Annotated in this window: 40 protein-coding genes and 2 tRNA genes (2 of these 42 cut by a window edge); 21 read left to right on the top strand and 21 right to left on the bottom strand. The window is 32.7% G+C overall.

Annotated elements, in window-relative coordinates; all coding sequences use genetic code 11:
• Positions 1 to 762, bottom strand: partial view of a T9SS sorting signal type C domain-containing protein gene (locus tag BC748_RS09985; RefSeq protein ID WP_162846443.1) — the beginning only. Its footprint begins 2,724 nt before the window's first position; 762 of the gene's 3,486 nt are visible here — the first part of the coding sequence; the start codon lies at positions 760 to 762; its stop codon lies beyond the left edge, outside the window.
• A gap of 371 nt (positions 763 to 1,133) precedes the next feature.
• Positions 1,134 to 5,570, bottom strand: coding sequence for a YDG domain-containing protein (locus tag BC748_RS09990; protein ID WP_133533346.1), 4,437 nt, complete (start codon positions 5,568 to 5,570; stop codon positions 1,134 to 1,136).
• A gap of 1,053 nt (positions 5,571 to 6,623) precedes the next feature.
• Here BC748_RS09990 and BC748_RS10000 point away from each other — a divergent pair.
• Positions 6,624 to 6,974 carry a hypothetical protein gene (locus BC748_RS10000; RefSeq protein WP_133533348.1) on the top strand — a complete coding sequence of 117 codons (351 nt, stop codon included), beginning with the start codon at positions 6,624 to 6,626 and terminating at the stop codon, positions 6,972 to 6,974.
• 107 nt (positions 6,975 to 7,081) lie between these two features.
• Here the strand turns inward: BC748_RS10000 and BC748_RS10005 are convergent, their stop codons facing one another.
• The 7 genes from BC748_RS10005 to BC748_RS10035 form a co-directional block, all read right to left on the bottom strand.
• Positions 7,082 to 8,122: a DNA adenine methylase gene (locus BC748_RS10005; RefSeq protein WP_133533349.1), complete on the bottom strand. Its 1,041-nt coding sequence runs from the start codon at positions 8,120 to 8,122 to the stop codon at positions 7,082 to 7,084.
• Positions 8,110 to 9,855, bottom strand: coding sequence for a hypothetical protein (locus tag BC748_RS10010; protein ID WP_133533350.1), 1,746 nt, complete (start codon positions 9,853 to 9,855; stop codon positions 8,110 to 8,112). The genes BC748_RS10005 and BC748_RS10010 overlap by 13 nt, the downstream gene beginning before the upstream one ends.
• A gap of 3 nt (positions 9,856 to 9,858) precedes the next feature.
• A complete protein-coding gene (locus BC748_RS10015) occupies positions 9,859 to 11,379 on the bottom strand; it encodes a hypothetical protein (RefSeq protein ID WP_133533351.1) in 1,521 nt (506 codons plus the stop codon).
• Positions 11,366 to 12,487, bottom strand: a complete 1,122-nt coding sequence (locus BC748_RS10020; protein ID WP_133533352.1) for a hypothetical protein — start codon at positions 12,485 to 12,487, stop codon at positions 11,366 to 11,368. The genes BC748_RS10015 and BC748_RS10020 overlap by 14 nt, the downstream gene beginning before the upstream one ends.
• Positions 12,488 to 12,675: 188 nt before the next feature.
• Positions 12,676 to 12,749: transfer RNA gene (locus tag BC748_RS10025), tRNA-Asn, on the bottom strand.
• A gap of 71 nt (positions 12,750 to 12,820) precedes the next feature.
• Positions 12,821 to 14,146, bottom strand: coding sequence for an RIP metalloprotease RseP (gene rseP, locus BC748_RS10030; protein ID WP_133533353.1), 1,326 nt, complete (start codon positions 14,144 to 14,146; stop codon positions 12,821 to 12,823).
• Positions 14,147 to 14,222: 76 nt separating this feature from the next.
• Positions 14,223 to 16,142: a M1 family metallopeptidase gene (locus tag BC748_RS10035; protein ID WP_133533354.1), complete on the bottom strand. Its 1,920-nt coding sequence runs from the start codon at positions 16,140 to 16,142 to the stop codon at positions 14,223 to 14,225.
• 178 nt (positions 16,143 to 16,320) lie between these two features.
• Between BC748_RS10035 and serS the strand changes: the two genes are divergently transcribed.
• The 6 genes from serS (at position 16,321) to mgtE (ending at position 22,357) form a co-directional block, all read left to right on the top strand.
• On the top strand, positions 16,321 to 17,592 hold the full coding sequence (gene serS, locus BC748_RS10040; RefSeq protein WP_133533355.1) for a serine--tRNA ligase: 1,272 nt from the start codon (positions 16,321 to 16,323) through the stop codon (positions 17,590 to 17,592).
• An 81-nt stretch (positions 17,593 to 17,673) separates the two neighbouring features.
• Positions 17,674 to 19,452 (top strand): tetratricopeptide repeat protein, encoded by a 1,779-nt coding sequence (locus BC748_RS10045; RefSeq protein ID WP_133533356.1) that lies wholly within the window; start codon positions 17,674 to 17,676, stop codon positions 19,450 to 19,452.
• A 60-nt stretch (positions 19,453 to 19,512) separates the two neighbouring features.
• Positions 19,513 to 19,824, top strand: coding sequence for a DUF4286 family protein (locus tag BC748_RS10050; RefSeq protein ID WP_133533357.1), 312 nt, complete (start codon positions 19,513 to 19,515; stop codon positions 19,822 to 19,824).
• A 3-nt stretch (positions 19,825 to 19,827) separates the two neighbouring features.
• Positions 19,828 to 20,154, top strand: coding sequence for a hypothetical protein (locus tag BC748_RS10055; RefSeq protein ID WP_133533358.1), 327 nt, complete (start codon positions 19,828 to 19,830; stop codon positions 20,152 to 20,154).
• 81 nt (positions 20,155 to 20,235) lie between these two features.
• Complete coding sequence (gene rsmA / locus BC748_RS10060) at positions 20,236 to 21,015, top strand: 16S rRNA (adenine(1518)-N(6)/adenine(1519)-N(6))-dimethyltransferase RsmA (RefSeq protein WP_133533359.1); 780 nt, start codon at positions 20,236 to 20,238, stop codon at positions 21,013 to 21,015.
• A complete protein-coding gene (gene mgtE, locus BC748_RS10065; protein WP_133533360.1) occupies positions 21,005 to 22,357 on the top strand; it encodes a magnesium transporter in 1,353 nt (450 codons plus the stop codon). The genes rsmA and mgtE overlap by 11 nt, the downstream gene beginning before the upstream one ends.
• On the opposite strand, the gene BC748_RS10070 is transcribed toward mgtE, so the two are convergent.
• The gene (locus BC748_RS10070) at positions 22,354 to 24,156 is read right to left on the bottom strand and encodes a GNAT family N-acyltransferase (RefSeq protein WP_133533361.1); all 1,803 of its coding nucleotides are present in this window, start codon (positions 24,154 to 24,156) and stop codon (positions 22,354 to 22,356) included. The genes mgtE and BC748_RS10070 overlap by 4 nt on opposite strands.
• Before the next feature lie 162 nt (positions 24,157 to 24,318).
• Here BC748_RS10070 and BC748_RS10075 point away from each other — a divergent pair, with 162 nt between their 5' ends.
• The 3 genes from BC748_RS10075 (at position 24,319) to BC748_RS10085 (ending at position 27,265) form a co-directional block, all read left to right on the top strand.
• Positions 24,319 to 25,080 (top strand): exodeoxyribonuclease III, encoded by a 762-nt coding sequence (locus BC748_RS10075; protein ID WP_133533362.1) that lies wholly within the window; start codon positions 24,319 to 24,321, stop codon positions 25,078 to 25,080.
• 32 nt (positions 25,081 to 25,112) lie between these two features.
• A complete protein-coding gene (locus tag BC748_RS10080) occupies positions 25,113 to 26,078 on the top strand; it encodes an OmpA family protein (protein WP_133533363.1) in 966 nt (321 codons plus the stop codon).
• Between the two features lie 146 nt (positions 26,079 to 26,224).
• The gene (locus BC748_RS10085; protein WP_133533364.1) at positions 26,225 to 27,265 is read left to right on the top strand and encodes an aldo/keto reductase; all 1,041 of its coding nucleotides are present in this window, start codon (positions 26,225 to 26,227) and stop codon (positions 27,263 to 27,265) included.
• Between the two features lies 1 nt (position 27,266).
• Here the strand turns inward: BC748_RS10085 and BC748_RS10090 are convergent, their stop codons facing one another.
• The 3 genes from BC748_RS10090 to BC748_RS10100 form a co-directional block, all read right to left on the bottom strand.
• Positions 27,267 to 28,652 (bottom strand): PQQ-dependent sugar dehydrogenase, encoded by a 1,386-nt coding sequence (locus BC748_RS10090; RefSeq protein ID WP_133533365.1) that lies wholly within the window; start codon positions 28,650 to 28,652, stop codon positions 27,267 to 27,269.
• Positions 28,653 to 28,750: 98 nt separating this feature from the next.
• The gene (locus BC748_RS10095) at positions 28,751 to 30,133 is read right to left on the bottom strand and encodes a PQQ-dependent sugar dehydrogenase (RefSeq protein ID WP_133533366.1); all 1,383 of its coding nucleotides are present in this window, start codon (positions 30,131 to 30,133) and stop codon (positions 28,751 to 28,753) included.
• A 167-nt stretch (positions 30,134 to 30,300) separates the two neighbouring features.
• Positions 30,301 to 30,380, bottom strand: a tRNA-Leu gene (locus tag BC748_RS10100).
• Positions 30,381 to 30,740: 360 nt separating this feature from the next.
• Here BC748_RS10100 and BC748_RS10105 point away from each other — a divergent pair.
• The 3 genes from BC748_RS10105 to pth all read left to right on the top strand — a co-directional run bounded on the left by BC748_RS10105 (position 30,741) and on the right by pth (position 33,032).
• A complete protein-coding gene (locus tag BC748_RS10105; protein WP_133533367.1) occupies positions 30,741 to 31,682 on the top strand; it encodes a ribose-phosphate pyrophosphokinase in 942 nt (313 codons plus the stop codon).
• A gap of 39 nt (positions 31,683 to 31,721) precedes the next feature.
• Positions 31,722 to 32,327 (top strand): 50S ribosomal protein L25/general stress protein Ctc, encoded by a 606-nt coding sequence (locus tag BC748_RS10110; protein ID WP_133533368.1) that lies wholly within the window; start codon positions 31,722 to 31,724, stop codon positions 32,325 to 32,327.
• A gap of 138 nt (positions 32,328 to 32,465) precedes the next feature.
• Positions 32,466 to 33,032 (top strand): aminoacyl-tRNA hydrolase, encoded by a 567-nt coding sequence (gene pth / locus BC748_RS10115; protein ID WP_133533369.1) that lies wholly within the window; start codon positions 32,466 to 32,468, stop codon positions 33,030 to 33,032.
• A gap of 47 nt (positions 33,033 to 33,079) precedes the next feature.
• Here pth and BC748_RS10120 read toward each other — a convergent pair whose 3' ends face one another.
• A complete protein-coding gene (locus BC748_RS10120; RefSeq protein WP_133533370.1) occupies positions 33,080 to 34,360 on the bottom strand; it encodes a zinc-dependent metalloprotease in 1,281 nt (426 codons plus the stop codon).
• A gap of 207 nt (positions 34,361 to 34,567) precedes the next feature.
• Between BC748_RS10120 and BC748_RS10125 the strand changes: the two genes are divergently transcribed.
• The 3 genes from BC748_RS10125 (at position 34,568) to bioB (ending at position 37,223) form a co-directional block, all read left to right on the top strand.
• Positions 34,568 to 35,500, top strand: a complete 933-nt coding sequence (locus BC748_RS10125; RefSeq protein ID WP_133533371.1) for a bifunctional riboflavin kinase/FAD synthetase — start codon at positions 34,568 to 34,570, stop codon at positions 35,498 to 35,500.
• Between the two features lie 128 nt (positions 35,501 to 35,628).
• Entirely contained in the window at positions 35,629 to 36,066 is a 438-nt protein-coding gene (locus BC748_RS10130) for a hypothetical protein (RefSeq protein WP_133533372.1), read from the top strand.
• 71 nt (positions 36,067 to 36,137) lie between these two features.
• Positions 36,138 to 37,223, top strand: coding sequence for a biotin synthase BioB (gene bioB / locus BC748_RS10135; protein ID WP_133533373.1), 1,086 nt, complete (start codon positions 36,138 to 36,140; stop codon positions 37,221 to 37,223).
• Between the two features lie 53 nt (positions 37,224 to 37,276).
• Here the strand turns inward: bioB and BC748_RS10140 are convergent, their stop codons facing one another.
• The 7 genes from BC748_RS10140 to BC748_RS10170 form a co-directional block, all read right to left on the bottom strand.
• The gene (locus BC748_RS10140; protein ID WP_133533374.1) at positions 37,277 to 41,512 is read right to left on the bottom strand and encodes a choice-of-anchor D domain-containing protein; all 4,236 of its coding nucleotides are present in this window, start codon (positions 41,510 to 41,512) and stop codon (positions 37,277 to 37,279) included.
• Positions 41,513 to 41,639: 127 nt separating this feature from the next.
• A complete protein-coding gene (locus tag BC748_RS10145) occupies positions 41,640 to 48,188 on the bottom strand; it encodes a T9SS sorting signal type C domain-containing protein (protein ID WP_162846444.1) in 6,549 nt (2,182 codons plus the stop codon).
• Between the two features lie 251 nt (positions 48,189 to 48,439).
• Positions 48,440 to 49,222: an enoyl-CoA hydratase/isomerase family protein gene (locus tag BC748_RS10150; RefSeq protein ID WP_133533376.1), complete on the bottom strand. Its 783-nt coding sequence runs from the start codon at positions 49,220 to 49,222 to the stop codon at positions 48,440 to 48,442.
• A 35-nt stretch (positions 49,223 to 49,257) separates the two neighbouring features.
• Positions 49,258 to 50,667, bottom strand: coding sequence for a sensor histidine kinase (locus BC748_RS10155; RefSeq protein ID WP_133533403.1), 1,410 nt, complete (start codon positions 50,665 to 50,667; stop codon positions 49,258 to 49,260).
• Positions 50,668 to 50,784: 117 nt separating this feature from the next.
• A complete protein-coding gene (locus BC748_RS10160; protein ID WP_133533377.1) occupies positions 50,785 to 51,321 on the bottom strand; it encodes a CopD family protein in 537 nt (178 codons plus the stop codon).
• A 33-nt stretch (positions 51,322 to 51,354) separates the two neighbouring features.
• Entirely contained in the window at positions 51,355 to 52,374 is a 1,020-nt protein-coding gene (gene hemH / locus BC748_RS10165; protein WP_133533378.1) for a ferrochelatase, read from the bottom strand.
• Positions 52,375 to 52,470: 96 nt separating this feature from the next.
• On the bottom strand, positions 52,471 to 53,343 hold the full coding sequence (locus BC748_RS10170; protein ID WP_133533379.1) for a helix-turn-helix transcriptional regulator: 873 nt from the start codon (positions 53,341 to 53,343) through the stop codon (positions 52,471 to 52,473).
• Between the two features lie 228 nt (positions 53,344 to 53,571).
• Between BC748_RS10170 and hemA the strand changes: the two genes are divergently transcribed.
• The 5 genes from hemA to hemE form a co-directional block, all read left to right on the top strand.
• Positions 53,572 to 54,831: a glutamyl-tRNA reductase gene (gene hemA, locus BC748_RS10175; RefSeq protein ID WP_133533380.1), complete on the top strand. Its 1,260-nt coding sequence runs from the start codon at positions 53,572 to 53,574 to the stop codon at positions 54,829 to 54,831.
• 54 nt (positions 54,832 to 54,885) lie between these two features.
• Entirely contained in the window at positions 54,886 to 55,290 is a 405-nt protein-coding gene (locus tag BC748_RS10180; protein ID WP_133533381.1) for a GxxExxY protein, read from the top strand.
• Positions 55,291 to 55,334: 44 nt separating this feature from the next.
• Positions 55,335 to 56,261, top strand: coding sequence for a hydroxymethylbilane synthase (hemC, locus tag BC748_RS10185; protein ID WP_133533382.1), 927 nt, complete (start codon positions 55,335 to 55,337; stop codon positions 56,259 to 56,261).
• Between the two features lie 81 nt (positions 56,262 to 56,342).
• A complete protein-coding gene (locus tag BC748_RS10190; RefSeq protein WP_133533383.1) occupies positions 56,343 to 57,008 on the top strand; it encodes a uroporphyrinogen-III synthase in 666 nt (221 codons plus the stop codon).
• A gap of 51 nt (positions 57,009 to 57,059) precedes the next feature.
• A protein-coding gene (hemE, locus tag BC748_RS10195; protein ID WP_133533384.1) for a uroporphyrinogen decarboxylase crosses the window boundary here: on the top strand, positions 57,060 to 57,671 show its 5' portion. Its footprint extends 414 nt past the window's final position; the window shows 612 of its 1,026 coding nt (coding positions 1-612); its start codon is at positions 57,060 to 57,062; its stop codon lies off the right edge, out of view.

The raw sequence follows: 57,671 nt of genomic DNA on the forward strand, positions 1-57,671 counted from the left end.
ACCACCACCTGAAAAGGTTGTAGCACAAGTTGAATTAGCACTTGCCGTCGGGATTGATCTATTAGCTATTCCATTTCTAGTTCCATCAGAAGTATTATTTAATTGCTCATTCACTGATGTAAAATTGGTTGGATAATTAATGGTTCTTTCATTATTATTTCCAGAACGTAAAGAACTAACAACAAGAACCGCTTGATCATTTGCATTTATTGTCAAAGCCGTTGCGAAAGCAAAAGAATTTGTACTTGTTGTTCCAGAATTATAATTTCTACTATTTGTAATTGGCGTAGTTTGATCAACAGAATCAAAAACTGCAGCCCAAACCGTAGTAACTCTTGTTGTTCCTCCACCAATAGCAAAAGACAAAGTAGTATTAGCAGCTAAATCTAAATCAGCTTCGTTCAAATAATAAATCGCTGTATGCTGTCTAATTGAATTAACTGTTAAATCACCACTAGATAGTGTTAAATTTCTTCCGCCATAAGTTAACGTAATTGTTCTTGCACCTACCGCTGTTTGAGAAGAAGCAATTGCTACGGCCAACAATCTATTGGAACCTGTACCTGCAGGAACAGTGTATGTAATGTTTTGTGTAGCTGTGCTAGTTCCGTTGTATAAGTTAGTCCAGTTTTGAAGTGTCGTTACTTGCGCAGTAACACTAAAACTACCTAAGAAAGCAAATAGAAAAAAGAAACCAAAAACTAGTCCTCCATTTCTATTCATTTCTTTCTTGTTTACAACTTGTTTAAGTAATGTTAACATTCCCATTTATTTACATTTAATAATTTATATACTTTTTAAACTACAACGATGTAGAGCTTAAACTACATCATTAATAAAATACAAATTAGCATACTTCTTGTTAAATAAACAAATAAATCATCGACAAAATGCGTTTTTTGTCGATAAACCGCCTTTTTTGTGTTTTATATTAGATATTACCTTACGAATAAATGTTATTGTAAGATAAAAAGCAAAACTATTAAATATCAAATAAATACAAACTATAATATCGTTAAACTGATGGTAAATTCGATAACGTGCATAGAACTTGTTCTACAACGGAGTTAGTTGCAAAAAAAAATCCCCGTCAATATTTGACGGGGATTTTAAAGTATTAAGTGGTATACTTTCTATCTAACTACTTTTTTAGTAACTACTGTTCCATCTCCTGTTGTGATTTGAACTAACAATACTTCGTTAGATAATCCAGCTGAGATTGTAGTTTGTGTTGCGTTAATAGCTTGTCTTTCTACTAACAATCTTCCTCTGATGTCGAATACTTTTACAGCACTCATTTCAAAGTTTCCTGTATTGATTACAAAATCATTTGATTGGTTTTTATAAATCACTACTTGTTTTTCAGTTAATACTGGTGTATCAACATTTAATGCTCCTTCTCTATACACTACTTCAAAACGAGTTCCAAAAGTTCCCGCTTCACTTGTAAAGTTATAAGCACCTTGGGTTAAGTTATGTAAAGATGATACTAAGTTATCTTTTAAATAAATAGTTTGTCCTGCATTAAATACTCCAACTGTATGATCAATTGCAATAGAATAGTTTCCTGCTGTTTCTACTTTCAAGTTCATTGGAACTACATCAGTATCAACAAATGATGCTTTACCTTGAATTCCGAATTCTTGTCCTTCAACTACAGAAGTTAAACTAGTTGCTGGTGTTCCAACATTTCTACCATCATATCTATCAATACCATTAGTAGCATAGTCTTTATAAGAAACAACTGCTTGTGAAAAAGCACCTGCTGCGTTGGTTAAATTCAACCAATATACATCTTGGTTATTATCTTGACGGAAGAATTGATTAGCAGTATCGGCAATGCGTTGTCCGCTATTGAATACTAAATCCGTTGTTGCTGTAGCTTCAACAAAGAAACCTTGACCTGTTCTGATTACACTTTGTGGATCAAAAACAGCAGCTTCACTATTGGATTGGAATAATCCATCATTCCACTGACAGTAAGCATTGTTCAAAGTACTTCCATTCGTTTCTCTCCAAAAATATAATGAAGTAGTAATGTTAGCCGAGTTGTTATCTACAAACGTAGTCATGTTGATTGGCGATGGATAAGGATTACCAACTAAGTTAAATCCTGTTGTCATTCCAAATGTTATCTCTCCACTGTTTGGAACACCTACAAACTCTCCTGCAAAACTTGCTGGAGCTGTTGGGTGATTCCATGGTGTGCGTATTAAATATCCTTTAGCATCTTCGAAAGGAACTGCGTTTAAATCTGTTCCATTAATACCGTTTGGAGCTATTAATGGTGATGGATATTGTAAATTTGTTAAATTAAATCCAACAGCATTACTATATTGATCTGTTGATGTATTATAAGTATAAAAACGGTTTGGCAATGTAGTTGGAGAAAATGCATACAATCCTTGATTAGCTACTGGCGAAGACCAAGCAGTATAATCTTGACGCTTTATTTGCGAACTGTTTCTTCTAACGGTTATTGCACCAGTGTTTAAGTTAACTGCGCCACTTTGCATTAATACACCATTATTTTCTATTATTACATCATCTTCAGTTAACTCATTGATTAATCCGTTAGTGATAGTAACTACTCCTGCATTAGCAATAGTTAATGAACCCGACTGAACGGTTACTTGTTTAGCTGTGAAACCACCATGAGTTGTTGTGTTATAAACACCATCAATAATAGCATCTATATTAGCATCTGGACCAGCAACGTTTGACCATGCTGTTCCGTTCCAAACTACTGCAGCTGGTGCTGTTAAAGCTGTCTCAACATCTGAATTTCCTGATTGAGCAGTTCCTCTCACCGCTCTTACTCTATAAAAGTATAATGTCTCTGGACTTAAACCAGTTACTTGATAGGAAGTTACGTTTCCAACATTCAAACCATTATAACCGGCAACGAACGAAGGAAGTGACGTAGCATAAGTTACAGAGAAATCATCGAATGCAACATTTCCTGTAGTCTTAGTTATTGTAAATCTAAATTGTGTAATATCTGAAGGTAATGCCGGCGTTGTTCCTGAATTATATACAAATTGAGTTCCTCCAGCTGGACCACTAGTTGTAGCTACACTTGTACTTGGAATATTTTGAATAGTTACCCAGCTTGATCCGTTGAAACCTTCTACTAGAAAATTATTTCCACCTGCTGTAGACCATCCATTACTTTTTAACCAAAAGTTTAATTGTGTTGCAGCACCAGTTAAAGATGGTGATAAAACAGTATCGCCAGTATCATTAAACTGAACTGAATTTGGACCTGTCGTTCCACTACTAGCTGTAGTGGCATAATTACCTGTACCTGTTAATGAAAATCCATTAAAAGAACTTGCTGTTGTGTAGGTTGTAAATCCTTCGCTTAGCGTAGCTGAACCACCACCTGTTTGGAAAGTTGGAAATAAACTCACATCTAAAACATAGCTTGTTGCATCAGTTACAGAAGTCCAATTAGCAGTGAAAGCATTAGATAAAATTCCTGTTGAAGCGGTAGCATCTGGAAGTCCTAGTGCCGTAATATTTGCTGTTAAACCAGTTGGTTGAGCAACGGTATAATTACCCGACTTAGCTCCAGCTAACGTATAACCCGCTACAGTAACCGCAATTCCTGTTCCTGGCGCTGCCGTGGCAAAAGTAGCCGTTGGCGTTCCAGAAATAGTAACATCCGCTTCATCACCTGAAACCACACCAACTAAACCTGGCGTACCAGACAAAGTAGCTGCAGTAGTTCCATCTTGTGTTTTATTATTAGCCGTTACATTATTTATTGTTAATGGTTTTGCTGTTACCGCTTGTGCTCTCACTACAGCAGTAGCAGCATTATAGTTCGCATCACCTGCTTGAGAAGCAGTAATATTTGTAGTTCCAATACCGAATATTGTTACCGTATTACCAACCACATCAGCCACTGTTGGAACTGAGCTAGCAAAAGTAACCGTTAATCCAGAAGTAGATGTTCCTGTTAAGGTGAAAGCTGCATCGCCATAAACTTTTGACGCCAAAGCAGCAAAAGTAATAGTTTGGTTAGCTTTATTAATAGTAAAGTTTAATGCCGCTGGAGTACTTGTTCCACCTGCATTAGTAGCAGTTACATTAGCTGTATAAGAACCCGCAGCTGTTGGAGTTCCTGTAATCGCTCCAGTTGTAGTATTTAAAGTTAACCCTGGAGGTAAAGAACCACTAGCAACAGCATAAGCAGTTGGTGAATTGGTTGCAGAGATATTATATGTTGTAAAAACCGTATTGAATGTTCCTGTTGGCGAACCACCTGTTACTACTGGAGGCGCAACTGGAACAGCAACTACATTTCCGTTTAGTGTAAAATCGTCAACTCTTAATGTTCCACCAGTTGAACCACCAGTAAATGTCAATACAACTGTAATTGTTCCTGTTAATCCATTTACAGGATTTAAAACGTTTGTAACACCTAAATTAGCACCCGTCGTTGGAACAGCACTACCAGTTAATACTGAAATTCCATTTATAGTCATTGCCACTGTTGTTGGACCTGAACCACTACTTCGTAATCTCCAAAAATTAAATGAATTTACGGAAACTGCAAAACCAGTTGCCACATTAAATGTTAATGTATAGGTATTATTACCTGTTTGTGTACTTAAACATCCTGTAGCACTTCCCGTTAAACCACTCCAATTATTTGTCCCAACATTTCTCCAAAGTGAACTAGATAAGTTTGTGGCAAAAGTATTTGGTGCAACATTGTATGATGCTGGTGTTGTAAAAGTAGCAGTCCCAAAGTTATGAACGTAAATAGCTGCTGGTGTTGTTACTGTATAAGTATAATTGGAACCACTATTGTTGTTTAAATTAATTGTGTAATACTCTGCATCAGCTCCTGATGGAGTAACTGTTCCAGAAGTGAAAAGATAATAAGAAACATTAGCTGCTGCCGTATTAAACGCACCAGGAATTGTACCTGTGTAGGTTGTTCCACTACCTGTTAATTGCACAACAGTTGATGTAAAGTAATTGTCTTTAGTATATCTCATATACACAGCTTGACCAGTAGCTAATGCACCATCTAGCGTAGCTGTAACTGTAGTTGCTGCTCCTGGAGTAACACTAGTTGTTAAAGGCAATTGTGACACTGACGAAACACTTCTAATAGCTCCTTGAACTCTAAAATAGACAAAGTTAGAAGAGGTTGTACCGCTGTTTGGCGTTTTGAAAACGTAATTATCAGTCGTATTAGGACAATTAATAAAAAAAGCTCCATTGGCACACTCAGGCATGTTATTATAACTAACTCCAGGATTTGTCCAATCCGTATCCGTACATCCAAAAGGACCAAGTTGATTTACATTTCCACTCCAGTTACGAACCATTCTAAAAAATTGGTTTCCTGTTCCTCTTGGTTGTAAAATCTTAATTCTAGAAGTTCCAGAACTTGGATCAAAACCGACTACATCACCTGCATTCCATCCATTAGTAAAACCTGCACCTACAATACCATTTTGGGCATTTGATTGTAAGCCAAATAATAAAAACACTACCAGTAGTAGTTTAACAGTAGTAGTTGATAAAAGTGTTTGAGTAATTTTATTCATAATTTAATTAGTTTAATAATCATAAAAGTGCCAAAAAAAGCACCCAAAAGCGTGCGATATATCTTGTTTTTGAAACTGTCTAGTAATGAGTTTGTTAATAATTAAATAACCCTTACTACAACTTGACAAATGTACATTTATTTTTTATTTATCCAAATTAATCCCCCAAGTTTTCGATAAAATCGATTAAATACATAATAGTAATTTAACATTACCGATGAACGGTATTTTTTACCTCTTTTTTTGGTACTAATTAGGCTACTATTTTACGCTCTTTTGGTTGTTGCTTTTAAATTTTGATAACATAAAATTGAAGGAATAAAAATGAATTGTAAACCATTTCATGAAGGCTTTTCAGTATGTAAACCCAACAATGAACAATCTATTTGTTGATTTTCTTTGTTTAGTTGTTCGCTCTTGTTTTTGAAAACTAATAGACCAAATCAGAATGGTAGCAAAAAAGGAATATGTCAGCAAATGGCGTGTTTATTTAAACCGAATAGCGTTTTGCTTAATGCTAATCGAGTTTTGCTTAATGCTAATTGAGTTTTGTTTAAACCATATAGAGTTTTGCTTAATGCTAATCGAGTTTTGCTTAAGCCTAATCGAGTTTTGCTTAATGCTAATTGAGTTTTGTTTAAACCAAATAGAGTTTGGCTTAATGCTAATTGAGTTTTGTTTAAGCCTAATCGAGTTTTGCTTAAGCCTAATCGAGTTTTGTTTAAACCTAATCGTGTTGTGTTTAAAGCGAATAGCGTTTTTCTGTAACCTAATTGAGTTTTGCTTGAAGAAAATTGTATTTGATTTACTACTAATTAAGTTTTGTTTTAACCGAATACCATTTTGCTTTATCCAGTAAAATAAAGGGCTGACAGCCTGTCATCGGTTAAAAAAAAGTTTTACATTGCAACAATAGTAAGAATAAGGATTCGCAAGATTTTTATCGTTTTTCTTACTATATTTTTATTTATTCTTACATTTTTGGCACGGTTTTTATTATGACTAATAAGTAGGTAAAATAACCGATTTATAAATTTTAAAAAAACAAAAATTATGGCCAGAAGAAAATTAGGCAGAGTTTTAGACCTTGAGAAAGGCAACAAACGATTAGCAGGTATCAAAAGTATTGATCCTGCATTGGATTTAGGAAATGATTTGAACGTTGCTAATTATGAAGCACAAATCACCAAACTGAACTCCAATTTAGGCGATTACAACACCGCTTTGAGTACGGTAGATGATTTGTACAATGTTTGTATCGCACAAATAGATGTTTTGAAAGATTGGAATGAGCGCATCTTGAATGGCATTGCCTCCAAATATGGCAAAAACAGTTCCCAGTATGAAATGGCAGGTGGCGTTAAAAAAAGTGAACGCAAAAAACCTAAAAAGAAAGAGGAATAATTGAAATGAAAAACCCAGTTGAGAGACTGGGTTTTTTTACCCTATATTTTTTCCTCTTTGGACAATAAAATAGAGGTTAATAATTAATAATGTTAAAAAAAATTAATTTAAAATCCCAAAATTAAAAATTCATAGTTTTCACTCCCTTTTGAATTCAAAGCATAACTATATTTTTTTAAGTTAATTGCTCTTACATTATTCTTATATTGATTTAGAAGGCTTTCAATTTCTGCGATAGTTGGAACACCATTACTTCTATAAGAAATAGCAATGATTGAATTTTGATGCATTTCAATTAACTCTTCCAAATCATTTAAGAAAGTATTTTTGTTTTCAAATTCATTAGATTTATTTAAATTAATTTCTCTATGCAACTTGGTGTGATCAATATTCTCTGGAATTAAATTATAATTTGCTAACCCTTCCAAAAAATGATATTTTGAATGGTAAGGAACATGATTAACTGAACGGAAATATGGTGGATCAATATATACCAGGTCAGCTTGTAAATTACACTGCAAGGCTGAATGATTTAAAGAGATGTTGTTTTGACCGTTATCAAAAACATATTTATTCAATTCAGAATTAAACTTTAAAAATAATTCTTTAAAAGGTCTTTCCCAAGTTACTTTGTTTCCAAAACCACCACCATTAAAGTTTGTTCTGAGATTTAGGTTCTTTCTATGAAATAGATTATACGGTCTTTTTATTAAACATGATTGAAATAATAAATAATACGCACTTGCTCTTCTTTCTATAGGTAAAAATCCAATATTTTGTATTACAGTATCAATCTGATAATTCTCTTCATCAGTAAAATATATATCATGGAAGTTTTCTGCAATATAATTTTGATATATTCTGTTTGGTTCACGAATTAGAAGATTATGCACATCTTCCTCTGATAATTCATTTGAATTGTTTTGAATCAAAGCCTCTCCAATAATCTGATTAAAAAGAAAAATGTCATTATATATAACGCTTTTTCCTCTTAGTTTTGAATAATAGGAAAATATTCCTGAGCCTCCAAAAACATCTAATACTGAATTAAATTCAACATTTATGTTTTCTAATTCTGACCAGATTAAATCAACCAATTTCCTTTTAGAACCATAATATCTGGTAACCGGTAAATTTATTTTTGGCATAACTTTTTAATTAATTCTTTAAGTTTTGAATAATGTGGTTCTGCAATGCAAACAATTTTTTTATCAATTTCTTGAATCGGTACTTTGAAATAATACGGCATTGTTTTTAAATTTTCTCTTTTAGAATTATATTTTTTAATTCTCTTGTCTACTCGATTAATGAAATACCTAAACGATTCACAGCTTTGATTACTATATGCTCCAACTATTAAAAATTCCACTTCAATACCAAAAGTTTGAAATGCTTTCATAGTTTTGGCACATTTACTTTGATATGCTTCTATATTTTCTTTAGATAATTTAGTTTTAGCTTCGATAAAATACAATTTGTTTCCGTTTTTTATAAGAAAGTCAAATTCTCCTAAATCACTTCCATTGTACCAAAGATGAAAGTTGCTTATATACTCCGCCTCCAATTCATCTAAAATTTTTTGAATAAAATCTTCGAAGTATTTATGAATGTAATAGAAAGCTATTTCTGGCTTTAAAGATGAAACTTGCTTTGTTTCCTTTGTCCTTGGAGTAAAACTATCTCTAAAATTAAAACTATTATTTTCAGTTTTTGAAAGCCAATGTAACAGATTGTAATGAGTTTCTCCATCAATTTTTTTGTCTGTATAAATTCCTAATGTTGATGGATTTTGAGATTGAGATATAAAAAAATTAAAATCTTCTAAATATTTTAGATTATCAATTTTTAATACACTCTCAAAATATTCTAAGTACTGTGGATAATTTTGTAAAATATCATTTTTTACGTAAAGATTATTTTCTAAATATGAGAGTAAATCAGACAAGTTATTCTTTTTAATTTTTAACTTGAAATTATCTAAGATTTCACTTTTATGAAGTTCTTTGTTTAACTCCCGTTGTCTAAAAACCTCTTTTATTTGTAACCAATAATAATCAACCTTATTATCCTCATTTATGTACTTTACTAATTTTTCTTCGACAAAAGGAAAAACATAATCATTATAGACTATACCTATTTCTGTGTTTTGTGCACCTAATAAATTGAGACTATTAATATTATTTGCTACTCCAACGTCAATTTTTAATTCTTCTCTAAACTTATCTTTATTTATCCAAATACTTTCAGTGTCAATAAAGTCTTTAGCTACCATAGCTGTGTTGAAATAACTAAACTTTGCATATGGCACGTCTATATTTTTTTTTAATTTAATTTTAAAACAATCCTTATACAATTCGATGAATTCAATTTTTATTGAATTTTCTAAACATTCTCTAACCTCTTCATCTCTAATCCTCTCGATAATATTTTTTAATAAATTTTTCTCCTTAATAACATTATTTATTTTTTTTGAAAGAGTTTGGGTAATACCTCCTGTAACTTCAGTATTATCATTCCTAATATTTTTTTTATTTAAAAGATATAATGATTTTGAAGTTCTATGAATTAATAATATTTCGCTTGCTCGTAGTTCTGCATCGATATCAGTTATAATATTCTGGTTATAATAATTAGCAAGATCATTTGACAATAAATCAATTCTAGACTTATCTTCATTATCAGTACCATTTGAAAGTTCAAATATTCTCTCGAAATTTACTTCAACAGTATCTAATAATTCATCCTCAAATAGTTCTGAAATATCATAATTATCCGAATTAATTTTAGCAATGTCTTGAGCAAGACTACAAATAAAATTTATTGGAGTTAATAAATCTATACTGTAAGTATAACTCTCTACTAAACTTTTGTTATCAAACATCTGTTAGAGATTATTATTAGTATATGAACCAATAACTTCAGTTATTTCATCTTGTAGTTCAAAGTTATCTCTATAAATATTTAAAAGAACGAAAAGCTCTTCTGGATCAAAGTCAACAATTTCAAATTCAAACCCCATTGGCATTGAAACAGAACTATTCTGCAATTCAAGTTTGATAGGCGCATAAATTACTATTGGCATTTCATATTTTAAAACTAGGTCTTCTATTTTAGAGTTTATCGTTTCAATTGAAGTTTCGACATTTAAAATAAAATAATGAATTTTTTTATTCGAGTTATCAATAAACGCTTGATAATCTCTTCTATCTATTTTGCTTTCATTTTCAAGCATATAGTTTCCTTCAAGATACGTTTCTAAAGGATCAAAGAATTTTTGATTTATTGATTTAAAAAGCCCTTCTAACTCAAGATTCCTCTTAGTCTCATCAAATATTTCAGTTAGTCCTCTATCAGCCAAATTTTTATCAAGAAGTATAGTTTCCTGTTCAGATTTTAGTAGTTCTGTAGCATGGCGAAATAAGTTTCTATTCTGATTGTATTTTTTTGCTACTAAAATCCTAACATATTTATCGATATCTCCTGCACTTACTCCAGTTTCAAACAATTCGTTTAAGTTTTTTAAAAGCGTCTTGATTTCTTCCTTTGTATTTATGTTAGGAAGTTCCTGGATATGTGGTTCTATTCGAGAATAAAATGCATCGTTAATATTTCTGAAATTAAATTTATCAGTCTTTGCATCCGTGAAACAAGTTATGAGATAATGACCTTTTATAAAACTAAATAAGTCAAATAATTCTCTATAAGTAGTTAAAAATTGATTTAATCTTAAAACTGATCTATCAAGAAATTTTTCTACCTCGTCAATTTCAAAAATTATATATTTTTCTTTTACAGATAGGATATTTAAAAATAAAACTAAAACCTCTCTCCTGTTAAAATTTGTGAGCTGTTCTAAATCAAAATGCTTAAACTCAGTCTTATTATACAATCTACCTGTACCTAAGTAAATTAGACGCTTTATAGCATCCTCATCATTTCCTTTATCAAACAGTTTTCTTGTATATGGTTCAATTGCTTTAAAGTTATCTTCAAAATTTGAGGTTAAGTCTTCTAAATTTATATCATCTCTTGTTTCTAGAATACTTTGAATTAAAAAATCTGTATACTGATCTTGAATTTCTTTAAGTAAAAACAATACAATATCTGGCAAATCTACATTAGCTCTAGAATAAATAACATTTACTGACGGATTTCCATCAAAAAACAATTTTGTATATTTCAAAATATTTGTTTTACCATTTCCATATGGAGCAACAAATAAGCTTGTCTGCATCCTATCTCCATCTATTTGCTCTAGCTTTTGAACAATATGAGCCTTTAAGTTGGTTTGACCAATTATAAAATATGGTAGCTCGGGAACTTTACCTTCTGAAATATCTTTTTTTAGATTTTCTTTAGTTGAATCCTTAGGAGTTAGCTTTTCTCCAAAATTATTTATTTGCATTGCTTTTAAATTTAATTTTTAAAACTGAAACTCCTCTGACGACAAATCGTTGCCTCCTATCTATAGATGAAACAATATTACTAAAAAAAATATGCTTTGAGCTTTTTTCTCTTTCATAAAATAAATTTAGGAAAATCTCAAAATTTGCGTGTGAAATCTTTATTCCATCTTTTAAATCATATAGATTAACAAAGCCTAAAACATCTTTTTTCTCTGATAAACTGTTTTTGTAATTGTCTTCAAATTTCTTTTTTAAATTAGAATAATTTTGTTTGTTTTTAAAATTATCACTTTCGTAAGCATCTAATTTAATGTTAATCTCATTATACCAAGTTTTTAATTGGGGATTTTGAAAAATAACATCCATATATTTTTTTCGGATTTTATTCCTTTTATCTAAAACTCCTAATGAATTAATCCAATGTCCCCGTACAGTATTATAATTATCCAAACTTGTTTTTGTATAATTAAAATGTCTTATTCCAAAAGATTTATCTAAGAAATCATAATGATTACCTCCGATATCTTTAAGTTTATATTTATATTCAAGCTTATTAAACAAGCAGAAAGATATCAATAAAAGAAAATCATTCTGAACTAATCTATTAAAATAAAATAGCTTTTCACTAGAACTTAAATCAAAAAGGCTACCGCGAGTCTTCAAATTAACTAACTCCGTTCCATATTTTGTTAACTTGCTTTTACTATCTATTAGCTGTAATTTTTCTTTAGCAAAATTTACATAATAAGATGCTGCTTTATAGGTTGAATATATCTGCCTTTCAACACCTTCATTCCTTTCATTCCTTACAATATCTAGAATCAATTTTATTTTTTGCTTTTTCGAGAGATCTGAAAGGTGCTCAAAAACAGAGTCTATAGCCAACTTACTATTTAAACCATTATAATCTATTGGAGTGTTTTTTGAATAAAGTTTGTGAAGTTTATTTATTAAATAAAGGTGGAAATTTATATTTAATTCCGATGATTTTACATTTTCTTTTTTAGAATTTAAAAATTCACAAACCCATCTTGTTGTTTTTAATGGTTGATTGTATGGCCTGTGAAGACTTATATAGAATGGTGGTAATTCGATAATATTTTGCATTACAAAAACTTAATCAGTTATTGAAGATAAATATACAAAACTAAGTTAATAGTTTATCTTCTCCTAATTTCAAAAAAGACCTGATTTCAACATTAAATCAAAGTTTACAAAAATTGAATGCGTTAAATAAGATATACTAAAATATATAAAATAAAAAAACCAGTCGATTGACTGGTTTTTCATTTTTGCTCCCCCTCTTGGGCTCGAACCAAGGACCCTCTGATTAACAGTCAGATGCTCTAACCAACTGAGCTAAGGAGGAAGATGTATATCTTTTAAGCGGTTGCAAATATAAGACGGATTTTTATATATCCAAATTAAATTTTTAAAAATTTAGAAAAATTTATCTGCAATTAACTGATAAATATCTTTCCCAAAAGTTAATGCCATCAAAGTCAATAAAATAATCATCCCAAAGGTTTGCACATGACCTGCTGCTTTATCGTTTAATTTTTTGCCTGTTATCATTTCTACAGTCGTAAACAAGGCATGTCCACCATCTAATCCTGGTATAGGTAATAAATTCATAAACGCCAATCCTATAGAAAACAGTGCGGTGAAATTCCAAATAAATTCCCAATCCCAAGCATCTGGCAATTGTCTTGCTATTCCAATAGGGCTTTTTACTTGTTTATAAGCTCCTGTTGCTGGTCGTAAGATGAGTTTAAAGCTTTTTACGTTGTAGACTAACAAAGACCAAGACTCTTTTATTGCAGCGGGTAACGCTTCAAAAAGCCCCATCTTTTTAGTGATTAAGAAGTCCTCTTTAACGGTAGGTTTTACTCTAAATCCTAATTCTCCTTTTTTATCTACTTTAACACGAATGTCTTTCTGAGCTGCACCTCTAAATACGGTAACCGTAACAGAGTCTTGCTTTTGAGACTTTAAAGTTGAAATAAATTCATCAAAAAAATTAATCTTCTTCGCATTGATTGCTAAAATTGAGTCTCCAACTTTCAATCCTGCTTTTTTTGCTTCTTTATTTGGTAAAATGCTATCAATTGTAATAGATGTAGTTCTTCTACCTATAAAATTTCTTCCTTCTTTATCTAGGATTTCTTTGATTTGTTGGTCGGTTAGGTTGAGTGTAACGTTCTGTCCATTGCGGTTAACGATTACTTCGCTACTAAATAAAATGTCCATCACCATGCGGTTGAAGTTTTCTTGAAACTCACCATCAACAGAAACAATTTTATCACCGTTTTTGAACCCTGCTTTTTGTCCTACTTCGCCAAAAGCCAATCCTTTTTCTTGAAGTACTTCGGTAGAAATGTATTTTTTACCTACTGTAGTGTACATTGTGGTATAGATAAACCAAGCCAAAAGTACGTTTACTATTATTCCACCTAACATTATTATTAAACGTTGCCAAGCTGGTTTTGAACGAAACTCCCAAGGTTGAGGTTCTTGGTTCATTTGTTCGGTGTCCATGCTTTCATCTATCATTCCTGATAGTTTTACATAGCCTCCAATAGGTAACCATCCTATTCCCCATTCGGTATCTCCGATTTTCTTTTTGAAAAGCGAAAATCCAGCATCCATAAAAAGATAGAATTTTTCAACGCGTACTTTGAACCATTTTGCTGTTATGTAGTGACCAAATTCATGTAAAATAACTAATACCGAAAGAATGAATATTATCTGCGCTACTTGAATCATTATGTAATTGTATTTTAATTTAAGTGGACAAAAGTAAGGTTTTCAACTTTGCTTTTTAAAATTATTTTGTCTGCACTTATTCTTTTATGATTTTTTTGTGAAAAGTCCCTTCCGAAGTGGTAATCATCACGGAATAAACTCCAGAGGATAAAGAATTAATATTCAAATCAACAGAATTACTTTTCAACATCATTTGTCCTAAAGCATTAAATATTGTTACAGTTTGTACCTCAACCGTAGCTGGTTTTTGAACGTGTAACATCGCTGTAGCTGGATTTGGATAGAGAACAATAGCTTCTTCTAATTGAAAGTTTTCATTAGATAAGGTAGTAGTTGAATTTCTAGAAATAAGATGAACTTTTGGGTCAAAATCAAAATCAATAATAGCAAAAGGAACGTTTTCTATAAAAACTTGTCCATTAGTGGTGTTTTGTAAAACTAAATCCAATTGCTGGCCATTCGCACCATAAACTCTGACTGGAACTGGCATCTCAAAAAAGCTCACCGATGGATTCGATTGGGTTTGATTGACTACAAATCGAACTTGTCCTGCACCCCAATTTTGAGCCGAGATAGTGTAAGTAGGATAACCTTGGTTGTAAACCCAGTCGTTAAAAAACTCGGTTAAACTTTGTCCATAAACATCTTCGAGGTGTTCTTTGAAATCAGTTGTAACGGCATAGCCAAAAGCCAATTCGGTATCTGCTAAATAATTTCTGAGTGCTTGAAAAAAGGCAACATCGCCCATTTTAAATCGCAACATTTCTAAAACCATCGCACCTTTATTATAACTCAATCGGCTGCTAAAAATTCTTCCGACATTGTTAATTTGGGAATCGGTTAAGTACAAGTTTCCTCCTGGCTCTGAGGTAATAAAATCGACAACCGCTGCTTTATGGTTTACAAAAGCCGCAGCGCCATCTAAATTTTCAATAACCAATGCTGATAAATACGTAGCGAAACCTTCATTTAGCCAAATGTCTTTCCAGCTACCACAAGTTACTTTATTCCCAAACCATTGATGTGCTAATTCATGAGCGATTAATCCACGACTAAAACCACCCATAAAAGAAACCGTTGTGTGCTCCATTCCGCCATTCCAGTTAAATTGAGCATGTCCATACTTTTCATTTCGATAAGGATAAGGTTCAAACAAAGTTTCAAACAGATTCATAATTGGAAGTGTAACCGCAAGAGAATTTACTGAGTTTGAAAAAGTTTCAGGATACAAATAATTTATGACAGGAAAAGTGTTTGGCGCTGTTCCTGCCGTTTGATTATAAATTTGATAATTCGTAGTGGCGATAGCAATTAGATAAGCCGGAATTGGATAACCATGATGAAAATGTGTCGTTTTTGTTCCATTGCTATTATTCGTTTGCGATTGTTCCAAACCATTAGAAACACTTACATACTGACTTGGCGCAGTGATATAGACATCTATCGAACTTATTTTATCATTTAAATCTTGTTTGCATGGCCACCAATCTCGTGCACCATAAGGTTGAGATAATGTCCATAAAACAGGTATTCCATTGTGTTCTTCGGCAGCAAAAGATTCAAAACCATTTACGGGTGGAATTCCAGAGTAGGTAATTTCTACAGAAGTACTGTTTCCTGTAGTTAAAGTAGAAGGCAAATTGATGATTAATTCATTATTTCCACTTTCTGAAAAACTCAATGAAGTATTTACTTGTTTAACTGAAGTAACGACTAGTTCATTGGCCATATCAAAAGTAACCGAATTCATATCAGCTAAAGCGGTGAACGTAGTGGTTACTTTTCCCGAAATAAAATATTCTGCTGGATCGACCGTAAATTCTAATTTATGATACGTTACATCATAATCAGACGTATTTACATTGGCTTGAAAATCCATCAATCGTGCTGCTGATTTCATTTCTAAATTGGCAATCTGGTCAACTTCTGAAATGTTTTTCTGAGCAAATACTGATGAAATACTCATTAAAAAGAATAGTATGTAGCAATTCTTCATAGTTATAGGGCAATTTTTTGCGAATATAATAATTCTAAAAGTATTCTTTTCTTAAACAAGGTATAATTTACTTATTATCGTATTGAATCATACGATGTTAATGATAAATAAGTTTTTAAATAAGTAAAAAAAATATATCAAACATTTGATTAAATTTGCGGTCTTATAAAGAAAAGCCATGTTACAAATTAGTTACATCAGAGAGAATAAAGAACAAGTGATTACTGCTTTGGCAAAAAAACATATGGATGCCAAACAAATTGTAGAAGACGTAATCCAACTAGACGAAAACAGAAGAAGCGCACAAGTTGCACTCGATAATACATTAGCGGAAGCCAACAAACTTTCATCAGCCATTGGTGAAATGATGAAAAATGGTGAAAAGGCTAAAGCAGATATTCTTAAGCTTAAAACCGCACAATTGAAAGAAACTAGCAAAGAACTTTCTGAAAAATCAGATTCTTTTGCAGCAGAACTTTTGCAGAAAATGTATTTGTTGCCGAATCTTCCTGCTGAAATTGTTCCCGAAGGAAAAACTCCAGAAGAAAACCTAAATGTATTTCAAGCAGGTGAAATTCCTGTATTGCATGAAGGTTCACAACCTCATTGGGAATTGGTAAAAAAATACGACATCATCGATTTTGAATTAGGTGTAAAAATTGCTGGTGCAGGATTTCCTGTTTATAAAGGAAAAGGTGCCAAATTGCAACGGGCGCTGATTTCTTATTTCTTAGATAAAAACACTGAAGCGGGTTATGAAGAAGTACAAGTGCCACATTTAGTAAACGAAGCATCAGGATATGGAACAGGACAATTGCCAGATAAAGAAGGACAAATGTATCATGTTGGTATCGACGATTTATACTTAATTCCAACAGCCGAAGTTCCTGTGACCAATTTATTCCGTGATGTAATTTTGCAAGAAAATGAATTGCCAATTCTTTGTACTGGTTATACACCCTGTTTCCGTAGAGAAGCAGGAAGTTATGGTGCGCATGTCCGTGGATTGAACCGTTTGCATCAATTTGACAAAGTAGAAATCGTTCGTGTTGAACATCCTGATAAATCATATGAAGCATTAGACGGAATGGTGGAACATGTAAAATCTATCTTGGACGAATTAAAATTACCGTACAGAATTCTACGTCTTTGTGGTGGCGATATGAGTTTTGCATCAGCATTGACGTATGATTTTGAAGTGTTTTCAACAGCACAAGATCGTTGGTTGGAAATTTCATCGGTATCAAACTTTGAAACCTTCCAAGCCAATCGTTTAAAACTACGTTTCAAAGGAAAAGACGGTAAAACACAATTGGCACATACTTTAAACGGAAGTTCATTGGCGTTGCCAAGAGTTTTAGCTGGAATTTTAGAGAATTATCAAACTCCAGAAGGAATTGTAATCCCAGAAGTATTACGCAAATACACTGGTTTCGATATCATTAACTAAAAAAGTTAATCTTTAGCAAACGATGTACTAATTTGGCACAAAAAGTGTTACTTTAGTACATTGTTCTTTTAACAGTAACACATGAAAAAAACAATTGCTTTTATTTTTCTTTTCTTTTCCCTTTGGGCTTCTGCTCAAAACGAACAATTGGCGCAAAATTATTTTGACCGCGGCGAATTTGAAAAAGCATTAGTAAGCTATGAAGAGCTATTGAAAACAAGTGTTGGAAACTCTGTTTATTTTCAACGTGTTGTAGAATGTTATCAGCAGTTGCAACAATTTGATAAAGCTGAAAAAGTAATACAAGCGCGATTAGATAAATACAAACAAAACAATCTTTTAATCGAATTAGGCTATAATTACCAACTACAAAAAGACCAAGACAAAGCAAATAAATATTACAATCAAGCCATTGACAAAATCAAGAAAAATGGTTATGAAGGCGCAGGAATAGCTTATACTTTTGAAAGAAAATCATTGATTGATTATGCATTACTTGCCTACAAAACAGCTATTGAAGTTGAGCCAAGACAAAATTTTAATTTTCAAATTGCGGTTTTATACGGTCAAAAAGGAAATACGGATTTGATGATAGAAACCTATCTAGCAGAGTCGTATGACAACCCACAAAATCTTCCGATGATTCAAAATCAATTGTCTCGATTTATCAACGAAGATGCCGATGAAAATTTCAACGATACGCTAAAAAAAGCATTGTTAGTTAGAGCACAAAAAACACAAGATATTTTTTGGAACGATTTTTTGAGTTGGTTATTTATTCAACAAAAAGAATATGGCAAAGCATTTATTCAGCAAAAAGCTATTTATAAAAGAAATCCCGAATCGTTTTCAAATATTATCAATTTAGGACAAATGGCTATTGAAGACAATGACCAAGAAGCTGCAAAAGAAATTCTAACCTTTGTCATCGAAAACACTAACGATTTGGATTTGCTAATTCAAGCCAATTCCTATTTGATGGAAATGAAAATTGAAAATGCTCTAGAAAAAGACTATCCAATTATATCACAAGAGTTAGACCAATTGATTACAGAGTTTGGAGTAAGTCCTTTTACATTACCATTACTTCGATTGCAAGCAAATTTTATGGCTTTTCAGCAAAAAAATCCAGAGAAAGGAAAAGCTATTTTGAAAAGTGCCATGGAAATGGATTTAAACAAATACCAATTGGCAGAAATCAAAATGGAATTGGGCGATATTCTCCTTTTTGAAGAAAAATTCAACCAAGCGTTACTTTATTATTCACAAATTGAAAACGAATTAAGCGGAGATGTTATTGGGCAAGAAGCCAATTTGAAAACCGCCAAAACAAGCTATTACAAAACTGATTTTGAATGGGCAACACATCAATTAAAAGTATTAAAATCGGCTTCAACTCAGTTAATTGCCAACGATGCTTTGGATTTGTTTTTATTAATTAGTGATAACACCGTTGAAGACTCACTACAAGTTGCTTTGAAAAAATTTGCTCGCGCTGACTTTCTTTTATTTCAGAATAAAAAAACAGAATCGCTGGCACAGTTTCAATTGATTTTAAAAGAACACAAAGGCGAAGAAATAGAAGCAGTAACACTTTTAAGAATTGGAAAGATTTATGAAAAACTAGGCGATTTTGCAAAAGCTTTAGAAAGTTATCAAGCTATAATTGCCAACCACAAAGAAGGAATTTATATTGATGAAGCGCTCTTTTTCTCTGCCGAAATCTATGCTGATAATTTAAAAGACAACGAAAAAGCCAAACCGCTTTATGAACAAGTAATCTTAAATCATGAAGACAGTATTTACTCCGTTGAAGCAAGGAAAAAATACCGACAACTTCGTGGAGACAATAATTTATAGTGTTCAGATAGCAGTAACAGTTGGCAGTTTAAAAACTACAAAAAAACAATCAAATTTCTCATGATATTATACAACGTAACCATCAATATTCACGAAAGCGTTCACGACCAATGGATGCAATGGATGCAGGAAAAACACATCAATGATGTTTTAGCCACTGGTAAATTTTCATCCGCAAGAATGGTAAAAGTACTCATCGAAGAAGAAATGGGTGGAACGACTTATTCTATTCAATATACAACGGATAGCAAAGAAACATTACAAAAGTATTATGAGGAAGATGCGCCAAAACTTCGTGATGAAGGTTATCGTTTATTTGGTGAAAAAATGCTGGCGTTTAGAACGGAATTGGAGTTGATTAGTGAGCATTAGTCTATGGAAACTAAAAAGCAACTTTCCAATTATGAAATTTTTATAAAAGGGCAATTAAAAGTTAATTTACCAGCTATACTAATTATTTTTTCTAGCTTATTTGGTTTGACAATTTATGCTGATTTAAGTTTTAAAGTTTCTGTTATCGTTGGAGGTATTTTAAGTTGGATATATTGGTCATTTGCTATAAAAAAATGGATAAAATGGGCAATAATTGAAAATAATATTGAAAAAGATAGGGTTTATAAAATAGGGAAAAATGGTTTTTTATTGTGGAATATAAACCAGATAGATGAAGTAATTGACAACAAGAAAAAGCCTTGGTTTTAAAATATCAAATATAATATTTCTTTGCGCCTTCGCGAGAATTAACAAATAAAGCGAGATTGCTTCGTGCCTCGCAAAGACAATATGGAAAAAGTAAAAGCAAAAAAACACCTCGGGCAACATTTTTTAACCGATGAAAATATAGCCAAACAAATTGCCGACACACTAACGTTGAACGGCTATGAAACTGTTTTGGAAATTGGTCCAGGAATGGGTGTTTTGACCAAATATCTTTTAGAGAAAGAACTCGAAACTTATGTAATTGAAATCGACACTGAGTCAGTTGACTATTTGAATTCTCATTATCCAAAACTAAATGGAAAAGTCATTTCTAAAGACTTTTTAAAATATAACATTAACGAAGTTTTCAACGATAAACCCTTTGCCATTATAGGTAATTTTCCATATAATATTTCTACTCAAATTGTATTCAAATGCCTTGAAATGCGCAATCAAGTGCCAGAGTTTTCAGGGATGTTTCAAAAAGAAGTAGCCGAAAGAATTTGTTCTAAAAAAGGAAGCAAAGTTTATGGAATTCTATCCGTTTTAGCACAAGCTTTTTATGATGTTGAGTATTTATTCACGGTTGAACCCGAAGTATTTAATCCGCCGCCAAAAGTAAAATCGGGCGTTATGCGAATGATTAGAAAAGAAAATTACGCACTACCGTGTGACGAAAAATTATTTTTCTCAGTAGTGAAAATTGGATTTCAACAAAGAAGAAAGACGTTAAGAAATAGTTTAAAATCATTCAGCTTATCGGATAATTTAAAAGAAGACACTATCTTTGACCTCAGACCAGAACAACTTTCTGTAGAACAATTTATTGAACTCACTCAAAAAATAGCCGCCAATGCAGTTTAAAATCAGCAAAGAACTATTAGTTCAAATTGAGCAATTAATTCATCAAAAAAACGACCAAGAGTTAGAAGTTTTGTTGAATGATATGCACCATGCTGATATTGCCGAAATTTTTGACGAACTAGAATCAGAAGAAGCTATTTATATTTTCAAAATTCTAGATAGTGAAATTACTGCCGAAATTCTGACCGAGTTAGAAGACGATGTTCGTGAAAAAATCCTTCGTGGTCTTTCGGCAAAAGAAATTGCAGAAGAACTTGATGAACTCGATACTGATGATGCTGCCGATATCATTGCCGAACTTTCTGAAAGCAAAAAAGAAGAAGTAATCTCAGAACTTGAGGATGTTGAACACGCCAAAGACATTGTTGATTTATTGCGCTATGACGAAGATACTGCTGGTGGTTTGATGGGAAAAGAGTTGGTAAAAGTCAACGAAAACTGGAATGTTTTGACTTGCGTAAAAGAAATGCGTATTCAAGCTGAAAACGTTACTAGAGTTCATTCGATTTATGTAGTCGATGATGAAAACCGATTGAAAGGAAGATTGTCACTTAAAGATTTATTGACAACATCTACCAAAACACCAGTTAGTGAAGTTTATATTAAAAAAGTAGATTCTGTTCGTGTAAATGCTTCCAATATTGAAGTGGCTCGAATTATGCAAAAATACGACCTCGAAGCCATTCCTGTTGTTGATGAAATGGGAAGACTAGTTGGTCGAATTACCATTGATGATATCGTTGACGTAATTAAGGACGAAGCTGACAAAGATTATCAGTTGGCTGCTGGTATCTCGCAAGACGTTGAAGCTGATGATAGCATTCTTCAATTAACCAAAGCACGTTTACCTTGGTTAGTTCTGGCTCTTTTTGGAGGTTTTATCAGTGTTACTTTACTTGAAAGTTTTCAAGACGCAATGAAATTCCATAAAGCACTCTTTTTCTTCACTCCGTTAATTGCTGCAATGGCAGGAAATGTTGGCGTACAATCTTCGGCAATTATTGTTCAAGGTTTAGCTAATCATAGCATTAGCGGAACTATTGTAAATCGACTATTAAAGGAGATTTCACTAAGTTTACTTAATGGTTTAATACTAGCATCTTTGCTTTATTTAGGAAGTCACTTTTTGTTGGGAGTTGATAGTAAAATTGGAATAATCGTGACTATTGCTTTGGTTTCCGTAATTATCATTGCATCATTAATAGGAACATCAATTCCTTTACTTTTAGATAAATTTGGAATTGATCCAGCGCTTGCAACTGGTCCATTTATCACAACTAGTAATGATATTTGTGGAATTTTGATTTACTTTTCTATAGCAAAGCTAATCTTAGGATTTTAGTTTTTTTCCTTTCGTTCCAATTCGGCTTGAAATTCTTCCATAACAGGTTTCACAGTACTTTCGGGTAAGTCTGCTATTCGAATATACATTAGTCCATCAACGGCATTATTGAACATTGGGTCAACATTAAAGGCAACAACTCTTGCGTTTTGCTTGATGTATTTTTTTATCAAAACTGGTAAGCGTAATGTTCCAGGTTCAACCTCATCAATAATTTTATCAAATTTATTTAAATCGGCTTCGGTTTCATTGAAAACAAAATCCTTGTCAGCATCTTTTAATTTTACTTTAAATTCTTTTTTCGGATGAATGTATTGCGCCACATAAGGATCATAATAATGAGACTTCATAAACTCAATCATCAATGATTTTGAAAATTCAGTAAATTGATTGCTAATACTTACACCACCGATTAGATAATTATGTTCTGGATGACGTAAAGTAGTATGAACAATTCCTTTCCAAAGCAAAAACAATGGCATTGGTTTTTGTTGGTATTCTTTGATGATAAAAGCTCTACCCATTTCGATAGATTTTGACATCATATCGTACAATTCAGGTTCAAATCGAAATAAATCCTGAAGATAAAATCCTTCTATTCCATATTTTGCAAAAATCTCTGAACCCAATCCCATTCGGTATGCACCAGCAATTACTTGATTTTCATCATCCCAAAGAAACATGTGATGATAATATTTATCATACTGGTCAATATCAATAGACTCGTTCGTACCTTCGCCAACTTCTCTAAAAGTAATTTCTCTAAGTCTTCCAATTTCGTGCAAAATATTTGGAATTTTATCCGCAGAAACAAAGAACACCTGATAGTTTTTACTTTGCGTTAATCGATAATCACCTTCTTTTAACTCTTCAATCTCACGAAGTATTTCTTGATGGTTTGCAGGTTTTACAATTTGTTTTGGCGCTTTAGGTAGTTTTAAATTTAAATTAGTTGTATTGAGCAATTTACTTTCTTCATCATTAAAAGAATTAGCCAACATATAGGTTTTTCTTCTTAGAAACTCGGAATACTCTTCAATACTTTTATGCTCGTTTTGTTCTGCAACAGAAATTGGTTTTCCAATTCTAACTTTAATTACACGGTCTTTCTGTGTTAACAATTCAGAAGGTAGTTTTGCTGTTCGAAGTGTATCGTTTATTTTTGAAAGTGTATAAAATAATCGACTGTTTTTTGCATGAAAGTAAATAGGAACAACTGGAACTTGTGCTTTTCGAATAACTTTTATTGCGCCTTCTTCCCAAGGTTTATCTACCATTAGTTTACCATCTTTATAGGTAGAAACTTCGCCAGCTGGAAACATTCCAAGTGGTTTTCCATCACTCAAATGACGTAGCGTTTCCTTAATTCCAATCACACTCGATTTAGCATCTTTATGATTTTCAAAAGGATTAACTGGCATAATATAGGGTTTCATCGGCTCAATGCGATGAAGAAGAAAATTAGCAATAATTTTAAAATTGGGTTCTCTTTCGAGCATTAATTTCAATAACAAAATACCATCAATTCCGCCTAACGGATGATTTGAAATAGTTATATATGCTCCATCTTTGGGCAAACGTTTTAAATCTTCTTCAGGAATCTCAAATTTAATTTGAAATTCATCTAAAATAGCATTTAAAAACTCTAATTCACTCAGATGTTTGTTCCTATCGTAGATTTTGTTTAACGTAGAAATCTTGAGTACTTTCATAAGTAGCCAACCACAAAAAGTCCCGAAAACTCCGTATTTTTCAGCGTTGATTGCTTTTGCAACTTCTTTAGCAGTAACTAAACCCATGTATTGTTTTATTGATTTGAGCGAAAAACAAAGATACTAATTCTTATTAAATAGCATCAGTAAATTATTAGAATTACATTTTAATTTTATGGTGATAAGTTTGTTGAAAAAGTTACTTTCTCTTGGCAATGTATTTGGTTATTTTTAGAGAAATTTGATGCCATGAAGATAATTTCTTATAACGTTAACGGAATTCGAGCCGCAATTACAAAAGGATTTCTAGATTGGTTACAACAAGCCAATCCGGATGTGATTTGTTTACAGGAAATTAAAGCAATGGAAGACCAAATCCCAACTTTGGAAATCCAATTGGCTGGTTATCCTTATCAATACTATTTTTCAGCACAAAAAAAAGGCTATAGTGGTGTGGCAATTTTGTCAAAAACAGAACCTAAAAAAATAGTCTTTGGAACTGAAATTCCTCACATGGATTTCGAAGGAAGGAATCTCCGAGTAGATTTTGATGATGTTTCCATAATGAGTTTGTACTTACCATCGGGAACCAATATTGATAGATTAGATCATAAATTCAAATACATGGATGATTTTCAAAATTATATAGATAATTTGAAGAATGAAATTCCAAATCTAGTTATTTGTGGTGATTACAATATTTGTCATGAAGCCATTGATATTCACGATCCTGTAAGAAATAAAACGGTTTCAGGATTTTTACCCGAAGAACGAGCTTGGCTTGACAAATTCATAAAAAGTGGCTTTATTGATACGTTTCGATTTTTCAACAAAGAACCTCATAATTACAGTTGGTGGAGTTATAGAGCAAACGCACGAGAAAACAATAAAGGTTGGCGAATTGACTATTGTTTAGCAACAGAAAATATGAAAAACAGAATAAAAAGAGCTGTCATTTTGCCTGAAGCGAAGCATTCTGACCATTGTCCAGTTTTGGTTGAAATTGATTAAAACCCCAAATTACTAATTATAAAAACAAAAAAATGATTAAAAAAATTGTCTTGATGACATTCGTGTTATTATCGATGTCGTCGTGTGTTTCCAAAAAAATCTACAATGATTTAGAAAACAAATACACCGATTTAAAGAAAGAAAATCACAATTTAGCCGATGAAAACGAAGAGTTGAAAAAACTAAAAAGTCAACTTGAAGTGAGTAATGACTCTTTAAAATCAGAGTTAGCAAAATTGAAATCAGAACGCGATAAATTGCAAACCGATTGTATTGCAACAGCTAATAATCTAAAAACGCTACAAGATTCTTACAATGCTTTGGAAAAAAACAGCAACGACGCATTAGAGACTAACATGAACAAAAATCGTGAACTCTTAGCGCAATTGGATGCTAAAGAAAAAGCATTGGCAGCCGAACAAAATCGTTTGAACAAATTGAAAAACGAACTCGAGTCAAACACCAAACGATTAAACGAACTCGAAAGCATGATTGCAGCAAAAGATGCAGCGATGAAAAAATTAAAAGATACTTTATCAAAAGCATTAAACGCCTTTGAAGGCAAAGGTTTAACGGTAGAACAAAAAAACGGAAAAGTCTATGTTTCTATGGAAAACAAACTGCTATTCCAAACTGGAAGTTGGGCTGTTGGTTCTGAAGGTAGAAAAGCGGTTGTTGAAGTTGGAAAAGTTTTAGCCCAAAATCCAGAAATTACGGTTTTAATTGAAGGTCATACAGATAATGATAAAATTTTAGGAAATATCGGTGGCGGAATTGAAAGCAACTGGGATTTATCAACTAAACGTGCTACAGCAATTGTGAATATTTTAGCTGAAAACAACGGAATAAAAAAATCAAATTTAACGGCTGCAGGTCGTGGCGAGTTTGCACCGCTATTGAGTAATGATACCAATGAAGGAAAAGCAAAAAACAGAAGAATTGAAATTATTTTAACACCAAAATTAGACGAAATCTCTAAAATGTTGAATGAGTTTTAATTAAATACTATTCCAAAACAAAAAAGGTTTTAAGTTTTCTTAGGACCTTTTTTTGTTGTGAAATTTTCCAAAAAATGTGTTAATCACAAAAATAAAAAGCGTTTAATCATTTACTTTTGCACTTTCAAAATCTACTCCAAATTATAATGAATTATACCACTTTGCCCCATTCTGATTTAAAAGTTAGTAAAATATGTCTCGGCACGATGACCTTTGGAAATCAAAACACCGAAATTGAAGCACACAATCAATTGGATTATGCTGTGGAAAGAGGAATTAACTTTCTCGATACTGCCGAAATGTATCCAATTGGTGGAAATGCCGAAATATTCGGAAGTACGGAACGTTTTATCGGAAGTTGGATTAACAAAATTGGAGCTTCTCAAAGAGAAAAATTGGTCATTGCAACAAAAATCGCTGGACCAAATCGTGGGATGGAATACATTAGAAAACCGCTTGATTTTTCTAAAAAAAGCATCACCGAAGCGGTTGAGTTAAGTTTAAAAAACCTGCAAACGGATTATATCGATTTGTATCAAATGCATTGGCCAGAGCGAGTGATGAATATGTTCGGTCAACGCGGTGTTTCAAAAATTGATACCAATTGGCAAGAAAACTTTTTTGAAGTGCTAACCATTTTTGATGGTTTAATCAAAGAAGGAAAGATAAAACACATTGGCGTTTCTAATGAAAATCCCTATGGTGTAATGAAATTTATCAACGAAAGTGAAAAGCATAATTTGCCGAGAATTGTTTCTATTCAAAATCCCTATTCGCTTTTAAATCGATTATTTGAAGTGGGTTTGTCTGAAATTTGTATGCGCGAAAATGTTGGATTGCTTGCCTATTCACCATTGGCATTCAGCTTTTTAACAGGAAAACATTTGACTGGAATTCAACCCAATTCAAGATTAGGATTATTTCCTAATTTCACTCGATATACTAATGAAAATTGTTTTAAAGCAACGCAATTCTATCAAAAACTAGCTGAAGATAATGGATTGACATTAACACAAATGGCTTTGGCATTCGTTAATCAGCAAGATTTTGTGGCTTCAACCATTATTGGAGCTACCAATCTGGAACAACTAAAAGAAAACATTGATGCATTTGAAATAACCTTATCTTCCGATATAGTATCGCAAATCAATGCCATTCAAGAAATTGTTCCAAATCCTGCACCATAGTTTATTGTTTGATAATTTTTGAGGTTACGATGTTTCCAATTTTAGTTTCAACCGTTATAAAATACATTCCTTTTGATAAATTGGAAATAGTTATTGAACTCAATTGCGAACTTTGATTTACAATTGTTTTTCCTGTTAAATCAGTGATTTTTACAGAGGATAACTCAATATTGTTTTCATTTTTAATAAATAATTCATCCGATGCTGGATTTGGATAAACAGAAATACTAGCTCTATCAAATGAAGAAGTATTCAAAGATGTATCAATTATTTTATAAATATTTCCATTTTGAATATTGGCTATATATAATTCTCCATTAATGTCTTCGCCAAATGTTGTAATATAATTGTATGGTAATAATTCCGACCAAGTAATAGTTCCTGAAATATCAACCATTCCAATTTTTGCACTACAGAAATCAGCAAAAAAGTATTTGTTTTGAAAATTTGGATAAAGATTACCTGTGTAATAATAACCACCTGTTATTGAGCATCCAAATGTATGGTTATATTGAGCAAATGGAGTTTGAGTTTCGTTTAGTTCAGGACAATTTGTTGATCCATATATCTCATTTCCTTCATAACATCTCCAACCAAAATTGGTTAAACTATTTGAAAAAGGAAAGTCAATTTTATTAATTTCTTCAATGTTTTCTTGACCAACATCGGCAAGCCACATACCTCCGTTAAGTCTATTAAATGAAAATTTCCACGGATTTCTTAATCCTAAAGCCCAAATCTCTTCCTTTCCTGTTTGACCAATTAATGGATTAGTTGGCGGAATTCCATAAGGAGTTGCAGAATCTACATCAATACGTAGAATTTTACCTAGATAGACTCTTGAAGGATTTGTAGAATCTATAGTTAAATTTTGAGCAGAACCGAATGGATCGCCACCGCCACCGCCATCACCTAAACTAATATAAAGGTAACCATCATTAGCAAATTTTAAAGTTCCTCCTTTATGCTCTGCAAATGGTTGATTGATAGTCATCATTATCATTGCTGATGTACTATCAGCGAGATTTGGATTACTGGAAACAGAATATCTTGCAATTACAGTATTTCCGTCCAGATTTATATAATTTATGTAGAAAAAACCATTAGTGCTATAATTTGGATGAAAAGCTAATCCAAGTAAACCTCTTTCTCCATCATCTAAAACTAATGATGTAATATCTAAAAATGGAGTTTCATTTACACTACCATCAGAATTTACTATTTTGATATATCCGCCTTTTTCCAAAACAAAAAAGCGATTATCATTGTTTGGATGAGTAATTTCTACTGGAGATGAAAAAGGTCCTGCAAAAAACTCTAATTCAATTGTTTGTGAGAAAAATGTAGTATAAAAAAATAGTAGTGTTAATAAAATAATTTTTTTCATGTGGGAATATTTAAGTAATCACAAACATAACCACATTGACTTACAAAAACAAAAAAGCAACCAAAATTGATTGCTTGAATGTAGAATTGAAATTAATATTACTCCTTAATAAATTTTGTTTTAACGACATTGCCTAAGTTATCTTCAGCTGAAATAATATAAATTCCTGCCGCAATTTCACTAACTTCAATGGAACTTATTTGACTATTGTTTATATCTCGTTTTATGATTGTTTTTCCTGTGACATCATGAATTCTAATTTTATTTAAAAAAGAAGTCGAATTATTTTTTATATTCAAAATTGATTTTGCAGGATTTGGGTAAATAGAAATAGACATTTTATCATATGATGAAGTATTCAAAGATGTATCAATAACTCTGAATAATGAACCACCATTGAATACATAAAGTTCACCATTCAAACCTTCTCCAAAAGTTGTAATTACATTTGACGAATCAAAAGACCAAACTACTTCATTAGAGTCGTTTACGTAGCCAACTTCACCTGTGCAATAATCGGCAAATACATATTTGTTTTGTAAATCAGGATAAGTAGTTCCTGTATAGAAAAAACCTCCAGTTATAGAACATCTGCCTGAGGCATGAGTATATTGCGAAATAGGAAACGTCATAGTATTACTTGGCGCACAACCCGATGTTATATAAGCCGCATTTCCTTCATAACATCTCCAACCAAAATTCAATCCAGTATTTGGTAGTGGCGCAGCGACTTTGTTAATTTCTTCAATTTCATTTTGACCAACATCGGCTATCCACAAATCTCCATTAAGTCTATTAAATGAAAATTTCCAAGGGTTTCGTAATCCAATAGCCCAAATTTCTTCTTTTCCAGCTTGACCAATATAGGGATTAGTAGGAGGAATTCCATAAAGTGTTCCAGAGTCTACATCAATTCTAAGCATTTTTCCGAGAAAAATTCTAGAAGGAAATGATGGATCGATTGTCATATTTTGAGCAAAACCTTGTGGATCATCTCCTGAACCGCCATCGCCCATTCCAATATATAAATAACCGTCTGGTCCAAAACGCAATGTTCCACCATTATGATTAGAATAAGGTTGGTCAATCGTCATTAAAATTGTCCCTGTTGCATTAGCTATATCAGGATTAGAAGAAACAGAATATCTTGCAATTACCGTATCACCTGCAGTATTGGTGTAGTTTATAAAAAACAATCCATTAGTTGCATAATTAGGATGAAATGCTAATCCAAGCAATCCTTGTTCGCCACCGTTGCTTAATCCTGTTACTGTCAAAAATGGTGTTGCATTTGTAGTTCCGTTTGGATTAACAATTCGGATTAAACCACCTTTTTGAACAATAAATAATCTAGCATCGTTAGGTGGATGAATGATTTCTACAGGAGATGAAAATCCAGAAGCAAAACTTTGCAAACCAATAGTTTGGGCAAATGAATTGAAGTAAAGAAAACAAATAAATAAAAGTATAATTTTTTTCATAGTAGGTTGATTTTGTGTAAAGTTAAAAATAAAAACTTTATAATCAAATGGTTGTGAATTAAAAACGCAATCGGTTAGGATTGCGTTTTGTGTTTATAGATTGTCTATGATTTTGTCTTTTGGATATATAAAAATAAAAAAACCTCCAAGTTTCCTTGAAGGTTTTGTACCCAGAGTGGGAATCGAACCCACACACTTTCGTACACGAGTTTGAGTCGTGCGCGTCTACCAATTCCGCCATCCGGGCAAAGGATTGAATGGTGCTAAAATTAGTAATTTTTAGAAAAAATTAATTACAAATTATAGCCATTCGAGCAAAATAAACGGTTATTATTACAACTAATTTAAAAAAACTAATTAAAATTTAACCATATACAGATTGACAAATATCAATTTGTGGGTGCAAATGTAAATAATTTTTCTTCATTGATTCAAAAAAATAGTTAAAAATATACTTTCACAGTCGGATTTTATTCCTAAATTTGCACCTCGTTAATACGAAACACAACTAACTAACTACACCCGAGGCAATTATACCCTAGAAGCTAATGACAAATGTCAAAGCCAAATTGTATTAAGCGCAGCGGAATAAAAACAACAAATTAAAATGTCACATCAAGAACCAGAAGCAAAAATATTTGCTTGTTCCCAAAGTGTCCATTTAGCGGAACAAATAGCCAAAAACTATGGAGTTTCGCTAGGTAAAGTTACGTTCTCAAGATTTAGTGATGGTGAATTCCAACCTTCGTTTGAAGAATCGATACGAGGATTACGCGTTTTTATTGTTTGTTCCACTTTTCCAAGTGCAGACAATTTAATGGAATTATTGTTGATGATTGATGCCGCAAAAAGAGCGTCAGCCAGACACGTAACTCCTGTAATTCCTTATTTTGGATATGCAAGACAAGATAGAAAAGACAAACCAAGAGTTCCAATTGGAGCAAAACTAGTAGCAAAATTATTAGAAACTGCTGGTGCAACTCGAATTATGACGATGGATTTACATGCGGATCAAATTCAAGGATTTTTTGAAAAACCAGTTGATCATTTGTTTGCTTCAACAATCTTTTTGCCTTACGTTAAAGGATTGCAATTAGATAATTTGACAATTGCATCACCAGATATGGGTGGATCGAAAAGAGCTTATGCTTATTCTAAATTTCTAGAATCTGATGTGGTAATTTGCTACAAACAAAGAAAAGCAGCAAATGTAATTGACACTATGGAGTTGATTGGTGAAGTTAAAGGAAGAAATGTTGTTTTGGTTGATGATATGATTGACACCGGTGGAACATTAGCAAAAGCCGCTGATTTAATGATTGAAAAAGGTGCATTAAGTGTTAGAGCAATTTGTACTCATGCTATTCTTTCTGGTGATGCATACGAAAAGATTGAGAATTCAAAATTGACTGAATTGATAGTTACCGATTCTATTCCTTTAAAGAAAGAATCAAACAAAATAAGAGTGGTGAGTTGTGCGCCTCTTTTTGCAGAAGTAATGCACATGGTGCAACACAACAATTCCATCAGCGGTAAATTCCTGATGTAATTTAAAAAAGTATTTTTTTATTAATTATATATTTATACAATGAAATCGATTACGATTAAAGGATCAGAAAGAGAAAGCGTGGGCAAAGTTGCGACTAAAGCCATACGTAATGCTGGAATGGTTCCTTGCGTTATTTACGGAGGAAGTCAACCAGTACATTTTGCAGCAGAAGAAAAAGCATTCAAAAGCTTGGTTTACACTCCAAACGCACACACTGTTGTAGTTGATTTGGGAGGAAAAACAACCAATGTTATTCTTCAAGACATTCAGTTTCACCCAGTTTCAGACAAAATTTTACACATTGATTTCTTTCAATTGAATGAAAACAAAGAAATTATGATGGAAGTTCCAGTGAAAGTTGTTGGAACATCTCCAGGTGTTTTATTAGGTGGTGATTTACGTTTAAACTTAAGAAGAGTTAAAGTAAAAGCGTTACCAAAAAACCTTCCTGATTATGTTGAAGCTAACATTTCAGAGTTACAAATGGGTAACAAATTATATGTAACTAAATTAGCTACTAATAATTTCAAATTAATTCACCCTGATAATACTGTTATTGCTCAAGTGAAGATTTCACGTGCTGCAATGAAAGCTGCTCAAGAAGCTGCAAAAGCAGAAAAAGGTGGAGCAAAAAAGAAAAAATAATTTTCAAAAAGCTTATTACAAAAAAGCATCAGTTTATAACTGGTGCTTTTTTTATTTTACAGCCAATTGCGCTATTTTTGTACTATGAATTGGCTCAATAGTTTTTTTGGCAATAAGAAGAAAGAAGAAATACATTCCATGAAAAAGTTTTTAATTGTTGGTCTAGGCAACATTGGTTCCGAGTATGCCAACACACGTCATAATATCGGCTTTAAAGCATTAGATTATCTTGCTGAAAAAGAAAATTTATCTTTTCAAACATTGAAATTAGGTGATGTGGCTGAGTTTAACATCAAAGGAAGAAAGCTAATTTTGCTAAAACCAAGTACTTATATGAACTTGAGCGGAAAAGCGGTTAAGTATTGGATGGAGAAAGAAAATATTGAAAAAGAAAACATATTGATAATCACTGACGATTTGAATTTATCATTTGGAACCATTAGAATAAAAGCGAAAGGTAGTGATGGTGGACACAATGGTTTGAAAAACATTCAAGCTGTCCTCAATTCCGTTGAGTATCCTAGATTTCGATTTGGAATAAGTGATCAATTTAAAAAAGGACAACAAGTTGATTATGTTTTAGGAGAATGGGATGAAGAAGAAAAATCTAAACTTCCTGAAAGATTTGAAGTCATCAAAAACGCAATCCAATCTTTTGCACTCGCAGGATTGAACAATACAATGAATGAATATAATGGCAAATAAAAAAAGTCCCGAAAATTTCGGGACTTTTTTATTATGTGAAATTAAAACTATTTGATAATAATTTTTTCAGTTGTAATCACACTTCCACTTTTAACATTCACAAAATACAAACCACTACTTGGTTTATCTAATGTAATTTCTTGTGATAAATTAGAAGATAAAGTATAATAGTTTTCATAAACCATTCTTCCAGAAACATCAAAAATCTCTACAGAATAATCATTTGACAAATCTTTAAATTGAATGGTAAATGAACCATTATTAGGATTTGGAGCAATAGTGAAATTGTTTTTTACCACCTCATTATTTGACAAAGTGTTTGTTCTGATTTGACCAGCAATAGTATTGTATCTAGCTAACATTCTTGTAGCCTGACCTGGCGTAAACATATACATACAATTATCATTTGTATAATCCATATAATTCATCGATAAAGCTCTTTGACCAGAAGTACAACTCATAACTGTTGATGGGTTTGGACAACCGCCAGTAGCGTTAGTTTGCGGAGGTGTGTCACAAATACCATCACCAACAGGATTATTAACATTATAAACAGCACAATTTGTTTCACCACAGCCATTGAAAGTATGGTCTAGATTAAAATAATGCCCAAGTTCATGCGTAAGTGTTCTTCCTTTATTATATGGTGCGCCAGGTACATAATCTGTACAACCTGCTCCTGAACCAAAAGCCTCAGTATCAATCACAACCGTATGTCCTTGATTAGGTGAGCCACCAAGAACTGAATAACCTAAATTACCGTTAGCATATCTAACAACTATATTTACATACCCTGTCCATGTAAAATCCTGATCAGCACCATTTAAAAAATCAGTTCCAAAAGTAACAGCGACTGTTCCATTCGCAATTCCTGCTGCTGCTGGATGATTTTGTGTAGCTAAAACAAACTCAACATCAATACTTCCAACACCATTTACCATTGGAAAAAGAGATGAAACATTATTCCAATTAGAGACATCAGTATTTGTAGCGTTATAATCGGCATTTAGAATATTCACTTGGTTTTGAGCCAAATTCCTCAAACACGTTTTTAATGCAGCAGAAGCATTAGTAGCAACAGAAGGATAATGAACAGCAATAGGTATTCTAATAGTAGCATTTACATTTTCATTTGTTTCACCGCTTCTATAAGTTCTATTTGAAAGTTTTTCTAACTCTATTTGAAATTTTTGTTGATCCTTTAGATATGCTTCCTTTTGAATAGGGTCAGACATTATTTGTTGCATTTTTTGTTCCATACCACAAGTCCTCTGCGCATTAACTGCAACTGTAGTTAAAAGGAAAAAAGATAAAATAATTTTCTTCATTTTTATAATAGTTTTTTTTAAGACTTCAAATTTAATAATTTGAAGTTAATTATTTTTAATAATTTAAGTAAAAAATCATTTTTATCGGATAATCAGATGATTATTGTAGTTTTAATATTAAAAATACTATTCAATTTTTGCAAAAAATATAAATCTTTGTAAGACGGTAAATTAAATTATTACCTTATTTTTGCAAAAAAACAACTTTTGAAAATTTATCAATCTATCTCTGATTTTTTTTGCAATAAAAAAACAATTATTACCATTGGAACTTTTGATGGTGTTCACATTGGGCACAAAAAAATTTTAGAGAAAATAACTCAACATTCCAATCAAAATAAATTTGAATCTATAGTACTTACGTTTTTTCCTCATCCAAGGATTGTTTTACAAACTGGTTTAGATATGAAGCAGCTCAATACTATTAATGAAAAAGTAAGTTTAATTAGAAATGTAGGTATTGACAATTTAGTTATTCATCCGTTTGACAAAGTGTTTTCGCAGTTAACAGCGGAAGATTTTGTGAAAAAAGTTTTGGTTGATAAATTCAATATTCAGAAAATTATTATTGGACATGACCATAGATTTGGAAAAAATAGGACAGCTGACATTAATGATTTAATTGCTTTTGGTAAAAAATACAACTTTGAAGTAGAACAAATTACAGCAGAAGAAATCGAAGAAGTTGCAATTAGTTCAACAAAAATTAGAAATGCTCTTTCAGAAGGAAACATAAAATTAGCCAATAAGTATTTAGGATACAATTACACTATTAATGGAATTGTAATAAAGGGAAATCAACTCGGAAGAACTATAGGTTTTCCAACTGCAAATATCGAAATCAAAGAAGATTATAAACTTGTTCCTCTGAATGGCGTTTATATTGTCCAAACATTGATTGACAATGAAATTGTTTTTGGTATGATGAACATAGGGACTAAACCCACTGTTGGCGGAACATCTCAGTCAATAGAAGTTCATTTTTTTGATTTTAATGATGATATTTATGATAAAACTATTGAAATTTCATTTTTAGAAAGAATTCGCGATGAGCAAAAATTTGAATCGATTGAATTGTTAAAAAAACAACTTTCCGATGACAAATTACAATCACTAAAGTTTATCTCTGAAAATTTTTGATTTTATAACCCACTCTTTTTCGGAAATAAAACAAATCTAATCATTATGTTAAAATATTGATAATCAATATTATTTAGTTTAAATTTGATAGTGCTATTTACTTTTTTTAATCAAAAAAACTACTCACTATGAAATTACCAAAAGAACTTATCAACGGAATATTGATTGCATTAGGTATAGCTGGCTTTTTTCTAATTATGGAATTACTCGGATTATCGAATAATTATTATTTAAGAGTTTTAAATGTTTTGTTTGTTTTTTACGGTGTAAATCGCACCATTAGACAAAATATTATCGAGGGAAAATCAGGTCATCTAACCAACTTGCTTTCGGCAGGATTTACAGCTTTAATTGGAGTTAGTATCAGTATTGCTGGTCTTTTATTTTACATCTACAATAAAGGTGGAACAGCCTATATTAACAATCTATCGGAACAATTCTTATTTGGTGGTGCAACCGTAAATGAATATTGTTTTGGACTTTTGTTTGAAGGTCTTGCATCTTCTATGATTGTAATTTTTATTACACTTCAATTTTGGCAAAGTAAAACTCAATTAGATGAATGAACGATAAATCGTTTCAGGTTTTGATACTTTAGAACAATTGCCTATTTTTGATGCCATATATATTCGTCATTATGAGCATCACAAAACACAATTGGACTAGAGAAGAAATTATTGCAATTTATAACAAACCCATGATGGATTTGCTTTATGAAGCAGCAACTATTCACAGAGAAAATCATGATCCAAATGTAGTTCAAGTTTCTACTTTGTTATCTATAAAAACAGGTGGTTGTCCTGAAGATTGTGGCTATTGTCCACAAGCTGCTCGTTATCACACAGAGATTGAAGGAAATGATTTAATGTCTGTTCAGCAAGTAAAAGCACAAGCTTTGAGAGCAAAATCATCAGGCTCATCGAGAGTTTGTATGGGTGCAGCTTGGCGAAATGTAAAAGATGGTGAAGAATTTGACCAAGTTTTAGAAATGGTTCGTACAATCAATAAACTAGATATGGAAGTTTGTTGTACGCTAGGAATGATAACTGAAAATCAGGCAAAACGATTAGCGGAAGCTGGTTTATATGCTTATAATCATAATCTTGACACTTCAGAAGATTATTATAAAGAGGTAATTTCTACTCGAGCTTTTGATGACAGATTGCAAACGATAGAAAATGTTAGAAAAACTAACGTAACAGTTTGTAGCGGTGGAATTATTGGAATGGGAGAAAGTATTGAAGACAGAGCAGGAATGCTTGTGGCACTTTCTAGTTTAAATCCACAACCTGAATCGGTTCCGATTAACGCATTAGTTGCTGTTGAAGGAACTCCAATGGAAGATCAAAAACCAGTTGAAATTTGGGAAATGATTAGAATGGTTGCTACTACTAGAATTGTTATGCCAGAAACACAAGTCCGCCTTTCGGCTGGAAGAACAGAAATGAGTCGTGAAGGACAAGCGATGTGTTTCTTTGCAGGTGCCAATTCTATTTTTGCTGGAGATAAATTATTAACTACTCCAAATCCTGATGTTAACGAAGACATGAAAATGTTTGAAATGCTTGGATTAATTCCTCAAAAACCATTTATAAAAGTAATGCAACCTACAACTGTTGAGGCAGAAGATTCTCAATTCAAACCATTGGGTGAAAAACCAAAGTGGACAAGACCTGGTCATACTATTGAAAGAAATTTAGAAGCTTCAACTAAAGGGAAATAATTAAATTTTTACCATCATAAAAAAAGGTCTTGAAAATTTCAAGACCTTTTTTGTTAATTAACTATCACTTTTTTGGTGACGTATATTCCGTTTTCAAGTTTTATTTTGACTATTAACGTTTGTTGCGTCGTTATATTTTCAATTTTATAATTCAAAGCGTTTATATCTTTTTTGGAAAGTATTTTTCTCCCTAGCATGTCAAAAACTTCTATTGCTGCTATATTTTCTTTGTTAGAATAGATGTCAACAACCAAATCATTTGTAGTTACAATTACTTGATTAGATTCATCAAAATCGGAATTTCCTAAACTTTGATTATTATATCTAAGTGAGAATCTATTGTTGTGAATTCCTGTAGTAGTTACAAAAGTATAAGGTGAAGATTTTATATTATGAACGACATTTAAAAGTTTATCCTCTAAAAATATGTTTTCATAACTTTCGAATAAACCATCATAATTTTCTAAGGTGATTGTAAAATTTCCGGCTACATTTGACGAATAACCTAGCGGAATAACATCTTCATCTGAAAATGGTAACATTCTTCCTTGAATTGCTAAGTTTTGATTATTACAAATGGAGTAAAAATTAATAATGTTTCCAGCACTAATTGTTGTTCCATCAAAATCTCTGTCTATATCATTTGTTCCGTTTTGAACATACCCAACAAGTGTTTGTTTGAAAGCACCTTGTGTATTTGTTAAATTCAACCAAAGTCTATGTCTCTCCAAACCTTGACTAGATTGAACAGTATTCTGATTTGAATTAGTTCTATAAAACGTTGCATTATCAGTTGCAATTCGCATACTATTAATAAATGTTGCATTACCATTCGTTAAAGCTCTGACAAAAAATCCTTGTCCAGAGGCTATTTTCCCTAATGGATAAGTATTGTTAATTCCAGGATTTAATGCTGCTCTAGTTCCAACTCCACCAAATTTATTGTAAACAGCGTAATCATTTGCGGTATAATTTGAAGATGCCGACATTGGCGTATTGTGTGTCCAAAGGTAAATTGTTCCACCAATAACAGTTGTGTTTGCTGTTAAATCTAAAAAAGCATCTGCATCAATAGCTGATGGATAAGGATTTCCAATAAGATTCCATTCGCTTACAGAATTAATAATTGGAGTTTGAATAAAACCGTTATTTATTGAACCAATAAATTCTGCATTGTAAGCTGTTGGTGTATTTCCAAAAGAGTCTGGTGCTCTTACAATATATCCTTTACCAGCAGACATTACAGATGTTCTAGCAGTCGGAACCCAATTACCAAGTGTTGGGCTAAATGCATAAAATCTATCTGCGGATGTTTGAGGAGATAAATTATACAATGTTTGTCCGCCTACAGGTGAAGACCAATAAGTATAGTCATACTCAATCATGTTTGTTGTAGTCCTTTTAACATTAATATTATTACCTGTATTGACTGCAAAATCATTTCTTTGTACTAAACTACCGCTATTTTCAATTATTATACTTCCTGCGTTATCTATATTACTTTCAATAACAGCAGAAGAATTAGATCCAATTGTTACTGCTTTTCCTGAAGCTATTTGGCATTTACAAGCTGTTAAATTGCCATGAGTTATTGTTTGATAATTTTCGCCAATAATTGCTTTTACTGTGGATGTTGGTGTTCCGTCGCTCCAAGTCGTTCCATTCCAAGTCGATGTTAACTCTCTTCTACCGTATAAAGTTACATTATCTATTGCCCAAACTTCTTGTCCGCTGTTTGAAATTATACTTAACCTTATTAGTAAATTTGAAATTTTTGGCAATCCTGTTATTACTAAATTACTATAACCTTCTGTAGTTTGATAATTTATTCCTGCCAATGGTGCATTAGAAGGGCTAAATGTTTGAACTAAATTTGTGCCTGTAAATACTTTTGTAGCTGATGCTATACCAGAATCAAAACTCCAAACTGAATTATTATTTCCAACAATTTGAACTTCATCAGACCAAGACAAACCGCCATTTGTACTGACTGAAGCAATCACTCTATCTAATGGTACAATTCCATCCATTCCGCCAGATGTATTTCCTGCAAAAGCTCCAATTTTTACATTTAACTGTACATCGCTAAAAGCTGAAGTATTAATTGCATTCATTATTATCCTTGCTGTTGCGCTATTACTTGCTTGGAAACTTCTTCCACCAATAAACTTATTTGTCAAACCTCCATCACCAGAAATTGCATACGCTGTTCCGTTGGTGACTGTTGTTATTCCTGTTGTAGTATAACCCCAAGTGGGAGTTACAGGTGTTGTTTCAAAATCTTGGATTGCAATAATTTCATTGGCACCGAAATCACAAGTTGTGTAATTAACTCCATATCCATTAATAGCAAACGTATATGGATTTTCATTTAAATCATTATTTACAATTGATACAAGTGCATCTTTAAGACCAACACTTGAAGGATCGAATCTAATAGTAAAAGTTGTTGAAGCGCCAATTGCTAATGTTGCAGCTGGTGTTGTTAAAATGCTGTATTCACTTGCTGCTGGACCAGAGATAGTAATTGCTCCAATATTTAATGGAGATGTTCCATTATTTTGAATTGTAAATATTCTATCGTTTGTAGTTGCATTTATGTTTATAAAATCAAAAAAAGTATCGTTAACAAAAGTTGGAACTGTACTACCGCTAACTACTGGCTGTCCATTACCTGTAACATCCATTTCTGGAGAAATTCCTGTTCCTTGTATTAAGAATGTATATGGGTTTTCATTGCTATCATTATTAGCAATTGAAACCAACGCTGTTCTAATTCCTGGAGCAGTTGGATTAAAATTTATGGAAAATGTTCTAAAAAAACCAGGATTCATATTTGGTGTACTTGGAAAAGTAACTAGTGAAAAATCAGATGGGTTAGTTCCTCCAATAGTTATATAAGGACTAACCCCAGTTAATGTCAATACAGTTGTACCATCATTTTTTATTTTAAAATCTTTTGTTTGATTAGTAACACCAACTATTTGAGTAGCATAAAGAGTATTATTACCTAATAACGGTGTTAAACTTCCACTAGCAATTGGTCCAGTACCACCAGTATTTCCTGTTAGTGTAATTTCCGGAGTAGGATTAAATCCATAACCTCTAATGTGAAAAACATAAGGGTTTTCATTTGCATCATCACTATATATAAAAACAATTGCTCTTCTCAATCCAGCTACACTTGGATCAAACACAATGTTCAATTCATTATTACTAATTGCTCCACTAATAATTTCACTTATTGTTCCTGTTGGCGGTGAGCCTGCAGTTGGTATAAAAATTGTAAAATCTTCTGGATTTAAACCTCCAATTACAACATTTGAAATTGTTAATGGCAAACCTCCAATATTCTGGATATTAAAAGTTTTTAATATTGTATTGTTCAATGTTGATAATGGCGAGCCTATTGGTGCAAACTCAGTTCCGTCAGCAACTCTTGGTGCTGTGTCATTATTTACTATAGTTAAACCAACACCTGTAACATTAATCTCTGGAGCTGGTGCACCATATGTTCCAGTTATTTGTATATCATCAAGTCCAAACTCATCTCTTGTTCCTGTTCCGCTAACATCATCGCAACTCCATCTTATATAGTAAAATGCCCCAGGAGCAACATTTATTCCAGAAATCACAAAAGATCTTGAAGGTGAAACAGCCTCTTGAACCCATTCAAATGGATCTGACAATTCTGGAGAAATAAAATCCATTGTTGGCTCTTCATTATATCCTATATTATCAAATGAGTGAGAAAAATTGAATGAATTTGACATGTCTCCATCATTTCTAAAAAATAAGTTATATGACACTTGTAATTGTGTCATATTTGATGTTCCATTGTTTCTTATTCTCAATGTTATTGAACCGGGAGCAAATTCTCCAGCTCCAGGTTGTATCATCAAAGTTGGGTTAGCAACAGTTGCTGGTAATTCTGTGAAAGCATAAATCCCAGTTGTGATTACACCCGAAGTAACTGAACCTCGACCAAAAGAGTCTAAAGTTTGTGTTCCTCCAAAACCTAATGTTCCAAAAGTAAATCCTTGAACATCCCAAGCGTTAGAATTTAATCTACCTGCAATTGTTGGGTTTGGAGAAAAACCATTTCCTGCGTATGCAGTACTTGGATTTGTTCCAACTGATGTTGGCATAGTGTTTGAGAAATTTATTAAAACACTTGGAACCGCATTAGTAATATTAACTTGGCTCATTCCAAAAAAAGGAATAAGGAAAAACAGAGAATATAAAAAGACTTTATATTCTCTTAATTGTATTTTTTTTGAGATAATCATTATTTTGCTTCTTTGACAAGATTTTTCGAAATTACAAAATAATCATTTACAACGATTTAAAATCATATAATAATCTGTTATCTAGCCTATTTAACCGATAATTTACAGAATAATTTTAACGTTTTAACTACAATACTATTTTTTTCGTAACAATTTGTCCATTTTGCAATTTAATCTTTACTATTAATGATTGATTGCTAGATGAAACATTAGTTATGATAAGATCTTTGTTTTGAATATCTTTCGAATAATATAATTGCCTTCCAAGCACATCATATATAGTAACTTGATCTAAGTTTTCGAGATATGATTTTATAGTCAAATCTCTATCATTAGAAGCAACAACAACACTATTTTTAATGTTTTCGAAGTTCTGATTATCTAGTGAATTTGTTGTATATCTTATAACGAATCTATCATCAAAAGTTCCTTTTATTGATGTGAAATGATAAGGGTTTTCTTTTAAATTATGAATAATTCCTATATTTTTATCTTCTAAATATATTGTAATATCTTCATCAAAAATCCCATCTGTTTTCTTTATAGCAATGGTATGATTTCCTGCTTGAGCAATATTTAATCCCATTGGAACTTTGTCATTATAATCAAATGGCAATGCTCTTCCTTGAATTATGAATTTTTTATCTTCAATCAACGAATATAAACTTACTTTTCCACGAGGTGCAAAAAAGCAATCATACGGATTGTCTATTCCCATCGTCGCATTAGTAGCATATCCTAAAAGTGTTGTGTCAATTTCGCCTGAAGCATCATTAAAAATATCCAACCAAATTCTACTTTTCTCTACTATATTTCCAACAACTGATGATGCTTCAGGATTTAATGTTCTATAAAATCTTGAATTATCAAATACTTCATTAGAATTTGAAACTGAACCAAATCGCAAGCTATTATTAAACAACAAATCTGTTCTGTAGACATCTGGAGAAGAAGATAGTAACGTCCCAGCTGAATGGAGCATATTAACCATGAATCCTTGACCAGAAGCAATTTTTCCTGTAAACCATGGATCTGTTGAACCCATACTATTGTACATCAAATAATCAGGTAAATAATTGTAACCAAAATTATAATAGTATGGATCTGGATTTTCAGAAAGACCTAAACCATGTTTCCAAATCCAAATGGCTGGAAAAACTTTAGTATTATTTAATGCTAAAAATTTCAAAGCATCAATCGCTGAAGGATATGGATTTCCTACAAGATTCCAGTTATCATCCAGTCTTGTAACAGTTATATTATTAGAGTTTAAATAATCAGCTCCGTCAAAATCTCCTCTTTTAATTTCATTCAAAATCAAACCATTGTTTGGCGCTTGATTTCTAAATGTATGTGTAACTGGAGTTGCAGCTGCAAAACCGTTAAAAGTTCTTGCTATGTAACCCTTTCCAGGTGTCATTGTTCCAGATGCAGGATTCCAATTGCCCATTGTTCCATTAGAATTAACCACAGTTGGATTCCATAAATAACGAAATCCAGCTGGAATTCCATTTACATTATAATTCATCAAAGGCGAACTCCAATAAACATAATCAATATCTTTTGCGGTATATGTTCGTCTTACTTGAAACCTATTTGCAGTAGTATAATCACCATTATTTGTAACTCCGTCATTTACTTGAATTAATTGCGCATCATCTTCGATAAGGATACTACCATTATTTGTTAATTGATTGTCAACTCTAACATAATCACCACTTGCAGCAGTTAGAGTTCTTGCAGCTGAAACTGTTAAATTTCCGGTAGCCATTAAATCATTAGAAGCTGATGTATTAAAATTATTATCCAAAATAACATTATAAAAACTCTCAGTTCCCAAAGGTGTGACTGCATTGATTGTTTGAGTAGCTGTTCCTACAAAATGAACCGTTCCATTTCCTTCGTTAAATGCATCATTGTTTTTATTATTTATCCAATTTCCATACAAATACAATTGCCCGTCAGGAGTAGAAGTATTTCCATCATTCATATCTAATGCATTATCCGCAGCACTGTTTGTAATTGTTAAATTACCGTGAACTTCTAGTTTATTATCTAAATTATTTCCTTCTATTTTTACTTTTTCACCTGAAATAGTCAGGTTTCTTGCTTTGGCTATATATCCAGAATAAATGGCCAATGGTGCATTTTCGTCGATGGAAGCTTCTCTATCATAGCTTGTGTCGGCAACAAGTACATCAATTGTTTCATCAGGGACAATTAAGGTTTCCCAATTTTCACAATCAAACCAATTGGTATCTTTTCTTCCGCTCCATTTTCCGTTTACATAAATATCAGTATCTAATTCTACTAGATTACAACCTGCTTTAAAATCATATCCTCCAGCGTTGAACGTAGTATTGTTCGAATAGGAATCCCAGTTTAATTGATTATTTATTAAAGCAATCCAATCAAATTTTCCATTTGTTGTTGTTGTAAAATCAGGATTTACTGGATCATCAAACTTTACAAATCCATCACCTGTTGGTGCAATTGTACTAAAACATTCCATTCCAGGAAATAAAGTTGACCATCTAGTATCTTCACTTGTGCCACCTGGAACAGTATTCCATCCGCTTTCTGTCCAACCATATAAAACATTTCCTGTATATGTTGAAGTGTGTGCTGTATTATTTGTCCAAACGCCACCTTGCATAAACCAAACATCATCATCTGAATTTAAATTAAAACCTGAACCACCAATTCCTGATTTAGTCCAGTTTGCGTCTATAGAACCACAGGTGTAAACGTTAAAATGTGATCCAAGTGTGGCATTTGCAGTAGTTGTTTCGATTGTAATAATTGTTCCTTTTGGCAATGTACTTCCTGTTCTGGTTAGCACGATTACACCTTCTGTTCCACCCCAAAGATTTGCAAATTGTCTTTCATATCCATTATCGGTAATGAATAATGTTGTTCCCGGCAGTAAATCTCTAAAACACACAAAACTAATTAAATCTGTTCCAGATGCAATTTCAGTATTTGTATTTACTGCTAATACCGCCAAATCACCAGGACTTAATATTGTTACTGTTGATATATCAAATAAAGTACTTGTGCCTGGCGTTAGAACTGGACCTGTTGATGTAGCAATTAAATTAAAATCTGTTCCTGTAACCGTATGAATAATACCTGAAAATGTTGCTTGACCTAAAACAGCTGTAACTGGTGTAACAGCATTCATTGTTCCAGTACTTGTTAATGAAACTGTACCTAAAAATTGTCTGTCTCTGTTTCCACATGCATCAGTTCCTGTTACTACAACATTAGTCATTCCCGTACTAACGCCTGTAGTAATTGGTTGGGTTGTAAACGATAATTGAGTTGCAAGAATATTGATTGCATTTCTTCCATCTGTTGAAGATTGAGCCGCAAAAGTAGTTTTCCCAGATCCTGCAGGACTCAAAGTTAAATTGGGATTACTTATCGTAAAAACGAAATCGTCACCATCAATAGCACCAACGCCAAGCGGACATCTCAATGTTAAACGGAGCGCAAGTAACACAGAATTATTATCTGCAGCAACTACATTCATTCCTGTAAATGATACTTGATTTGTAGACACAACTCCGTAGGCAACAATAGCCGAAGTTACTGTATTAACCAATACGATGTCTTGAATAGTTTCGTCCCAGTTTCCTATTGCATCACCAGCAGCTTGGGTTAACACTAATCCTGTCATAGTTGTAGGTAATGCGTCAGCATCGCCTGTTGCGCCACCATCTCGTAGATTAAATCGCCACACTTCTACTCCATCGGTAATTGTAGAAATTGTTCCAATATTGGTGCTAGAAATTGTTGTCGGTTCAGAAGCAGTTACTCTTAATATATCCGATAAATTACTTCCCGTTCCTGTTCCTGTGAAATTAATAGTATATGATGCTTCATCGCTATCGTTAGTAGTAAACGTTATACTACCAGAAAACGGACCTGCTAAAGTTGGAGCAAATTGAATTGTAAAAGTAGCTGTACCTGAGCTTCCAATTGTTACATTGTAAGTGAAAGGTGCTGATGAAATGCTAAATGGCGCAACAACTGCGGTATTAGCAAATAACAACAAATTTCTGTTTCCTAAATTTTCAATAGTAAATGTTGCTGACGCATTAGAACCAGCTGAAACATTACCAAAAGCATACGTACTTCCTGTTGGATATGGTGTTGCTGCAACTCTAACATTAATTTCTTGATCTCTAAAACCTCCACTGAAATGGTTTACGGTTGGCAATGTTGTTACTCCACCATATGTTAGTGTGTTAGAACCTAATGGCGAACCCATTGGTGACCAAGTTGTTCCATTCCATTGTTGAGACTGGCTTACTGTTTCTGATCCATTCACATCTGCTGGCAAATAATTACCTGTAAAAGTATAATTAGGCGCCGTAATTCCTGTACTTGTAACAGACCAATATCTTGAAATGAAATTTGGAATTGGAATTACAGTAATCATATTTGGATGTTTACTATCATTCACCGACATTCCTAAAAAAGCACCTGTAAAAGTTCCTGCTGAAAAATTTACTGTTGCAGGAGAATATTCCATCGTTCCTGTTTTATCTCCAATTGGGAAAGTGAACGAACCTGCTGCTGTATATCCTCTTCGTAATATTCCTCCAAAAGCATTGTCGGCAATGAAATAATTACTTGAAGAAGCACCTGTTAAAGTTGTCGTAGCATTTAATGTAAACGTTTGTACATCTAAATCAACAATTCCGGCTGTTAAATTCATAGCAGTTGCAACAGTTAACTGCGAACCCATAACACAAGCTATTGCTCCAGTTGTTCTATTTACTGTAAATGTTCCTAAAGTTTGTTGTGCTGCTGTTCCGCTGAACGCTAGATTACCTATACTTCCTGTTCCAAGCAAAGTTAAACTTGAAGTTGCTGAACCTCTAAAAGTTCCGCCACCAGTTATAGTATTTGCGACGCCTGCAGTTCCAATAGTTAAACTTCTTGAGTTGATATCAAAAATATCAGAAGCACTGTTGAACGTTATTGCATTTCCGCCAAGTGGTGCTGATATAGTTAAATTTGTTCCAGCTCCAGTCAATTGAATTCCTACTGATGCTGGTTGATATACAATATAAGGAATGGTTAATGCTGTTCCAGAAATTAGCTGTAAAGCTGATGTACTCGTGAAATAAACTCTTCTATTATTTCCGTTAAAAATACCATTCGGAGCAGTAACTGTCATATTACCTCCAACTTTTAAATCATCGCCTACAGCTTGTCCTAATGTTAAAGTTCCAGCTGTCAAAACAATATTTCCTCCAATAACCAATTCACCACCAGCTGAAACACTTCCATAATTCATGTGTAAAGCTGCTGTAGCATTAGATATTGTTAAAGTTCCAGCAATAGCTTTTACTCCAACAGCTCCAGAAGCAGCGCCATTTATATAATCTAAAACGGTGTTTGCAGTTGGGATAGTAACATTGTTAGGATAACCAGGCGTAACTCCAATCGTTCCAATTCCGCTTGCATTCCATTCAAAACTTCTTCCGTATAAACCTCCAGACCTGTATTCTAAAGTTGAACTACTTCCATAAATTGGTCCATTGGTATCAATATTTCCTCCAGCATTAATTCGTAAAGTTCCTTCAACTCGTAACGAATTTGGAAGATTAACATCCAATTCTGATGAAACTTGCAATAAACCTAAAACAGGTCCAACTGCTATGTCCAATCTCGTTGGCGAATTTGCAGAAACGGTTACGTTATACGGCGGATTTGCAACGGGCCAAAACGCCTGCGGACCATTAATTCCATAGACAGTGCTATTTGCATGATTCATATTCAATGTACTCGCAACGCCATAAACAAATGAATTTCCTGTGGCAAAACCACCAGCATTTATTCTAAAAGTTCCATTGACTGTTGTAGTTCCATTATTGGTGTAAGTCATTCCTGTTTGAAGCGTTCCTCCAAGTTCTACTGTAGTTGTTGTCCCTAAATTTCTTGTGCTGTATGCTGCATCATTAACCGTAACGGTATGACCCGATTTAATAATTGCATTATCAGAACTTGTAGGAATAACACCTCCAACCCATGTAGTTGTCAAATTCCAATTTTGTGTTACACCCGAGCTTTCTATACCTGTGATTACTGGCGTAACTGTTCCATTTACAATTATATCATTTCCGGTTCCATCTCCTATACCTCCAGATCCTGCAACAGCATCTTCAGCATACATATAAACTCTGTAAGTTACAGCTGATGTTGAATTTGCTTGAGAAAACGTAAATGTAAATGTTTGAGTTGTAGTATTATCTGTAATTGTATATTGAGTGTCTAAATTGGCGGCATATCCATCAAGAGAATTTCTTAATGCTATTGCGCTCGGACCAGAAGCAGATCTTTGCAATTGAATAAATACTGAAGAAACCGAGAATTGAAAACCTGAATTTGGAGTTACAGTAAATTCCATGTAATCATTCCCAGCAACTGCATTAGCTATCGAAGTAGCTGCCCATGTAGTTGCATTAAACCTTCCTCCATTTGCACTTGCCGTTAACCCTGCACCTCTTGTTATGGTTGAAGTGGTTAGATTTGCATTGTTAAAATTGGAAACCGCAGTTGCTTCTGCTCCGCCAAGAGCAGCGAATTCAAATGTTAAGATTTGTCCATACGAACATACATTAACAAAAATCAAAGCAACAATAACGAGTAATTTTTTCATTTTCATAAAAATGAGATATATAAATTAAATTCCATAGCCGAATTTAGGGCACAAAAAAAGGTCAAGCGATATTTAGCAGAAATTGGGACTACAAAATTAAGTCTAATTTACTAAATTCCAAGTGTTTTGTCTTAAGAAATCATCAAATTATTGTATTTTTTATTAACAATAAAATAATGAATTGATGTGTTAATGTTGTGGTTTTAATTACAATAAAAAAAGAGAACTTATTTTCGTTCTCTTTTTTCTATTTATTTTCCTGTAAAAGTAGGTTTTCGTTTTTCTAAAAAAGCGGTTGTTCCTTCTTTAAAATCTTCGGTGCCAAAACACTTTCCAAAGTTTCTAATTTCTACATCAAAGCCGTCAACATCGTGTTTGAAATTGGCATTTACTGCTTTGATAGCTTTGCTTATTGCTGCTGGTGAATTGCGAGAAATTTTAGTAGCAATGCCTTTTGTAAATTCTACCAATTCATTTTGTGGAACTACATGATTTACTAATCCGTATGATTTTGCAGTTTCAGCATCAATCATTCCTGCCGTCATAATTAATTCCATGGCACGACCTTTTCCAACAAGTTGTGGCAAACGTTGTGTTCCGCCATAACCAGGAATAACGCCAAGAGAAACTTCAGGCAAACCCATTTTAGCATTGTCTGAAGCAATTCTAAAATGACAAGACATGGCCAATTCTAAACCGCCACCAAGTGCAAAACCATTTACAGCTGCAATCACTGGTGTTTTTAATTTTTCTACAAAGTCAAATAACAATTCTTGTCCTTGTGCTGCCAATTGTGCGCCTTCTTCTATCGAAAAGTTAGCAAATTCCGAAATATCTGCGCCAGCAACAAATGCTTTTTCGCCTTCGCCAGTGATGATGATTACTCTAATTTCGGGATCATTTTCTAGCGTTTCAAAAGCATCGTGCAACTCTTTTATAGTAGCAACATTTAAAGCGTTTAATTTTGACGGACGATTGATAGTAATTTGTCCGATGCCATTTTCAGTGGCAATGAGTATGTTTTCAAAGTTCATCGTATTCTTCTATTTTAATTTGTATAAATCTCTGTTTATTTTTTTGGAAGCGAAACTATAAAAGTTGTTCCTTTTCCATGTTCTGTTTCAAAAGTAATTGTTCCTTTATAATTTTCAATAATATTTTTTATAATTCCTAAACCTAATCCCATTCCGCTGGTTTTGGTAGTGAATTTTGGTTCAAAAATTTGGTCTTTGTTTTGTTCTGCAATTCCAATTCCGTTATCGGTTACCGAAATCACTACGTTGTCATCTATCTCTTTAACCGTTACAAAAACTACTTTTAAATCTTGTTCTTCTGGAATGGATTGGGTTGCGTTCTTGACTAAATTGGTAATAATTCGAATAAGTTGCGTTCGGTCCAAAACAGCAATAATTTCATCTTTCTGACTTTCAAACTGAATGTAATCTTCGTTAAAAATATCCAATGAAAATTCAACAACTTCAACCACATTCAAGGTTTCGTTTTGCTGTGCTGGCATCGTTGCAAAGTTAGAAAATGCGGATGCAACCGAAGTCATTGTGTCAATTTGCTGAATCAATGTTTTGGAATAATCATCTACTTTTTGTTTCAAATTTGGATCCTCTAAATCAAATTTTCGCTGAAAACTTTGCACGGTCAATCGCATTGGTGTCAACGGATTTTTTATTTCGTGAGCAACTTGTTTTGCCATTTCGCGCCAAGCTTGTTCGCGTTCGCTTTGTGCCAATTTGCTTGCGCTTTCTTCCAGCTTATCCACCATTTGATTATAGGCATTTATCAAGGAATTAATCTCACGACTGTTGGCTTCAATGACGATTTTTTCATTTTTTTGGTTCAAACTGGTTTCATTGATTTTATCCGAAATAGTTTTTAGCGATTTCGTGATATAACTTGCTAAAAAATAAGCCAATGCAAACGCAATAACCAACATAAAGGAATACACTTGGCTCAATCGAATAAGAAATTGTCGCAATTCCGCTTCATAAAATCCATCATCTTCTACATAAGGAATGTTCAAAATCCCGAGAGGTTTGAACTTTTCATCTTTGATTTGACTGTAGGATGAACGATTTTTTATACCATCGATACTTTTAATATCTACATATCTTTTTTCAACAGAAGATTGAACCAATTTTAGAACATAATTTGAAATTGGAGGCGACACTTTGTCGACAGAAAAACTCGCTTTGGATGATTTTACTAATTTACCTTCCAGCGAATAAATATTAATTTCAAGATTATGAATATCCGATAGTTCGTGTATTTTGTCTTTAAAAATCAAAGGAAGATTTTCAGGAGTCAACGGATAAGTCGTTGTGGAAAGCACATAATTAATGTGTTCTTTAATGGCAAATTCCTTTCTGTCTAATCGCTCTTGGTGGTATTCTTTGGCTTCGTTTTTAAACTGAATAACCGAAATCGACGCCATCAAAATAGATGCGATTACTATCAAAACTATCATTGATAGAAAAATCCTCGTTCGAAGTGAAAGTCTTGCTATTTTGAAGTTGTTCATTTGTTAGTTTTCAGTCTCAATTTTCAGTCTCAGCTGCAAACTGAACACTGAACACTGAGCACACTATTTTCTTTCTCTTATTCTTTTATAAAACTTAAATCCAAGCATAATCAAAACAGAAAATAAAATAATTCCGATGACGCCATAAATCCAGTTGAAAGCATTTTTTAAAATTACTAAAAAAACAACGGAAAACAATATAATTGTTGCACCTTCATTCCAAAGACGCATAAAATTGGAACTGTATTTAAACTGATCGTTTTGTAATTGGGAATAAATTTGATGGCATTTTAAATGATAAGCCAATAGTAAAACTACAAAAACTAATTTGACTTGCATCCATGGCATTAGCAACCATCCTGGCATTAAATACAATAACCAAAGTGCAAAAATTGTTGCTAAAACAGCACTCGGCCAAGTGATGATGAACCACAATCGATAGGTCATTATTTTATATTGCGCTAACAAAATTTCTCTCTCTGGCGAAGGCTTTTCGTCGGCTTCAATTTGATATACAAACAAACGAACAATGTAAAACAAACCCGCAAACCAAGTGATTATAAATATTAGGTGAAGAGATTTTATGTAGTTGTATTCCATTTAGAAAATCTATTATCTATCTGTCTATTATCTTTAGTCTTTCTTCTGGAAATCTTTCACCCAATTCGCCACAACACTACACCATTCGTCATCGTCATTCATACAAGGTATTGCCATAAATTCTGAACCACCATGATGTAAAAATTGTTCGTTGGCTTCCATAGCAATTTCTTCCAATGTTTCTAAACAATCAGAAACAAACGCTGGAGTTACAACGGCCAATTTCTTAATTCCTTGTTCGGGCATTTTGTTGATTTCAACATCAGTGTAAGGCGTTAACCATTTATCACCAGCCAAGCGAGATTGGAAGGTTTGGCTGTATTTTCCTTCTGGAATTCCAAGTAATTTTACCACCTGTTTAGTCGTTTGATAACACTGATGACTGTAGCAAAATTCGTGTGCTGGCGATGGCGTATTACAACATGTTCTATCCATTTTACAATGCGATTTGGTCACATCCGTTTTGCGAATATGACGTTTCGGAATTCCGTGATACGAAAACAATAAATGGTCGTATTCAAATCCTTCCAAATGCTTCTTAATTGAATTGGCCAATGCCTGAATGTAATCGGGTTTGTTGTAAAATGCGGGTACATTGGTAAACGTCATTTCTGGGAAAAACTTCTGACGCAATTCTTCTGCCAAAACCACAATTGTAGTTGTAGAAGCCATAGCATGTTGCGGATATAAAGGCATCAGCATTACTTCGGTTACGCCTTTATCTTTTAATTCTTGCAATCCTTTTTGAATGGTCATCGTTCCATAACGCATCGCTAAAGCAACTGGAATATCAACTAAACTTTGCACTTTTTTGTGCATCCTTTTTGAAATCACAATTAACGGCGAACCTTCGTCTGTCCAAATTCGAGCATAAGCTTCTGCCGATTTTTTTGGACGCGTTTGCAAAATTATTCCTCTAACTAATAAAGCACGCAATAAAAACGGAACGTCAATTACGTATTTATCCATTAAAAATTCATCTAAATAAGGCTTAACATCTTTTGGCGTTGGACTTTCTGGCGAACCTAAGTTTACTAATAATACTCCTTTCATTGTGGCAATTTTTTTTGTAAAAGTAATTTATTTACTTTTTAAGATTTTGTGTTTATACTTTTTTTATCGATTGTTTGATATACGAAATTAATAGCACTAGGTATTTGAACTTAAACTCATCAGATATTTTTTCGGGGTTGTAGCAAATTTTTTCTTAAAGGCTGCAATAAAATGACTTCCGGTGCTGTAGCCAATTTTCAATCCAACTTCGTTTACATTATACGAACCCGAATCTAGTAATTGTCGAGCGTAATCCATTTTATAATCAAAAAGAAATCCGTAAACGGTATCGCCATAAATTTGTTTGAAACCCATTTTTAGTTTCTTTAAACTTAATCCAACTTGCTCCGCTAAATCCTCTAATCCTGGAGGTTCAGCCATGTTATTGATGATAATTTCCTTGGCTTTTTTAATTTTCAAAACATTTTCTTCATCAATCAAAAACGGACATTGTTCTGCATTTGGGTCTTCGTTTCTGTTGAAAAATAAACTTAACAATTCGTATCCTTTTCCTTTGTAATACAAATTTTTTATCGAAGGATTTAAGGTGTAATGAAACATTTGACTTAATACAATGGCCATCGACGGACTGATATTTTCTTCCTTATAATATTTTTTATCGTTGTTCTCAGGACTTAAAAAAGGAATATGATTTGCCTCATTTGAAAACAAAGAATGAAACTTTTGTATGGAAATAATAACCGAAATCACCCAAGAATTTGGCGCTAATTCCAAGTCTAATGGCAACTCTTTTTGTGGATTATAAAACAACAGCGACTTCTCTTCGTTCAAATCTAAAGCATAATTTCCTTGATTGAAGACAAATTTTGCTTTTCCTTTTATTCCAAAATGAAATTGTATAAGTCCTTGATTTATATGCTTTTTCACATGAAAAATTTCATTTCCATCATTTTGAAAACGAATTAAAGTAAAATCATTTTCAATATTTATTATTTCTTGAGAACCCATAGCGATATTTTTTCGTATATAAATCTGAACTCAAGCAAAAATGTTATTTAGAATTAATCTACATAAGGGATTTGCGAAGACTTGATTTCACTACAAATTTATAATAAATAACGCTAAAAAGGTAAATCAGCTGTAAAAAATCTCACAGCGACACAAAAAGTACTTCTAGCGTTACTTTTATAAATAGTATGCTACTATTTTTGTTGAACTTTTTAAGGAAAGTAATTTATGGAAAATTTTAATATGTCGAAACATACCTCTTTTTACGCCGTAGGTCTTAGTTATAAAAAAGCAGATGCCCAAATTAGAGGTAAATTCAGTTTAGATTCTAAAGCCAAATCAACTTTATTGATGCAAGCCGAAGCCGAAGGAATCGAATCTTTAATCGTTACTTCAACTTGTAACCGAACTGAAATTTATGGTTTTGCCAATCATCCATACGAACTAATAAAACTACTTTGTGAAAACAGCCAAGGCTCAGTTCCTGAATTTCAAGAAGTAGCATACATCTACAAAAATCAAGATGCTATCAGCCACATGTTTCGCGTTGGAACTGGTTTAGACAGTCAAATTCTTGGTGATTTTGAAATTATCAGCCAAATAAAAACTGCTTTTGCAGAAAGTAAATCAAATGGTTTGGTAAATGCTTTTCTCGAAAGATTAGTTAATTCAGTGATACAAGCAAGCAAAAAAATAAAAACCGATACCGAAATTTCTTCTGGAGCAACATCGGTTTCTTTTGCGTCGGTTCAATACATCATTAGAAACGTTGAAGATATTTCCAATAAAAATATTTTGCTTTTCGGAACAGGAAAAATAGGTAGAAACACTTGCGAAAATCTTGTAAAACACACAAAGCATCAACAAATTACATTAATAAATCGAACCAAAGATAAAGCGGAGAAATTGGCGCAAAAATTAGATTTAGTCGTTAAAGATTATGCCGATTTACAACTAGAACTTCAAAAAGCTGATGTGGTTGTGGTTGCTACTGGCGCGCAAAACCCTACGATTGACAAAACGATTTTGAATTTAAAAAAACCGCTACTCATTTTAGATTTATCCATACCAAAAAATGTACATGAAAATGTAAAAGAAGTTGAAGGTGTAACACTAATTCACCTTGATCATCTTTCACAAATGACTGATGAAACACTAGAAAATCGTAAGCTACATATTCCAGCTGCCGAAGCTATAATTGAAGAAATAAAAGAAGAATTTTCAGCTTGGGCAAAAAACAGAAAATTTGCTCCAACTATTCAGGCGTTAAAAGAAAAATTAAATTCTATAAAAGAAGGCGAACTAAACGTACAACGCAAAAAATTATCCAATTTCGACGAACAACAAGCCGAACTTATCAGCAACAGAATCATTCAAAAAATAACCAATCATTTTGTAAATCATTTAAAAGATGGCGACTCAATGGATGAAGGAATTGAATGGATTGAAAAAGTTTTTCAATTAGAACAAGAAAAATCATTTTTTTAATTAAAATTATTTGAAACATTAAGAAATTAAGATTCATTTAGAACAAATTAAAAAATGACAAAAAAAGAAGTAACTAAATTATCTTTCGAAATAACTGGATTGGCAATAAAAGTTCATAAAAAACTAGGTCCAGGACTACTAGAAAGTGTTTATGAGCAATGCTTAAAATTTGAATTAGAAAGAAATGGATATGACGTTAAACAACAGCTTAATGTCAAAATTGAATATGATGATTTAGAGTTAGATTCAACATTAAAAACAGATTTATTAGTTAATGATACAGTAATTGTTGAACTAAAAACAGTCGAAAAATTGGCACCTATTCATGAATCTCAACTTTTGACCTACATGAAATTATTAGAAAAACCTCAAGGATTACTGATAAATTTCTACACAACAAATATCACAAAATCAATGAAGCCATTTGTTAATGAATATTTTTCAAGATTAGATGATTAAATGCTTAATGAATCTTAATTTCTTAATGTTTCAAAAACAATAAAATGGTTAATAAAACAATACGAATAGGAACACGCGATAGCGAATTAGCCCTTTGGCAAGCGCACACAGTTCAAAAACAACTCAACGATTTAGGATACAAAACCGAAATTATTGCTGTAAAATCCCAAGGTGATATCATTCTTGATAAGCCACTTTACGAACTTGGAATTACTGGGATTTTTACCAAAACACTCGATATTGCAATGATTAATGGTCAAGTTGATATTGCGGTTCATTCCATGAAAGATGTGCCAACCGCTTTGCCAACGGGAATCGTTCAAGCTGCCGTTTTAAAACGCGCCAACGTATTGGATATTTTGGTTCACAAAGGAAATTTAGATTTTTTGGAAAACGAGGGAACAATTGCCACCGGAAGTTTGCGTCGTCAAGCACAATGGTGGAACAAATATCCAAAACATACTGTGGTAGATTTACGTGGAAATGTAAATACACGCATGCAAAAACTTAACGATAACGATTGGAATGGAGCCGTTTTTGCAGCTGCAGGTTTGGAACGAATAAATTTAAAACCAGAAAGTTTTATAGATTTAGATTGGATGATTCCGGCACCTGCACAAGGTGCAATGGTTGTGGTAGCAATGGCAAATGACAATTTTACTATTGATGCTCTCTCACAGTTAAATCATATAGAAACAGAGATTTGTACTTATATCGAAAGACAATTTCTTAAAACACTCGAAGGCGGATGTACTGCACCAATTGGAGCTTTAGCAAAATATAATGAACCAAACGATACAATAGAATTTGAAGGTGTGTTACTTTCGATTGATGGAAAACAAAAACTGGAAATCAGTAAAAAAGTTGATATTTCAGAATGGAAAAAACTAGGATTTTCTTGTGCCAAAGAAATTCTAGAAAACGGAGGAAATGAACTAATGTCCGAAATTAGAAAACAATTAAAAAAATAAATCTTTAAAGTCAAAACACTTAATTTTCTTAATTTCTTAATGTTTTAAAAAGTTAAAAAAAATAATGTTCAAAAAATAAACATGGAAAATGAAATTCGCATAGTATCAACTAAATTGCTTTCGGAAGACCAAAAGTTACCCTTGTTGAGCGCGAATTTTTCGGTAATTGACAAAGATTTTATTAGCATCAAATACCATAATTTCAATTTTGAAGAATTAAACGATTATTTAATTTTTACCAGCCAAAATGCGGTAGAAAGCGTTCTTTTACATAATAATATTGACCAAATTAAAACCAAAAAAGCATTTTGTGTCGGCGAAAAAACCAAAAAACTTTTGGAACAAAACGGAATTGAAGTTGTTCTGTTTTCAGAGTATGCTGCCGAATTGGCTTCGGTAATTTGTAACCAATATTCCAAAAACAGTTTCACGTTTTTTAGCGGAAACATTCGTCGAAACATTTTGCCAGATGCGTTACAATTGGCACAAATAAAAATGGATGAAATCGAAGTATATCAAACCGTTTTAACGTCGCATAAAATTGACATGAGACACAATGCAGTACTTTTTTTCAGTCCTTCTGCAGTAGAAAGCTATCTGAAAGAAAACGAAATAGACAATAAAATATGTTTTTGCATTGGTTATACAACTGCTGAAACTTTAAAAGAAAAAACAGAAAACATCATCATTGCATCACAACCAAAAATTGAAAACGTGATTGCAGAAGTGATAAAATATTATAATTAAAATAAGACCTGACAGGTTTACAAAACCTGTCAGGTCTAAACCAGAAAAGATATGATCAAAAACGACCTATTCCTTCGCGCCTTAAATAATGAAACCGTAGAACGTCCACCAGTTTGGATGATGCGTCAAGCCGGAAGATATTTACCAGAATTCAGAGCATTGCGAGACAAATACGATTTTTTCACTCGTTGCGAAACACCAGAATTAGCAGCCGAAATTACGGTTCAACCTATCCGAATTGTAAAACCAGATGCTGCTATTTTATTTTCAGATATTTTGGTTGTGCCACGTGCCATGGGAATTCACGTAGAATTGAAAGACAATTTGGGACCAATAATTCCAAATCCAATCCGAACCATGGAACAGGTAAATCAAGTGTTTGTTCCAAACATTCAAGAAACTTTGGGTTACGTAATGGATGCAGTAAAATTAACCAAAGAAATGTTGAATGATGAAGTACCGCTGATTGGTTTTGCCGGTTCGCCTTGGACAATTTTCTGTTATGCAGTAGAAGGAAAAGGTTCCAAAAGTTTTGATACAGCCAAAGGATTTTGTTTTTCAAATCCAGTTGCGGCACATACTTTACTACAAAAAATCACCGACACCACGATTTTATATTTGAAAGAAAAAGTAAAAGCAGGTGTCAATGCCGTTCAGATTTTT

The sequence above is a fragment of the Flavobacterium dankookense genome (assembly GCF_004362665.1).
GTDB lineage: Bacteria > Bacteroidota > Bacteroidia > Flavobacteriales > Flavobacteriaceae > Flavobacterium > Flavobacterium dankookense.

Coding starts and splice junctions, on each gene's coding strand:
- BC748_RS10160 (WP_133533377.1), bottom strand. CDS start 51,321: ATGGAATACAACTACATAAAATCTCTTCACCTAATATTTATAATCACT.
- BC748_RS10145 (WP_162846444.1), bottom strand. CDS start 48,188: ATGAAAAAATTACTCGTTATTGTTGCTTTGATTTTTGTTAATGTATGT.
- rsmA (WP_133533359.1), top strand. CDS start 20,236: ATGGAAAAAGTAAAAGCAAAAAAACACCTCGGGCAACATTTTTTAACC.
- BC748_RS10150 (WP_133533376.1), bottom strand. CDS start 49,222: ATGAACTTTGAAAACATACTCATTGCCACTGAAAATGGCATCGGACAA.
- BC748_RS10090 (WP_133533365.1), bottom strand. CDS start 28,652: ATGAAAAAAATTATTTTATTAACACTACTATTTTTTTATACTACATTT.
- BC748_RS10080 (WP_133533363.1), top strand. CDS start 25,113: ATGATTAAAAAAATTGTCTTGATGACATTCGTGTTATTATCGATGTCG.
- hemA (WP_133533380.1), top strand. CDS start 53,572: ATGGAAAATTTTAATATGTCGAAACATACCTCTTTTTACGCCGTAGGT.
- BC748_RS10110 (WP_133533368.1), top strand. CDS start 31,722: ATGAAATCGATTACGATTAAAGGATCAGAAAGAGAAAGCGTGGGCAAA.
- hemC (WP_133533382.1), top strand. CDS start 55,335: ATGGTTAATAAAACAATACGAATAGGAACACGCGATAGCGAATTAGCC.
- BC748_RS10000 (WP_133533348.1), top strand. CDS start 6,624: ATGGCCAGAAGAAAATTAGGCAGAGTTTTAGACCTTGAGAAAGGCAAC.
- rseP (WP_133533353.1), bottom strand. CDS start 14,146: ATGATTCAAGTAGCGCAGATAATATTCATTCTTTCGGTATTAGTTATT.
- BC748_RS10070 (WP_133533361.1), bottom strand. CDS start 24,156: ATGGGTTTAGTTACTGCTAAAGAAGTTGCAAAAGCAATCAACGCTGAA.
- BC748_RS10180 (WP_133533381.1), top strand. CDS start 54,886: ATGACAAAAAAAGAAGTAACTAAATTATCTTTCGAAATAACTGGATTG.
- BC748_RS10120 (WP_133533370.1), bottom strand. CDS start 34,360: ATGAAGAAAATTATTTTATCTTTTTTCCTTTTAACTACAGTTGCAGTT.
- BC748_RS10050 (WP_133533357.1), top strand. CDS start 19,513: ATGATATTATACAACGTAACCATCAATATTCACGAAAGCGTTCACGAC.
- BC748_RS10105 (WP_133533367.1), top strand. CDS start 30,741: ATGTCACATCAAGAACCAGAAGCAAAAATATTTGCTTGTTCCCAAAGT.
- bioB (WP_133533373.1), top strand. CDS start 36,138: ATGAGCATCACAAAACACAATTGGACTAGAGAAGAAATTATTGCAATT.
- BC748_RS10140 (WP_133533374.1), bottom strand. CDS start 41,512: ATGATTATCTCAAAAAAAATACAATTAAGAGAATATAAAGTCTTTTTA.
- serS (WP_133533355.1), top strand. CDS start 16,321: ATGTTACAAATTAGTTACATCAGAGAGAATAAAGAACAAGTGATTACT.
- BC748_RS10095 (WP_133533366.1), bottom strand. CDS start 30,133: ATGAAAAAAATTATACTTTTATTTATTTGTTTTCTTTACTTCAATTCA.
- BC748_RS10085 (WP_133533364.1), top strand. CDS start 26,225: ATGAATTATACCACTTTGCCCCATTCTGATTTAAAAGTTAGTAAAATA.
- BC748_RS10045 (WP_133533356.1), top strand. CDS start 17,674: ATGAAAAAAACAATTGCTTTTATTTTTCTTTTCTTTTCCCTTTGGGCT.
- BC748_RS10155 (WP_133533403.1), bottom strand. CDS start 50,667: ATGATAGTTTTGATAGTAATCGCATCTATTTTGATGGCGTCGATTTCG.
- BC748_RS09990 (WP_133533346.1), bottom strand. CDS start 5,570: ATGAATAAAATTACTCAAACACTTTTATCAACTACTACTGTTAAACTA.
- BC748_RS10075 (WP_133533362.1), top strand. CDS start 24,319: ATGAAGATAATTTCTTATAACGTTAACGGAATTCGAGCCGCAATTACA.
- BC748_RS10015 (WP_133533351.1), bottom strand. CDS start 11,379: ATGCAAATAAATAATTTTGGAGAAAAGCTAACTCCTAAGGATTCAACT.
- BC748_RS10190 (WP_133533383.1), top strand. CDS start 56,343: ATGGAAAATGAAATTCGCATAGTATCAACTAAATTGCTTTCGGAAGAC.
- BC748_RS10170 (WP_133533379.1), bottom strand. CDS start 53,343: ATGGGTTCTCAAGAAATAATAAATATTGAAAATGATTTTACTTTAATT.
- BC748_RS10005 (WP_133533349.1), bottom strand. CDS start 8,122: ATGCCAAAAATAAATTTACCGGTTACCAGATATTATGGTTCTAAAAGG.
- pth (WP_133533369.1), top strand. CDS start 32,466: ATGAAAAAGTTTTTAATTGTTGGTCTAGGCAACATTGGTTCCGAGTAT.
- BC748_RS10035 (WP_133533354.1), bottom strand. CDS start 16,142: ATGAAGAATTGCTACATACTATTCTTTTTAATGAGTATTTCATCAGTA.
- BC748_RS10020 (WP_133533352.1), bottom strand. CDS start 12,487: ATGCAAAATATTATCGAATTACCACCATTCTATATAAGTCTTCACAGG.
- BC748_RS10010 (WP_133533350.1), bottom strand. CDS start 9,855: ATGTTTGATAACAAAAGTTTAGTAGAGAGTTATACTTACAGTATAGAT.
- BC748_RS10130 (WP_133533372.1), top strand. CDS start 35,629: ATGAAATTACCAAAAGAACTTATCAACGGAATATTGATTGCATTAGGT.
- mgtE (WP_133533360.1), top strand. CDS start 21,005: ATGCAGTTTAAAATCAGCAAAGAACTATTAGTTCAAATTGAGCAATTA.
- hemH (WP_133533378.1), bottom strand. CDS start 52,374: ATGAAAGGAGTATTATTAGTAAACTTAGGTTCGCCAGAAAGTCCAACG.
- BC748_RS10055 (WP_133533358.1), top strand. CDS start 19,828: ATGGAAACTAAAAAGCAACTTTCCAATTATGAAATTTTTATAAAAGGG.